Source organism: Muricoccus vinaceus (assembly GCF_042433125.1).
GTDB lineage: Bacteria > Pseudomonadota > Alphaproteobacteria > Acetobacterales > Acetobacteraceae > Roseomonas > Roseomonas vinacea.
The window spans coordinates 53668-107456 of sequence record NZ_JBHLVZ010000002.1; the positions used below are offsets into that span (position 1 = coordinate 53668).

Here is a 53789-nt window from a genome sequence, read left to right on the forward strand (position 1 = left end):
CTTGTTCACCATCAGCACGTTCGCCGTGTCGCAGAGCATGGCGATATGGGTGAAGTCGCCCACGGGATCGTAGGGCAGGCTGGGATAGATGCCGGGCGCGATGCCGTTGGGCGAGGCATGGCTGATCACCAGCGTGTGCCCGTCCGGCGCGGCCTTGGCGGCGGCGTCCGCCCCGATCGTGCCGCCGGCGCCGGGGCGGTTCTCCACGACGATGGTGCTGCCGAGCGCCTGGCCGATGCCGGGCGCGACCAGCCGCGCCACCACATCCGCCAGCCCGCCCGGCGGGAAGGTGGCGATCAGGCGGATCGGCTGGCGCGGGCGCCAGGCGGCTTGCGCCCGCGCGGAGGACATGATGCCTGGCAGGGCGAGCCCTGTTGCTGCGAGGAGGGCGCGGCGATGGAGCATGGGCGGTCCTTCGTCAGGGGGCGCTGCGCCCCGGTCGAAGCCCGCCAAGCAAGGGACGTACCGTTACGCCCCAGCCGCCAGCGCCGCCGACCAGGGCGACATCGCGTCGCTGATCCCCGTCGCGGCCCTGCCCTCCCGCAGGATCAGGTTCGGGCAGGCGAAGTTCACCGGCAGCACCGCGTGCTCCACCACCTCCAGCGCCCCGTCCTGCCCGAGCCCGGCCAGGATGTCGGCCTCCAGCCGCCGGTCCGCCGTGACGCCGTCGGGGCCGGAGACGTCGATGCGCGGCCAGTGCGCCGCTTCCCCGGGGGCCATGCCGAAATCGAGCGAGAAGGCCAGCATCTGCAGCACGCTGGCCAGGATGCGCCGCCCGCCCGAGGCGCCGGCCGCGATCAGCGGGTTCGTGTCGTCGCCCGCGCGGCTGACCGTGACCGGGCTCATGTTGCACAGCGGGCGCGCGCCGGGGCGGATGGCGTTGGCGCTGCCGGGCTCGGGATCGAACCACATCATGCCGTTGTTCATCAGCACGCCGGTCTTGGGCAGGACCACGCGGCTGCCCATGGAGGAGAGCAGCGTGGTGGTGACGGACACCATCATCCCGTCCCGGTCGCAGACGGTCAGGTGGGTGGTGCAGGTTTCCGCCGTTTCCTTTGCGGCGCCCAGCCCGGCCAGGCGCTCGGCATAGGCGCCGCGCATGGCGCGCGCGAAGCCGCGGTACCAATCCGTGCCTGGCGCGCCGCCCAGCGGCAGGCGGTTCATCCCGACGATCACGGCGGCCATGGTCGGCGCGGCCGTCAGGCCGCCGGCCGTGTGAATGGTGTGGGTGTCGCGCCAGGCGATCGGCGTCGCCGGGCGGAGGGTTGCGCGGCAGCCGGCCAGGTCGGCGGCGTCCACAACCCCGCCCATGGCCGCGATATCCGCCGCGAGGTCCGCGGCAACCCCGCCCTCGTAGAAGTCCCGCAAGCCCTGATCGCGCAGCCGTTCAAGCGTTTCTGCCAGCCGGCCCAGCGGGAAGAAGCCCGGCGCCCCCTGGTAGGGCGGATTGGGCGGCAGGCCGTCCGGCAGGTAGATGCGCGCGCTTTCCTCGTAGAGGCGCAGCACGCGGGCGGAGGATGAAACCTTGAGCAGCGTGAACCAGTCCTGCGGGAGGCCGCGCCGGGCCAGGGCGATGGCCGGGCCCAGCAGCCTGTCCAGCCCCATCCCGGTCCCGAACCGCTCCCGCAGGAGGTCGTAGCCGGCGACCGCCGAGGGGATCACGAAGGAAAGCGGGCCGTGGATGTTCACGTCCCCCACCACCTCAGGCCAGGCGAAGAGATCCTGCTTCCACTTTCCGGTGAGCGGATAGGCGGCCGGATCGACCCGCCCGGAAGCCACCGGCCCGAAATCCACCACCTCGGGCGGTGCGCCGGGCTTGTGCACGATGGCGAAGCCGATGCCGCCCAGCCCGCTGTTCCAGGGTTCCACCGCCGGCAGGGCGAAGGCGGCGGCCACGGCCGCATCCGCCGCGTTGCCGCCGGCCTCCAGAACGGCGAGCCCCGCCTCGGCCGCCGCGCGGGACTGGGAAACGACCACGCCCCCGCCGCCGGTCGCGGCGGGCTTGCGCAGCGACCAGTGCTGGCTGGTGTGAGGAGGAGGGGCGTAATCGGCGAGGTCTGGCATCGGGCACCTGCGGCAGGGTTGCCCGCAGCCTCGCGCCACGCCGGGGCATCGGCAAGGTCCCGGGGCAAGATCCTGGCGCAAGGTCCGGTTTGCCCGCGGGCCGCCGGCGGCTTATTGGGCGCAGGAACCAACAGGGGGAATGCAGCATGTCCGGGACCAGCCAAGGCATGGAGGTCGCGCCCGTCCTCCGCCGCTTCATCGAGGACGAGGCGCTGCCCGGCACCGGGGTGGAGGCCGCCGCCTTCTGGGCCGCCATGGAGAAGACCCTCCGCACCCTCGGGCCGCGCAACGCCGGCCTGCTCGGGGACCGCGACCGGCTGCAGGAGCGGCTGGACGAGTGGCACCGCGCCAACCCCGCCCGCCCGGTGGACCCCGAGGCCTACGAGGCCTTCCTGCGCGGCATTGGCTACCTGCTGGACCCGCCGCCGGCCTTCTCGGTGGAAACCGCTGGCGTGGACGACGAGATCGCCCGCCTGGCCGGACCGCAGCTCGTGGTGCCCGTGAACAACGCGCGCTACGCCCTGAACGCCGCCAACGCGCGCTGGGGCAGCCTCTACGACGCCCTCTATGGCACCGACGCGATCCCGCAGGAGGGGCCCAAGGCCCGCGGCTTCGACGCGAAGCGCGGCGCCGCCGTGATCGCCCGCGCCCGCGCCGTGCTGGACGAGGCGGCTCCCCTCGCCGCAGGCAGCCATGCCGATGCCAGCGCCTATCGCGTCGAGGGCGGCAAGCTCGCGGTGCTGATGAACGGCGGCGCGAGCACGGAGCTGCGCGATCCCGGGCAGTTCCGCGGCTACAACGGCACGCCGGACGAGCCCTCCGCCATCCTGCTGGCCCGCAACGGCCTGCACCTGGAGATCGTGATCGACCGCGCCCACCCGATCGGTGCCACCGACAAGGCCGGCGTCGCGGACCTCGTGCTCGAGGCCGCGCTGTCCACCATCATGGACGCCGAGGATTCGGTGGCCGCCGTGGATGCCGAGGACAAGGTGGGCGTCTACCGCAACTGGCTGGGCCTGATGCGTGGCGACCTGTCCGCCTCCTTCGAGAAGGGCGGGGAGACGCTGGAGCGCCGCCTGAACCCGGATCGCAGCTTCAAGGGCCCGGATGGCGGCGAGGTGACGCTGCGCGGCCGTTCCCTGATGCTGGTGCGCAATGTCGGCCACCACATGATGACCGACGCCGTGACCCTGGGCGGCTCGGAAACCGCGGAAACCATCCTGGACGCCTATGTCACCTCGCTGATCGCGCTGCACGACCTCAAGGGCGAGCGCCTGAACAGCCCGGCCGGCAGCGTCTACATCGTGAAGCCCAAGATGCACGGCCCGGCCGAGGTCGCCTGGGCCGTGGAGCTGTTCTCCGAGGTGGAGGACGCCCTGGGCCTGCCCCGCAACACGCTGAAGATGGGCATCATGGACGAGGAGCGGCGCACCACGCTCAACCTCGTCAACTGCATCGCCCAGGCGAAGGAGCGGGTGTTCTTCATCAACACCGGCTTCCTCGACCGCACGGGCGACGAGATCCACACCTCGATGGAGGCCGGCGCCGTCGTCCGCAAGAACGACATGCGCAAGGCGCCGTGGATCGCGGCCTACGAGGACAACAACGTCGATGTCGGCCTCGCCTGCGGGCTGCGCGGTCACGCGCAGATCGGCAAGGGCATGTGGGCCGCGCCGGATGCGATGGCCTCCATGCTCGATCAGAAGGTCGGCCACCCGCGCGCGGGCGCCAGCACGGCATGGGTCCCCTCCCCCACCGCCGCCACGCTGCACGCCATGCACTACCACCAGGTGGACGTGGCGGCCCGGCAGGGGGAACTGGCCTCGGGCGGCAAGCGGGCGAAGCTTTCCGACCTGCTGACCATCCCGCTGGCCGAGAACACCAACTGGGCGCCCGAGGACATTCAGGCGGAGCTCGACAACAACGCCCAGGGCATCCTCGGCTATGTCGTCCGCTGGATCGACCAGGGCGTCGGCTGCTCCAAGGTGCCGGACATCCACGATGTCGGGCTGATGGAGGACCGCGCGACGCTGCGCATCTCGGCCCAGCACATCGCCAACTGGCTGCGCCACGGCATCGTGGACCGCGCCCAGGTGGAGGAAACGATGCGGCGCATGGCGAAGGTGGTGGACGGGCAGAACGCGAACGACCCGGCCTACACCCCGATGGCCCCCAGCTACGGCGGCGTGGCCTTCCGGGCCGCCTGCGACCTTGTCTTCGAAGGCGCGGCGCAGCCCAACGGCTACACCGAGTTCGTCCTTCACGCCCGCCGGCGCGAGGCGAAGGCGGGCTGAAGAACTGGGCAGGCCGCGGTCAGGCCTTGAGGGAGGTCCGCTCCCTCAAGGCCGCGATCTCGGCCCGCAGCGCCGCGATCTGCTCGGCCACCGGATCCGCCTGCCCCGGCGCGATGCCGTAGCCCGCCGTCGGGTCCGTGCAGGGCTGGCCGGGGCGGCGTGCGGGAATGCCAACCTCCGTGACGCCGTCCGGCACGGGATCGACGCAGACCGCGTTCGCGCCGACGCGCGCGCCGCGGCCGATCAGGATCGGGCCGAGCACCTGCGCCCCGGCGCCGATCACCACGCCATCGGCGAGTGTGGGATGCCGCTTGCCCGGCCGCGTGGTGAGGCCGCCCAGCGTCACGCCGTGATAGATGAGCACGTCGTCGCCGATTTCCGCCGTTTCTCCGATCACGACGCCCATGCCGTGGTCGATAAACAGCCGCCGCCCGATCTTCGCCCCCGGGTGGATCTCGATCCCCGTCAGGAAGCGCCCGAGATGCGACGCGCAGCGCGCCGGTGCGCGAAAGCCCGCGCGCCACAGGCGATGCGCCAGCCGGTGCCACAGCACCGCGTGCAGCCCGGCATAGCAGAGGAAGGACTCCGCCACCGTTGGCCGCGCCGGGTCGCGTGCCCGGATGCTGCGCGCGATCTCGATCGCCTCTCCGATCATGCCGGCCCCATCCCGCAAGAGCCCGTCACGCAAGCCATGGCGGCACGGGCAGGCCGCGTTCGCGGAGGAACTCGGGGTTGAACAGCTTGGACTGGTAGCGCGCCCCGCTGTCGCACAGGATGGTGACGATGGTGTGTCCCGGTCCCATCTGCCTGGCCAGCGCGATCGCCGCCGCCACGTTCAGCCCCGCCGAGCCACCGACGCTCAGCCCTTCCTCCGAAAGAAGGGAGAAGCACTGCTCCAGCGCCTCAGGATCGGAGATGCGGATCGCGTCGTCGATCGGCGCGCCGGTCAGGTTGCCGGGCACCTTGCTGCCCTGCCCGATCCCTTCCGTGACGGAGTTCCCCTCGGCCGAAACGGTGCCGGTCTTCACCCATGAGAAGAGGCCGGAGCCGTGCGGGTCCGCGAGCACGATCCTCACCCCGGGCTTGCGCGCCTTGAGTGCCCGGCCGGTGCCGGCCAGCGTGCCGCCGGTGCCGCAGGCGCAGGTGAAGGCGTCGACCCGCCCCCCGGTCTGCTCCCAGATCTCCGGCCCCGTGGTCGCCTCGTGCGCGGCCGCATTCGCGTGGTTGTCGAACTGGTTCGCCCAGACGGCGCCCATCTCCTCCGCGATGCGGCGGGAGGTGTTCACGTAGTGGCCGGGATCGCTCAGCGGCTTCGGCGGCACCAGCCGCACGTCGGCGCCGATCATGCGCAGGAAGTCGATCTTCTCCCGGCTCTGCGTTTCCGGCACCACGATCACGGACTTCCAGCCGCGCGCATTGGCGGCGAGCGCCACGCCGATGCCGGTGTTCCCCGCCGTTCCCTCCACGATCGTGCCGGGCCGGAACGGCGTGAGCAGGCCGTGCGAGACGGCCTCGCTCAGGATGCCCAGCGCCGCGCGGTCCTTCACGCTGCCGCCGGGGTTCATGAACTCCGCCTTGCCGAGGATCTCGCACCCCGTCTCCTCGGAGGCGCGGCGCAGGCGGATGAGGGGCGTGTTGCCGACGGCCCCCCAGAAGTCGGGTGCGATGCCAGCCATGCCGGGCTCAGTTCCACTCCAGGTGATCGACCCAGCGCAGATAAGGCTTCTCCGCCTTGAACCCCTGCGGGAAGTGCTTCCTCGCCTCCTCGTCGGAAAGGCTGGCGGCGACGATGGTGCGCTCGCCGGGCTTCCAGTTCACGGGGGTGGCGACCTTGTGCCGGTCGGTCAGTTGCAGGCTGTCGATCACCCGCAGCACCTCGTCGAAGTTGCGGCCGGCGCTGGGCGGGTAGATCAGCATCAGGCGGATCTTCTTGCTGGGGTCGATCACGAAGACCGTGCGCACCGTCACAGCGGCGTCCGCCTCCGGGTGGATCATGCCGTAGAGGTTCGCGACCGTCTTGTCGGAATCGGAGATCATCGGGAAGTTCACGGCGGTGCCCTGGGTTTCCTCGATGTCGGCGTTCCAGCCCTCGTGCTGGTCCAGCGTGTCCACGGACAGGCCGATCACCTTCACCCCGCGGCGGTCGAATTCCGGCTTCAGCTTGGCGGTGTAGCCGAGCTCCGTCGTGCAGACGGGCGTGTAGTCCTTGGGATGGCTGAAGATGATGCCCCAGGAATTGCCGAGCCATTCGTGGAAGCGGATCCGCCCCTGCGTGGTTTCCGCCTCGAAGTCCGGGGCGACCTGCCCGAGTTGCAGCATGCTACGGCAATCCTCCATGCGGGTCCCGTTCCGCGTTGCTGACACGGCCTGCGGAGAGCTTCCACGGACCGCCGGCGCGCAACGCGCGGCGCCCCGCGCGGCAGGGCATCTCGGCAGCCCGGGCACCGTTTCCAAGGGGCATCAGCCCGCGCCGTACCGGGCGATGCCGAGGTCGGTCACATCGATCTCCGGCGTGCGGTCCGAGACGATGTCCGCCAACACCCGGCCGGAGCCGCAGGCCATGGTCCAGCCCAGCGTGCCGTGGCCCGTGTTGGTGTAAAGATTGGGCAGCGGCGTGCGGCCGATCACCGGCGTGCCGTCCGGCGTCATGGGGCGCAGCCCCGTCCAGAACTGCGCGGCCGCGATGTCGCCACCATCGGGGAACAGGTCGCGCACCGAGTGCTCCAGCGTCTCGCGCCGGGGCACGCGCAGGCTGGTGCTGAAGCCCGCGATCTCCGCCGTGCCGCCCACCCGGATGCGGCTGCCCAGCCGGGTGATGGCGATCTTGTAGGTTTCGTCCATCACGGTGGAGACGGGCGCCGCGCCTTCCTCCGTCACCGGCAGGGTCAGGGAATAGCCCTTGATGGGGTAGACCGGCAGGCGAAGCCCCAGGGGGCGCAGGACGGCGGGGGTGTGGCTGCCCAGCGCCGCCACATAGGCATCGGCGGTGAAGTCGCCATGATCGGTCTCGACCGCCCGCACGCGCCCGCCCTCGGCGCGCAGGCCGGCGACGCTGACGCCGAGGTGGAATTCCACCCCCGCACCGCACGCCAGCTCGGCCAGGCGCTGGGTGAACAGGAAGGCATCGCCCGTCTCGTCCTGGGGCAGGCGCAGGCCACCCACGAAGCGGTCGCGGACGCGGGCGAGAGCCGGCTCGGCGGCGATGCAGCCCTCGAGGTCGAGCAGTTCCCAGGGAACGCCGTACTCGTCGAGCACCCCGGTGTCGTCGCCCACATGGTCGAGCTGCTTCTGCGTGCGGAAAAGCTGCACCGTGCCGCGCGCGCGGTGGTCGAACTCGATTCCCGTCTCGGCGCGCAGCTCGGCGAGCGCCAGGCGGCTGTACTCGGCCACCCGGACCATCCGCCCCTTGTTGCGGCGATAGGCGCGCTCGGTGCAGTTCGCGGCCATGCGGGCGAGCCAGGACAGCATGGCGGGGTCCGGCCGCGGCCAGAACACGAAGGGGCGGTGGTGCATCAGCAGCCACTTCACCGCCTTCATCGGCACGCCCGGCCCGGCCCAGGGCGAGGAATAGCCGTAGGAAAGCTGCCCGGCATTGGCGAAGCTGGTTTCCCGCCCGGCGGCGTCCTGCCGGTCCACCACCACCACTTCATGCCCGGCGCGGGCCAGGTACCAGGCCGTGGTCACCCCGATCACGCCGCTGCCGAGAACCAGGACCTTCATGCGAACACTCCGGGGCGAAACGCCCAAGGCGGAGCTTGCGGCATCCGCGCGGGAAGGCAACCGCGGGAGGCGGTGAGGACGTGGTGAAGCGGGGAGAACCGGCAGGTGGCTGTGGTGTCTGGTAGCGGGAACCGGACTTGAACCGGTGACCCCGGCATTATGAGTGCTGATGTAGGCAGGCGCATATGCCAACAGATGCGAGTACTTGCGCACACCATCAACCCAGCTTGCCCAGATAGTGCCCAACTGCACGCGGCGAGGCGTTGTGATGTTGCCAATTCGTTCGCTGGGTTAGACTCCCCTCGCCACGCGATTCTCGGACCCGCCCATGACCTACGACCACCTCTACAAACCCGAGCCCTGCTCCGCCTGGCCCGTGCACGAGCTGCGCGCCGTGGGCGGCGCCTACCGGGAAGCAGGCGGCAGAGGCTTGGACGGGGCGGCCTGCCTGGACGCGGCGGTCGCTGCCTACCTCGCCGCCGGTGGTGGCCAGCACGGGGCCGAGCGCGCCGTCCGCGACATGATTGCGTCCCTCTCTCGCGAGCAGGGCGATTGGCTGTGGGGTCCGGCGCAGGCCTGGCGCGACCGGCACGCGCCCGCGGCACCAGAACCCGCCTGGGCTGAGACGGAGGACGCGCAGTGACTGGCGATGGATGGCGCGCCGCGGAGGACGCGGAGGTGGCCCAGGCCGTCCACTATGCTTTGCGCTTCAACCTCTCGGGCAAGGCGCACGGTAAGCGCGCTCGAGAGGACGACCTGCAGATGGCAGCGCACGTGGTGGCTCACCTAGTGCGCGCGAACTTCCGGATACAGGCTGGCCCGCCACGGCGCGCGCACAGCACCAGCGACCTGGGGAGGAACCCGGGTGGGATGCCGGAAGGCTGGGAAAATGAGCCCCCGCCCTGAAGAGAGCGAGGGCCCCAGTTACAACAGGGTATGGAAACGGCGCTCCCCTTGAACGCCTACAACCAACCTATGATCAAGCGATCACATCCGCAATCTGGACGGGCAGAAGAAATGAGATTGCACGGGTGTGAAAGTCGGCCGCCTTTACACAGGTAACTATCCAGTCACTCAGGCTGGCCGCAAAGCATTGTTGTCTCAAGGATTGGGTCGAGTGGCCCGTTTCTAGCGATGGAACGGTTGCGAGGCTCCACCAAGGGGCCCGTCGAGAGGGACAAACATGATTTTCGTCGCTAAGGCCGCCGCCGTTGCCAGCCTGCTGCTGGGGGCCGCGCTGCCGGCCCATGCCGCCGTTACCTTCGACTTCCTCCAGACGAGCTACTCCGTCCCGGGGCAGCCAGATTCGTCCGATACGGGGCGGGTAAACGGCCAGCTCGTCGTGAGCGATGAGGCCTATGCCTCTGGCTACACCATCGCCCGCGAGCAGGCTGCCGGCATCCGCACCATCGAGCAGACCGCAGCCTTGGAAAGCATCTCCTTCCAGTTCGGTCCCGAGAACATCAGCAACGCCCGCTTTGCCTTCCTGCCGAACCCGCTGTCCACGTTCGCCACCTCTTATCGGGTCCTGGTCGATTTGGTGGCCGCGCCGTTCTCCCTGCCAACCGGCCGGATCTTCTTCCGCGACGTGAACGTGCTAGTGGACTTCACCCTGGCAGGCGCAACCGGTTCGGGCTTCGGCGGCCTCATTGGCACCGGCAACTGCACGGGCGACGGCTGCGCTTTCACCACCCAAACTGTCCAGACCGGCGGCGTCACCCCCACCCCCGTGCCCGAGCCTGCGTCCCTGGCGCTCTTCGGCTTGGGTCTGGCTGGCCTGAGCCTCGTCCGGCGCAAGCGGACGGCCTGAACGAAAACGGTCGGGGTTGAGGCGAAGTCTGCCACCCCGGCCGGTCCATGACGGGCGATCCCCGACCGCCTTTTCAACTGCGTGGCAATCGGCCTCGTCCCCCGCCTTGGGCACGATAGCAAGGAATGCGACGCTGGGTGGGTAGGTTAAGGCTCAGCATCAAAGCTTTCCTGCAACAAGTCGGGCGCCTTTACGACGGTAACCAGTCGGTTCCCGCAATCGCCTGCAACCCATTGTTGTCTCAGGGCATGGTATGCTTGGCACGTTTTTAGCCATGGAAAGGTTGCGAGGCTCCACCAAGGCGCCCGCATGAGGGACAAACATGAACTTCGTTGCCAAGGCCGTGCTCGCCGCCGGTCTGATGCTTAGCGCCGCACTGCCGGCCGATGCTGCCGTCATCTTCACCTTCAACCAAGTCGGTCCGTTCCAGCACCCGCCGTCGCCGATCGGGATCCCCAATATCCGCATCAATGGCCAGATCATCGTCTCCGACGAGGCAGGCCGTGACGGGTTCTCCTACCAGATCCAGAACAGGAGCACCGCGCCGTACTTCCAGTCTTCACTGGATGGGCTGCTCTCGCTCCGGATTGAGGGCGGCAACCGCTTCAACATCACTGGCGGTTTCGGCTTCGTTACGCTGGCCGACTTCACAACGCCAACCACGCCCACCTCAGGCGTCCTCAACTCGGTGGACATCTTCGGCAGCACCGCGACCGGCCTGAATGGCACTATCAACTTCAGCGACACTGAGTCTCAGTACCGGCTCGATTTCACCGGCACGGAGTTCACTGGCAACTTCGTGGCCGACTACGCCAACGGCTGCACCGACCCGCTCTGCACCTATTCTGGCAACATCTCCACGGTAGCGGTTCCCGTGCCCGAGCCCGCCTCCCTGGCGCTGTTCGGCATGGGTCTGGCTGGCCTGGGACTGATCCGGCGCAAGCGCGCGGCCTGATCGATAACTTGGCCGGGGACAGCACTACGCGCGCCCCGGCTTTCCTGCGATGGAGGCAGAGTTGAGGCGAGTTCGTGCAGAAGCGCGGATGTGGATTACAGAGCAGTTCCTCAAAGCCGCGTTGCTTGTCGCGCCGAAGAACCTGCCAGCCACGTATATTCTGGCACGGCACTTGGCTGCCTATCGTAAAGAACTTCGAGTTGCTTTCCCACGCTGGGAGCATCGGTCGACCCTCGCCACGCTGTTCACTCACGTCAGATCTTTTAACGGCGGCAAGTAGGCGACGGACGAAAACGACCAGGGGAGGACTGTCCCTCACCACGGCCGCTCCATATGCGAGCAGCCCCCCGGCTGCCCACGATTCTCATACCTGAGGCGGATGTGCGGGGCACTAGGCGAGGCGTCTTGCGCACAAATCCTCAGCTTGGTGGACGATCCGAGACCTCGCTACGAGGTGTGACATAGGGCGGTGGCAGCTTCCCCGTGTCGAGCCAGCTGTCCACCAGCCTCACGATCATGTCGAGGTTGCCAAGGCCTGCCCAGTAGCCGTTCGGGCCGTGCGGGAAGCCCTCCAGCCTGAAGGAGAAGGTGGTGCCCTTCGCGTTCGAGCCGATCTTCGCGCCGCGGTAGGTGTAGCTGGGTCCGCCACCCGAGCCAGCCGTGGCAACGAGCTGTGGGGCGGGCCGTGGTTCTGCTGTGGTTCTGTCACTGCGCTTTCAGGTCCTCGGGCAAGGCATAGACTTCCTGCTCATTGCCCAAGCCCACAAGCCACCCCCCAAATTTGTTAGGGGTTACGCTTGACGTAAAGGGGGTTACGCTATACGTTACCCCCATGATCAAGAGCTTTAAAGACAAGCGGACGGCGGCGGTGTTCCAAGGGCAGATGCCCAAGGGCTTCCCCACCGATATCGCCTCCGTCGCTCGTCGGAAGCTCGCGATGCTCGACCGGGCTATCACCCTCACCGACCTGAAGGTGCCGCCCAACAATCACCTGGAGGCTCTTACCGCTGATCGCGCCGGTCAGCACAGCATCCGTGTCAACCGCCAATTCAGGCTTTGCTTCATCTGGCGGGATGGAGACGCCCACGAGGTGGAAATCGTCGACTACCACTAGATACCGTCCAGACGCGTATTCTGCCGAAAGGCAGTGATCCCAAGAGGGAACTCAATCATGACCATTCATCGCGACGACCTCGACGCCGGCCGGGTAGACCTGTCGGACGTCACCACGGGCGAGACCATCCCGCCCGTGTCTCCTGGCGAGGTGCTCCGTGAGGAGTTTCTCGTTCCCATGAACCTGTCGGCCAAGCGGCTAGCCGTCGATATCGGCGTGCCCACCAACCGGATCACGGCCATTCTTCATGGCTCGCGTGCTCTTACGGCCGAGACCGCCCTCCTCCTCTCTCGCCGGTTCGGCAACAGCGCCGAGTTCTGGCTTGGGCTTCAGATGGGTTGGGATCTGGCTCGCGCCCGTGAGGCGATGGCGGCCTAATACCAACCGCCTTGGTAAATGACCGGTACCGCCCGAATTTGAATCGTAACGGAACTCAATCACAACTATATCGTTTTGAGCGTCCTCTGGCCGTGAGTTGTTCGAGAGAGGTTAGCATGGTCCGGTTCGTGACTGCTGGGGTTCTGGCCATCCTTGCCGGCTGCGCCCCAGCCAAGGTCAGCCAGTCCGGCCCACAGCGCGTCCCAGTCACCGCCGAAGGATCACTGAACCGTTCGGACGGCGAACGCCTTACCCAGCAGGCCGCCCAAACATCAGACTGTGAAGCAAAGAATCCAGATGGCCTGTATCTGGTCCGGGTTGGTGAGAACCCGGAAGCTGGAGCACTTTACGCCATGGCTTGGCGCTCACGGCCACCCACGCCACAGGCGGTGTCGGTGGCGTGCTTGCTGAACCCAAGAGAGCCCGGGTCCCAAAACATCTCAGCTAATCAGTCTGGAGAGTAGCGGCGGCGCGGCCGTCCTCTTTTGAAGGCAAAAGCCAACACGCCCTTTCCCTAAGCCTCAATCTGACATGGAACCGATCAAAGCCGGTTCAGCGGGCCCAAGGCTCGTTCTCACAAGGCTCCACCCCGAGCGGTCATCCACCAAGGCGCTTGGTATAAGTCCGTCCACACACAGAAGGAAGCTACCGTGGCAAAATGCCCCCATTGCAAGAACACCCTCTCGTCCGTGCGCCTCTCCAATCCAGAGGTGAAGGGCACGGCCCGCAGCTACAAAGGAGTTGCCTACTCCTGCCCGTCCTGTGATGCGGTTCTAAGCGTGGGGATCGACCCTCTGGCGATCAAGACCGATGCGGTGAAGGAACTGTTCAAGGCTGTGGATGAGCGCATCCACAAGCTGCACGTCGCGCTCCAGTACGAGATGCGGCAGCGGTAGTCACACTGCCAGAAGGACCAGCCTCCCGACCGGTACAAGAGCGCCGGGAAGGCTGGCCAGCTTCACATCCCCACCCCTCCGCCAGCCGCGTCAGGGTCGCCTCAACCTGGCCCACCGTGACCTTCTGATCCTCCTTCCGGAGTTCCGCGATCTGCCGGAGGGAGAAGTTGGAAACGATAAGCAGGTCGCAGAGCGCTCGTCCGTTCAGCGCCACCGCAGCCTTGGCGCCAGTAGGGGCCGGTAAGGCGGCTGGTCATGCCGCCAGGGCCAGCTTGCGAGCCTGAGCCCGCACGCGCTCCACCCGCGCCGTCCACCCGTCCTGGAAGTCGGCCCAGCTCTCAAGACTGCGCAGGTACTCCATGCGGACATCGCAGATCCGCTCGGCCAGGTCGGTCGGGTCAAACCGCTGCATGGCGGTCAGGGTCAGGTGCCCCACCACCCCGTCCGCCTGAACCCCGAGCCGCTCCTGGATCTCGCGGATGGCGCCGCCTGAGTTCACCGCGAAGTCAAACACGGTGAGGTCTACCGGGATCGGCATGGCCTCGCAGCGGTTCGCGTTCCAGTACCAGGCGAAGTAGATCTGGCGTGCCTCGGCGCGGGTCAGGGCGCGCACGTCAGCCACCGTCACGGTGGCGCTCGGGTCGGCGCGCTGCCGCCAGCGCGTGAGGGTGGCGATGGTGATCCCCATGTTGGTCGCTTTGCCCTTGTCGCGCGGGTTGTTGGCGAAGCCGCCTTCCTCCAGCAGCGTAAAGTCCAGGCAGGCATCGAAGCGCGCGATGGCAGGCACCAGCGCTGGCGCTGGGGCGCCCGGCGGCGTGGGAAACGGGATGGCCGCAGGCGAGGCCGAATAGCCCGCCAGCGCACCCGCAGCGTCGGCCAGCTCAGCCGCCAGGGAGGCAAGGCGGGCGGGCGGGGTCAGGCCCGCATAGAGGAAGGGGCTGCTCACCGGGTAGGCCTCCAGACGCGGGAGTTCGAGGGCGCCATGAGCTCGTCGGCGGTGGCGTCCGGGCGGGGCACCAAGGCGGGCGGCGGGGTGTCCCGCACGGCGTCGCTACGCCGCTGAGCCTCGTCCTTGGCAGCACTGCCGCGGGAGGAGCCCACCCAGTAGAAGACCGCGGCCGTGGAGAGCGTCTCCATGTGCTTCTGCATCCCCAGCACCAGCGTCATGCTCTCGGATGACACGTGATGGTTGAGGATCAGGTAGTTCAGCCAAGCGTAGCCACCGAGGATGAGCAGGGTGATGACCGCCGCGCCCCAGGCCAGCGGGTTCTTCTGGGTGGCGAAGGTGAGGGTCATCTGGCGCGCTCGCTCAACGTCCATGAGCGCGTTGGCCTGCATCTGAATCTCGGCCTGGCGTTCGGCGATCGCGACCTCTTTGGCGATCTGCGCGAGCCCGAGCCGCATCTGGATCATCACCACCGGGTCGGCAGCGGCGATGTTCTGCGCCTCCGTCTTGTCGGCCGCCCCGGTGGCGGCCTTCACCACGCCGATCACGCGCTCGGCGATCTGCCCCGTCTTATCTCCCGCGACCGCACCGAGGAGTTCGGGAACGAGGTCGATGGCGTATTTCACCAGCGGCGCGGCTGCTAAGGCGATGAGTGGGATGGGCACAGGCGGGCCTCCTATTGCGGGCGCGGGCGGAGAGCTGTCTGCGCCCGCTCGATTAGCCGAGCCGAAGGTTGGAGGAGGTCGGAGGCGTGGAGCTGGAGGGCGTCAGGCGCGCCATCGCCTCCGCCATGGCAGAACGGGCCATCGTCCTGAGGGCGTCCTCAGACGGTGCCAGCTTGGCGATCACCTCGGGCAGGTTGGTCTTGACGTAGGCGACCACGTCATCGGCGATCAGCGCCGGCAGGGAGGAGCCCCCTCCCCCACTCATCAGCCGCTCCAGCGCCTTCCGGGTCATGGCGGCCACGACGAGTTCGATATCCCGCTGCCGGGTGCTGCTCGAAAGGAATCGCTGCAGTGGGCCGGGGAGCAGGGTGAGCAGGTAGGCGCCGAGCGAGCCGACGGCGGCCGCCACGGCCGGCACGACAAGCTGCGCCAGCACGGCCTCCCAGACGGGAGCCCACGTCATTGCGTTCATGAAATTCTCCGATGGGCGAGGTGCCGGGAGAACCGCCCGGCGGCGGGGTTACTCGACGTCCTTGAAGACCGGCACCTCTGGCAGGGCCGCCGCCGCATTCGCTCGGATCAGACGCTCCGCCGCCTCGTGGCGGATCGCCACGGCGGCCAGTGTCAGGGTGCTGATGAACGTATGGGCATGGACGAGCCGGCGCCGGGTCTGGGCTAGAGCTGTCTCCAGCTCCTCCTCGTCCTCTCGGTTGATGGCGTCGCGCCGTGACCGGATGGCACCGAAGGCGGTGAGCACGCCTGCGATGCCGGCGAAGAGCATAGAGCCGATCGCGATGATCTGCTCCGCCGTCAGGCTAGGCATATCGGCGCCACAACCTCCATGAGAGGATGCCTGCGATGGTGGTCAGCGCGAGCAACAGCGTGATGATGGGCGAGAACGGGTCCAGGCTCATTGAGCCAACTGAGATCGTGACATGCACGAGGATGCCGTAGCCCATCGTCTGCACCACCGCCCGCTGCCACAGGCTGCCCATCCGCAGCGCCATAATCTGCCAGGGGAAGAGGACGAAGCCGACCCACGGCCACAGCCAGCCACCGAGCGCATTCAGCACCGCCAAGCCCGGTCGGTCTGTCAGCGCGTCGGGAGAGAGGGTGTTCGCCATTGACCAGCTTAGCCAGGTGACGGCGAACGTTGCCTCTAGCCACTGCGGATAGCGGAAGGGGTCGCGAAACCATCGACCAGAGACAGGACGGTCCCTGGCCGTCACTTCTGCGATGGCCGCCAGGGCCGCGTCGCTGCTGCCGGTACTGCCGATCGCGCGAAGGTTCGGGCTGCTGGGCATACTAAACCTCCCTGCGCAGCGGCAGCAGCCCGCGCGCAATGTGTGACGCCCACGCCGCCTGGCAGTGCCCGGAGCGCAGCCCGAAGCCGTCCACCGCGTCGACCCACCAAGCAGCGCCCCGCTTGCCGTGCAGCAGCAGCTGCCAGCGCCACGCGGAGAAGGTGACCTCGCGAGGCCCGCCGGTCATGGCGTTGAGCATGCAGGACGCGGCGCTGCCGGTCCGCTCTGCGTAGCTGCCGCGGTTGCAGGCCAGGATGAACGGGAGTGCCAGACCGCCCAGCACCAGGCAGGGCAACAGGCACAAGCCAATGAGGAAGCGGCCTAGGGCGGTCATGCCATGACCTGCGACGCGAACACGGTGACCGACGCCTCATCCACCGCGATTGCAGGCCCTGTGCACTGGCCGCGCACCCACCAGACGCCAACCTCAGCACCGATGAAGTCGGCCGCGAACTTGCCGACCCCTGGCAGCTGGACGGGGACCAGCGGCAGCAGCACGTTGGAAACGGGAGAGCGAGCGGTGATGGTCACGCCCGTGGCGGCGATAGGTGCACCCGCCTCATCCACGAAAGACAGCAGGGCGCGGCACTCCTGCCCCTTCCACACACGAAGTGCGCTCATCGTCAGAAGTCCTCCGGTCCCACGTGGCCGATAATTGCGAGGCGCGCGGACAGCCGCGGCGCGATGGTGAGGTGGCCAGCCAAGTGCTGCGACACGTCCAGCCTGGCCCGCAGCGCCCTGCAGAGGCTCAGGTCAGCCAGAACATCGAAGTCTGCCACTTGCCCGAAGGTGAAGGCGCCCTTGGCGGCGATCTGCGGTGCCTGGACGAAAACGCCACCCTCGCCGGGAAATTGTCCGGGCTCGTAGCTGCCGACCGCCGAAAGGGCCGGAGGCGCGATAACCCCTGCCGCGACACCGGCGGTGGACGGCGCGACGTGGGCGCCGGAGCCGGTGACCACCGGACCCGAAACAGCGGTGGCGCCGGAGGCGGTCAGGTTCGGCGGTACGGCCGCGCCGGAACCTGCGACGGAAGCGCGACCGATCGTTGCCGCACCCGCGCCTGCAAAGGCCGGAGCAGTGTGTGTCCCTGATGCAGAGAGCGTCGGCCCAGCGATGGAGACGCCGGCGACGCCCGAGACAGGGAGGGTGACAATCCCCGACCCCGCTGCGGTGGGGCGGAGGACGGCCAGGCCGCCGGTCCCGGCGAATAGCGGCGTCTGGCTGGCGCCGGTGCCGACCAGGGAAGGGCTGGCGATCGACGCCGCCCCGATCCCGTAGATCCCGGGCGCAAGGGCGGTGCCGGACCCCGACGCCCTGGGGGCTGCCAGAGCAAGGCTGCCGGCGCCAGCGTAGAGCGGCGAGAAGGTGCCGGTGGCCGATACCGAAGCGGTGGCGATCGAGACCGCGGCCGCGCCGGTGTAGACGGGCACCGCCGCAGCGCCGCTGGCGGAAATGACCGGGCGGGACACCGCCACGGAGCCAGTCCCCGTGAACGCTGGGGCCACGGTGCTGCCCGTGCCGCCGAGCGCAGGACCACGCACCGAGACAGCCGCCGCGCCGGAGAACTGAGGGGCGGTGACAGCGCCCGCACCGGCCACGGCAGGCGCGGCGACAAAGGCCGCGGCCGTGCCGGAGACAGGGGCCACCACCGACCCGACGGCAGCGATAACAGACGCCGCGATGGCGAGCGCGCCAGATCCCGAGAAGGTTGGGACCGTCCGGCTGCCGGCTGCCGCCAGCGTCGGTCCAGAGAGAGCGAGGCCGCTAGTGCCAGAGAAGGCCGGAACAGTCCGGCTGCCCGCTCCAGCAAGGGCCGGGGCACCGACGGTCACTGCGCCGCCACCCGCATAAGCCGGAGCGATGACGCCGCCCGAGCCGGCAAGCATTGGCGGCCCGACGCTGGCCGAACCGGCGCCCGTTACGCTGGCGATGCTCGCGGTGTTGAGCAGGGACGCGATGGAGCGGAAGCGCATGGTGGGTCAGCGCCCCGAGCGCACAAGAAGTCCGAAAGGATCGGCACAGCGCGCCCCGATCTCGGCCGGGGAAAGCTGACGATCATACCAGGCGACGTAGTACACCTCGCCCTGGAAATTCACGGCGTTGGCGCCACCGATCACCGCATAATGCGGGTTGTAGAATTCACCGGGATTGGCCGATCCCGTCTTGGCGGTCTCGATGCCATTGACGTAGAGCGTGACAGCCGTGAAGCGCGAAACGCCGACAAGATGAACGATGTCGCCATCGGCGAACATATTGTCAGGACCCTGCGCCTGCCGGCTGCTGCCATCCCAGACCGAGTAATAGGGCGCGTTGGTCGTGGTGCCGCCGAGCGTGTGATCCTTGGTGCTCGAGGTGCCGTCCGTGCCGTTGCTCATGACCGCAAGGACGTTGTTGACGCTGACGTTGCGCCAGCGCACCAGCGCCTCCCAGGAGCTTTCGGCCTGAGCGGAGCGGTTGAGTTGGGCGCCGATGCGATGGTTGCCCGTGCCGTAGGTGTTGCCGGCGAAGTCCCAGCACAGCCCGCAAAGGCCCGGCCGCACCATGGGCGGAACGGCGGTCGTGAAGACACGGCTGGCACGTCCCAGCACGCCGCCGCCGGCGCCCGGCCAGAACAGCACGCTCGCCCCCCCGGGGATGATCTCCACCGGCCCCTCCGGCGCACGCTCGCGGGCGTGCGTAAAGCCGTAGCGATGAGCGCCGTAGATCGGCATGGGCTCAGTTGGCCCGCTCGCCGTAGCGGTAGAGCTTCGCCGTGTTGCCCGATGCCGGCCAAGCGACGCCGATCTGGCTGTTGATCATGATCTTGAAGGGGCACGGCGGCAGCACGATGCCGCGCAGGTGCATCACCTTCACCGAGGTGCTGGCCGGAACCATGATGGGCCCAACGGAATAGGTGTTCTGGGTCGGGCCCGCGGTGGTGCCGCCGTTGGTGGTGCCGAAGTTGACCCCGTCCAGCGCCGGGATGAGCCAGACGTTCACATAGGGCGAGGTGTTGGCGGCCGTCGTCACCCCGCTGGCCAGCACGATCTCCAGATCACCCATGGTCGGACCCAGGGTGTTGTCGATCGCATCGCCCAGCACGTGGTTGGCCGCGGCCGTGCCGGACGGGAAACTGTTGAGGGATGCCGACGGGATCGCGTCGCTGACGGTCAGCGGCCCCCAGGTGACGTTTGTGGGCATTACTGCGGCGGTCCTAGGAAGGCGGGCGGTTGAAACACCGGCTCCGCTGCAGAGGGTGGCGGGTTGAGCTCGCGCTCGATGGTCACACGGACCGTCAGCACGTCCTGATCGGTGACCACGGGCAGGCCGAGCTCCTCGGCACGGGAGCGGGAGCTTTGGGTCATGGCCAGCAGCGCGGCATGGCTGTCGGCACTGATGGCCTGCGCCATGACCAGGGCGCCGAGCATCTGGGTCACCGCGCCAAGATAGAGCGGGCGCGAGGTTTCCAGCGTCGTGGTGTGGAGCATGCTGTCGCGGGCGGTGATGGCCGCCGCCCGGATCATCATCTCGGTCGGATCGCTGGTCTGGCGCTCGGCCAGGATGCAGAGCGCGCCCCACTCGCCGGTGCCGAGCAGCAGCCCGCGGGCATCGGACGTTGGCACGTCTACCGCCACGGGGATGGTGCGCGCGTTCAGGGCATCGGCCACCGCCTGGTCCGAGAGGCCGTCATAGGCAGGAGACGCGAGCTCGGCGCGCAGCAGGTCATAGTCCATGCAAGACGCTCCCTCGGGCGCTGCGGCGCTTAGCTGCCGGACTGCGTGTAGGTCAGCGCCGTCACGGATACCGTGCCGCCCTGGATGATGCTGGGACCGCCCGGGAACACCAGCTCGGCGACCCCCTCATAGGCCCAGGTCACACCCCCATCCGTGATGGAAGCGCCGGTGCCGGAGGGCCCTCCTGAAGCCGCGGAGGTTCCTGCTGCGGTTGCGCGGTACTGGTTGCCGCCATTCGCCACACGGTCACCGATGGAGTAGGCGGTCGACGCTCCCCAGGCAAAGGCAGCGCGGAGGTCCCAGACCGCCGTCGTGCCGCCCGTCTCGAAGGCGCGCGCAAAGGTCGGCCGCCCGGAGTTATCGGCGACGCTGTCTGCCGTGATGCCGTTCGCCGTCGCCACGCCATTGACCGCAGCGGCGAACGCCGTGGCGGCGAACGTGAGCTCCGCAAGGAGCGTGTTGCCCGACAGGGCGGTGTTGGCGTCGGCCGGCGGTGCTCCGGAGTAGATGCGCAGCACACCGCCATTCAAGCGGGCCGCGACGGCGTCGGCCGCCCGGTTACGGTTGGCGGTGGTGATGGAAGACATGGGCCGGTCCTTTCAGGCATGGGCAGGTGCCGCCGCGCCTGGAAGGCGCACGGGTGGGCAGAGGGAAGCGAAGGGCGCCGCGCGCCCGGTGACGCGCGGCTGCCGGATCAGGCCACCCAGGGCATGGGGCGGACGTATTCCTGCGGCGTGTTCCGGTAGTCCTCAGTGCTCGCGTAGGGCGGCCCCTTGGCGATGTACTGAGCCAGTGTGGCTCGGTCGGCGGGGCGGTTGAAGATGTTCATCTCGGCCGCGAAGGCGCGCATGCCCTGACGGGCATAGGCACCATCCCAGTCGAAGCCGCCGGCGCCGAGCTGGTTGGCCTGCGCCTTCTCGTTCATGCCGGCCCAGGTGGTGGTGTCCGGCGGATAGGTCTCGATGTTGGTGATCCGGCGGACGAAGAAGTTGTACCAGTCGGCCTTTTCCATCGGCACCACCGTGCCCTGCTGGTAGCGCCCCACGTTCCAGTTGTGCGCGAAATTCTCGATGTAGAACCGCGCGCCCGGAATGTTGGCGACGGCGCAGAGCATGACTGCCGTGTGGTAGTGCGCCAGCATCCAAGGCTTGAGGGCGACGTCGCCGGCGACATAGGGCGCCGGCAGCCAGCCGAAAGGCTCCCCTTGCGCTGCCTTCCAGACCGAAATCTTGGAATTCAGGTAGAGGAAGTTGAAGGCCAGCAGCTCCTTGATGCGGGACTTAAAGAAGCTGTTGTCCGGCAGCATCAGGAAGGGGAGGACCTGGTCGCGGATGTTCCAGCCCGCCTCGCGGCCGCCCAGGTTCTGCGTCAGGCACCAGTCCTTCGTCACCCCGTTGACCGTCTTGGTGCGGGGGGAGGACCAGAAGGCGCCGGCCCAGAAAGCGGAGTGGTGCTCGAGCAGCCGCTGATAGTACGGCCGCCCCGTGAGGTAGAAGGCCAAAGCCGGGAGCATGGGCTGGTGGGCGCCGTCGGGTTCCCACCAGGTCGCCTCGTCCGGGAAGGTGAACCCATCGGGCACCTTGCCCCGCCCGTCGATCCAGAGATTGGGCGTGTCAAAGAGGTTCACCGGCCGCTTCGTGACGTCGTTAAAGTGGTTGATGATCATGTGCCCGGAGGTGTCGGCCTGGGCAAAGACCACCTTGCGGGCGGTGGGGTGCCCCGACACCAGGAAGCGCGCCTGGTGGCCCGGGATGATGTCAATGTAATCCTGGCCCGCGCCCTGACCCAGGTAGAAGTTGATCCCGTTCGCGGACAGCGGCTTACCGGCGTCGCTCTTGGCAAGCAGGTTGGCGCTGCTCGCCGCATAAGACGCATCGGTGATCGCCCTAACGTTGGTGCCCTTGTCGAGCCCAACGGCATGGATCATCCCCAGGCGCTTGTTGTACGGCATGTCGATCTGCTCGACATGGATGGGGATAAAGACCTCCGTGTTCTGCGCCGGAGAGAGCGCGCTGCGGACCAACTTGTGGATCCGCTGCCCGATGGCCAGGCGCCCGTCGAAGGTGAAGACGTTGGTGCCGCCCTGGTTCAGGGTGAACAGCACGTTCCAGCTCTTGTAGTCATTCGGGTTCACGCCGGGGCCGTGGCGGTCGCAGCAGAGCGCCAGGTCGACCTCCTGGGTGCCATCCACGAACAGCGTGACGTCCGCCTCGACCCGGAGCATGTCCTGCAGGTTCATGCGGTAGGTTCGCTGCGTCGCGATCGGACCGCGGGAGCGGTACTCCGGCGTGATGCTGGCCGCCGCCTCCTGGGTGTGGAGCTGAGACGGGCTGACATCCACAGGGGTGCCGTACCCGACCGTGGTGTAGACGCCATCCTGCCGGGGGTTCTGGCGGGTGTTCAGCCGACTCCACTTGTGGGCACCGCGGACCGTCACGATCGCCGTGAAGGCGTTGAGCTTGGCCGCGGTGATGTCGACGTTGGACCCGGAGGGCATGGCCACGGCCGAGCCCTTCTTGACCAGGGCCTGCTTGACCTCGCCGGCGGCGAGAACCGGCTTCATCACGAAGACCTGGGCGTGCTTGACCGTGTTGTCCGGGTAGACCTGCAGGGGCTCGACCTGCATGCGGACAGCCGTTCCGCCGATCTCCTGCTCAATCGCGTCGGTCGCCAGCAGCTTGCCGGGCTCGAAGGCGAGGGCGTGGGAGCCGTACTGAGCGGCCAGCGCCCGGTCATCGGTGGTGTAATTGAACCCCACGACCTCGTTTGCGCTCGCGGCCACGCGGGTGGTCGGCGTGAAGATGACGCCCGCCACCGAAGTGGTCGGGACCTCGGCGCGCATCGCCGCCAGGTCGAAGTTGGAATGCGCGTAGGGCACGCCCGGGTCCACGCCCGTCCAGACCACGCTGGGCGTGCTGGGGTTGGACGGGTTGGTCGAGCCGCCGGTGGCGCCACCCGTGCTCGGGCTCGTGCCGCCACTCACCAGGTTGGACGCGATGCCGCTGAGGGCCGCGATGTCGTCCACCACGCCGAACTCATCCCCCGGCACGATGCTGATGAAGCACTCGCCGAGCAGCCCGTTGAAGACGTTTTCGGTGTTCACGCCCGGCGTGCTCTTGCGGACCGCCTGGCCCCAGTAGACCGTCCCCGCTCGGTTCAGGAACTCGGCCGGCCAGTCGAAGACGGCGCCCGTGATGGCGGTGTTGTTGCGGGTCCAGCGAAGCTGGGCCTTGCTGTTCTCCACCTTCAGCGAGATGACGCCGGCCAAGTCCTTGGGGACCGCCACACCGCCGGCCAGGGCGTTCTGGCCATCGGCCTTCTTGAAGTACAGGCAGCACAGGCCGGTGTTGCGGTTGAAGGCAATCGCCCAGCCGCCATAGGCGTTGTCGTAGTAGAAGTCCTGCCCATCGAACAGCACGTTGACCAGGGCGCCATGGTGCGTGGCCGGCTGCTGGTCGATCAGAACCATGCCGGCGCCCAAGAGCAGGTTACCGCTGTCGATGGTCAGGATGCCGCTGGGCGAGGCAATGTGCCGGCGGGTGGAGCCATCGAAGTACAGGGGCCGCCGGTTCTTGAACCGGGCGTCGGCGGCCGCGTAGAGCGGGCGGTACTGGTCCAGGGTCTGGCCGATGTTGGCGACGGCGCTGGCGTCCTGGTCCGCCCAGCCGGCCACCCGGTTGCCATCGCTGCTGGTGGTGATCGGAGATCCAGAGAAGTCACGGCGGAGCTTGCTCAGGCCCATGAGCAGCTTGATGCCGGACCGGGCGGCCAGCGGGTACTCCGCGGCGGCGACGTTGACCGCGACGCTGAGAGTGACCTCAGTCGCCCCGGTGTACTGGCTGGAGGCCGGGTCGGGGCTGTCCTTGACGTTCAGCACCACGGGGGTGTTGGCGAACTTGGCGGACGTCCCAGGCACCACCCCGCGCTGGTCCGAGCCGAGCGCGAGCGTCCCGGTCACCGTGCGGATCACGCCGGCCGGCACCACGGACAGAGTGCCGATGTCCAGGTCCGCGACCGCGTCGGCCGGAATGGTGCTGAGCTTGGAGGTGTAGGTGATGGCCGGGATCGGCGTGACCCCCTGGTCCGGCGGCACCACGATCTCGGCAATCGGGATGTCCAGGGGGTAGGTCACCGCCTTGGCGCCGTCGTAGACGCCTCCGGCAATCGGGCTGTCGGTCACGTCCAGCGACGCCGTGGCCTCGAACTGCAGGGAGTTGATGCCGCGAAGGACATAGGTCTTATCGGTCGACATGGTGACGTTGCCGACGAAGGTGCGCGTCACACCGGCGGGAACAGGGGAAAATAGGCCGAGCTGGGTGGTGGCCGCAGACTTGCTGTCCACGATCTCGACGATCGGGGTGTAGGTGATCTCCGGAATGACCGGGACGCTGGGCTGGCTGGCGGTAAACTGCGCAGCGTTGCTGTACAGGGGCACCAAGCTGGGGCCGGCAGCGTTGACGCCGGTGATCGCCGCCCGGAACCACTTGCCGCTGTCCGCTGCGGGCGGCGTGTAGCTGGTGGACGTCGCACCATCGACATTCGTCCACGGGCCGCCCGCGGCCCCCGAACGCTGCCACTGCTGGGTGAAGGACGTGGGGTTGCCGCTCCACGTGCCGAAAGACTGGATCTGCATGCGCGAGGGCTCCTAGGCCGCAATCGTCGGGAAGGTGTCGCCGGTCGGCACCGGCACGGGAGGCGTCATCCGCCCCGCGAAGTACTCGCGGATCTCGGCGAACATCTGATCGACCTTCTCATCACGCGCCGCCTGGAGCGCGTCACGGCTGGCCTGTGCCAGCAGAAGGTCCTTGGTCGAAGGCAGGGCGTTGGTCGCCATGGGGATCCTTTCGGGCGCCTAGGCCACGATGACAGGCACGGAGAGGCCGAGCGGGAGGTCGAGGGAGGGCGCGATGATGACCGGCGCCGTGAGCCCGACAGGTCGCGTTGTCACCGGCGGCGTGCCGCCGGCCAGTAAGTCGGCGACCTGCCCCTGCAGCGCCTCGATCGTGGCCCGCTGCGCGGCGATCTCCGCCCTCAGGTTGGCGTTGACGATCTCAACAGCGCTGTTGGTACCAGCGAGGTTCTCGTTGATGGCCCGGATCGCGGAGGCGGTGCCCTGCAAGGCGGCCTGTGCCGCCGCAGCACCTGCGGCCTCGCCCGCGGCCTGCCCCGCCGCAGCGGCGCCACTGGCACCGCCGTCGAAGACCAGCCAGCCGACTGGTGCGCCCACGAACATCTCGGGCGCCTTCAATTCCGTGTTGTGACGGAAGTCGCCGGCCTTGGCAGGGTTCGGGCGCTGCGCCGTGGTGCCGGACGCCGTCTCCTGGAAGATCGGCCGGACTGGCGTGTAGCCCGCCGGTGCCATCGTCACGTCGCCGTCGATCAGGCGGCGGAACCAGTATTCGGTGTTCGCGACTGCCCTGCCCTCGGCGGGGATGATGTCTTGCTGGTCCGGGTCCTTAATGCTGAGACCCGGCTTTGGAATGATGATCAAGGCGGACCCTCCCGGTCAGGTGAAGGTCAGGCCGCCTCGCCGGCAGAACCGTCGGCCAGTATGGCCTCGGCCTCTGCCGCCGAGACCAGGCCGGCCGCTGCGAGCTTGGCGACGCCCTCCTGGACGCGCGGGTCGTCCAGGTCCGTCACGCTGCCGGCCGCCTGGTTGAGCAGGTAGGTCAGGAGAGACCCGTCCCCGCCGGCCGCCATCTGCATTGCCGCTACGGAGATCTCCTGCTGCCTCTCCTGGGAGAGGCGGTCGCGGAAGGCGAGGCTCCGGATGATGCGGGCGCGCACGACCTGCGGCTCCGGGTCGCCGGGCGCCGCGAAGGTGGTGCCGTCATAGAGCCAGCCGGGCTCCACCTTCTTCGCCTGGGCGGTGGTGAGCTGGACGAAGTTGGCGAAGATCGCTGGCGGGTAGCATTGATCGAGGGGGACCTTGTCCTCCCGCGGGGGGATGACCTCGGCGACCACGCCGTCGCGCACGAATGCAAAAGTGGCCATTGCGCTCACCCCCAAACCAGCACGAGGCCGGGTCCACCGTTGCCGCCGTTGCCGCCGCCGGTGCCGTTGTTCGCTGCGCCGCCACCGCCACCGCCAAGGGCGGCGCCCGTGCCGCTCGCTCCCGTGGCGATGCTCACGCCGGGCGAGATGGCCGAGCCGCCGCCGGAACCGCCAAGATAAGTGCCGCCGATGACCTGGCCGGTGCCTCCGCCCTGACCCGGCAGATCCAGAAAACCGGCGCTCCCGATTCCTGCGCTGCCCACCACAGCCATTGCCCCGCCCGCGCTGGTGTAGCCGCCCGCGCCGCCGGTAGCGCCGCCCCAGCTGCCGAAGGTGCTGCTGCCGCCCGCGGTCCCGTTGGCATTGCTGTTCGAACCGATGCCCCCAGCCCCCACCGTGCCCGACACAGGACCGGTCACGCCGGTAGCGATGCCGATGGAGAGGCCGCCGCCGCATCCACCCGAGGCAGCAGAGCCAGTCGCAGTGGCTGCGCCGCCGCCACCGCCACCACCGAGCACGAGGTACCCGTAGGTCGTCTGTCCGGGGCGCGGCGTGAACGTGTAAGGGCCCGGGTTCCGCATGACCCGGAGCGCAGTGCTGAACATGGCGCGGCAGGCGGCCAGGACCTGCGCGGTCGTGGCGTCCGGGGTGATGCCGGTCGCAGTCAGGAAGGCCATCAGCTCTTCCTGGATGCCGTTGAGCCACCAGTCGGGCACCACAGTTGCGGGAAGCCCGGCACCAGGGTTGCCGCCGGTGAAGAAGCCGGACGTGCCCGCAAGCGCCGGCACCGCCGGTAGCTGGGCTACCGCCGTCTGATGAAAGATGCGCCGCATGTCAGCTCCCGTAGGCGAAGGTCAGGGTGGTGTGTGCTGGGCGGATGCGAGCCAGGGCGCATTCCAGGACGGCGTTGCCCCAAGCAGCGAGAGGCTCGCCTGCGGTCGAGGCACCAGCGGCGAAGTAGGTGACGGTCGCCTCAGGGGCGTGGACGCGCCACGCATGCGCCCAGTCGTCGCCGTAGACGGGATCGCCTGCACGCATGAGGCCGGCCCGCGCGGGCGCGAAGTTCTCGATGGTGATGGTGAAGCCGAGCGAGGCGGCCACGGCGATGAAGTAGGCAGCGGACTGGCCGCCGGTCGCTGTCAACCGGGCCTTCACCTGGGCCTGGCGCTGCTGCAGCGTCGCGGCCAAGCCAGAGCAGGGGTCGGGCAGACCCAACGTCCGCTCCCACTCGGGCAGCAGCTCATAGGCCTGCGGCGGAAAGGCGTCCGCGAGCAGGGCCACGGCCCGCGCGTCCAGGCGCTGCGCGGTTGGCGCGAGCCCCTTGGCGGTGACGGCCATGCTGGCGGCCATGTCGCGCGGCCAGATGCGTCCGCGCGGCAGGTAGGCGAGGATCGCGGCGGCATAGGCGCCGACGCTGGGAACGGTCAGCGCCATCAGACGAAGGTCACAGTGCCCAGGGTCGGCAAGGAGCCCACCCCGATCGCCACCGGTGCCGTCGGCACCAGCAGCGTGAACCGCGAGACCCCGAAGACCCCGTCGATGGCGGCGCTGCTGTCGGACGGAAAGATCGTCCCGCCGGGTTCGCCGCGGGCACGCAGCATGGCCGCCAGTGCGGCGGAGATGGCCGCTCGGTTCGCGGCGGTGTCCTGGGACAGGTCGCCGATGCTGAAGTTGATGGGCTGCGCTGCCGGTGCCACGGCATAGACCAGGGCCGTCACCGGCTGCAGCGGGTAGAGGGCATCGGCCAGGGCGAGCTGGTCGCCCGTGGCGTGAACCGCGCGAGGCTCAGCACCAGCCACGCCGTCGGCGCCCACAGGAAAACCGCCTCCTCCCGCGTTCGCCTGATCCATCATGAAGCGTACCACGACCGAGCCGGCGCCCATGCCGTTCCGCTGGATCCAGGCCCGCGTGACGCCCGGCACCGCAAGAGCCCAGTCCAGGTAGTCCTGCGCCGACCCGCCCTGCGCGGGTTCGGCATAGGCAAGCAGCATGCGGGTCAGGAAGCCGTCGCTGTCCACGTCCTCGGCATCGCTGCCGCCGGTCAGTGGCCCCACCGCCGCACCAGCCGAGGTGACCCCGGGCACGGCAGGACTCAGCAGGAGCGCCAGCCCGCCCGGCCCATTCCCGGCGGGCCCGGCCGCGGTGGCCCGCAGCGGCACGGTGACAGACCCATCCAAGGCGACCGTGGCGTCGGCGGTGGTGACGTAGCCCGCGCTGCCGTCCGCACGTCGCACCGTGCTGCCGACGGGGAGCAGCGTGCCCGGGGCACCCGAGAAGACCGCCACGCCGGCGGTGAAGGTCGCTTCCTTGGGGAAGACGTCCTTCAGCGCCGCCCAGGCCGCCCGGAACTCGCCGGTGGAGGTGGCCGGTACCGCTTGCCGGGAAATCCAGTCGAGGTAGCCGTAGAGGTTGCGAACCAATCCGGCGACCGCGATCCCCATGGCATGATCGGGCCGCCAGCGCAGCACCGCCGGCACGCCGGCAGCCTGGGCAAGGTCGGCCAGCACCTGACGAACCAGGTCCGTCAGGCCAGGACGTGTGAACGGCATTCGGTCAGGTTCCCTGCCAAGCCCAGTCGAAGCGGAGATCCGCGCGCCGGCCGTCGCGGTGGATGATCACGGGCAGCAGCACCAGCAGGTTCGGCCCGCCCCATTCGGCGGTGACGTCCACCCGGGCGGCGACCTCGTCCTCCACCAGCCAGGCCAGGGCCTCGCGGGCGTAGGTCTCGGCCAGGCGAAGCGTCTCCGGCAGGTGCTTGGCCCGATCCAGGAGCCAGAGGCGGCTGCCCAGCGGCTTCTCGCAGTAGGCGTCCGCCCACCACCCGCGGCGATCATCGGTGCCGTCGGTCAGCACGTCGTCCGGCGCGGCGCGGCGGTCGGTGAAGAGGCTCATCCACACTGCGGTCTGGAGGTCGTCGCCCTCGGCAAGCTGGCCTGAGGCGTCCCGGGCCCAGTCCCCCTGCCCCGTCCGGTTGTTCCAGGCGATGGCGATCGTGCTCAAGGAACGGGCTCCCCCGTCTGGCTGCTGCCGCCCTGCACGCCGCTGTGGCGATGGTGCACGAGGCTGACGCCGCTCGCCTTCACGTCCCCGGTCACCTCGAGCAGCGGCGTGTCCACCGTCACCTTCGTCGCGGCCTTGATGGCGATGGTGCCGCCCAGCTTGACGTGCACATGACTGCCGTCGTGCGTGTGGAGCGCGACCTCACCCTCGGCGAGCTCGATGGTGAACCGCCCGTCGCTGGTGGCGATGACCACCCCGGCTGCCCGGTTTCCGCCGAGGAAAAGGACCGCGGCATCTGCGCCCGGCCGCGGCCGGGAGGACACGCCGTAGAGGGACAGCACCGGCGTATCGTCCCGCACCTCGCCGGTTTCCGGCAGCCGAACCTGCGCCGTCAGCGTGCTGCGCCCGGTGGCGCGGTCGGTGCGGGTGGCGGTGATCCGGCCGAGGCCGAACATCATGCCCACGCGGCTGGCGAGCTGGCGGGGGTTCATACGCCCGGCCCGGTACCGCTGATCCGGCTGGCGCCGCCTGCCTCGAGCGCTTGGCGCTGCGCCCCCTCCTCCGCCGCCTGGCGGATCTGCCAGCCAAAGGAGAACAGCGGGTCGTACTGCGGATCAAAGCCACGCGGATTCATGAGGTGGAGCCGGGCCGTGGTTCCACCCTCGCCGCGGGTGAACGTCACGTCGCCGATGATCCAGGTCTCGTCCTTCACCTGACAGGCCGGGATATGCACGTCGGCCAGCCGGTTCGGTTCCCAGAGCCGCCCCTCGCTGTCCCGCCAGCTGTCTACCGAGACAGTCACGTCTTCGGACCGCCCCAGGCGCCGGGCCTGTTCCCACTCAGCTCGCTCGCGGGCGGCGTCCTCGATCGGGCCGGTACCGGAGTGCTCCAGGATGATGATGCGGCGGCGGAGGCGCTTGACGCCCTCGTCCTTGGCCTGGCCGATCGGCGCGGGCAGGCCGCCGCCTCCCGCCGCGTCCTGGGCCTGCATCAGGGGCAGCACGCTCAGGGGATAGACCTGGTACTCGCTGAACCGCTGGTCCATCCCATAGTCCGGCCAAGCCGAGATGACGTTCTCGCCCTCACGGACGCCGCTGGAATGGCGCTCGGTGGAGACGGGGCGCAGGACGATGTTGCCCTCCGCGTCGTCGTAGCAGAGGAACTTGGCGAACCGGCACAGGCGCTCGATCACGTCCCAGGTCGTCTCGCCCAGCTGCAGGTTGAGCTGCGGTACCACCGGCCCCTCCCCGGCCGGGAGCGAGACGCTGATGCCGTACTTGCCCGCCAGCGTCACGGCGATCTGCCCCACCGTCTGGCCACTGATCTGGAAGGTGTCGAAGATGGCGGCGCAGTCCACCAGGTCCTGCGTCTTGGAGCGGCCCATGATGGTGACGGTGTGCCGGCGTGCGTCGAGCGCGGGGATGTAGCGGTCGATGTAGCCGGTCAGCACCGTGTCCTTGCCCATCATCACCTTGCAGGCTTGGCCGGGCTCGATCACCACCTCATCGGCCTCACCCGGGTACCGCTCGGTCAGGCTGATGGTGAAGCTCGACGGCATCTGCTCGCAGCTGCGGACCACCTGCACGGTGTCCCAGCCGCCGAAGACCTTGCCGTCCACCTCGATGGTCATCTCGTCGTCTGGGTAGTCGCCGGGCGGCGGGGGCAGCGGAAGGGGCAGGTCAGCGGGCGCAGAGGGACTGACGACGACCTCGGGAATTTCCACGATGGGTGCGTCGTCGGGCATCGTGCCTCCGTTAGATCAGCGCATGGGCGCCGGCATGGCTCAGCGCGCCAGGCCGGTGAACCGGGTCGGCATGAACACTGGGTTCGGTGGATCACCGGCCATCCTGGTCATTTCCGGCTCGCGCCCGGCGTCGCCGTAGAGGCGCTGGGCAAGAACCAGAGACGGCAGCGACGCCTTCACCTCCACCTGGCGCAGAGGGGAGAGGTTCGCCCCCCGGCGGCGCAGATCCCGGTCGAGGGCGCCGCGCACCGCGCGCAGGGCGGAGACGATGGAGTCCTCCCCCGCATCCGCGGCGATGAGCTCCTCGGCGGCGAGCAGGCCGCAAACGTCGGTTCGCAGGGCTTCCGCTTCATCGTAGGACCGCGGCTCGCAGGCCGAAGCGGCACGTGCCAGCGCCGAGAGCGCCGCGCGCCGTCCGAGCGCGGCCAGGGCAGCGTCGCCACCGGCCGGCATAGGCGATGCCGCCAGCGCTCGCAGCAGGCGCACTCGGTCGGAAGGGTCTGGGGCGCTGTCCGCCACGCCCGCCACCAGCGCCAGCATGGAGGCCACCAGCTCGGCCGGCGTGCTCACAGGCGCCCTGCGAGGTTCATGACCGTGTCCCCCAGACGCGTCACCTGAGACCGCGCGCTGTTGAAGCGCGAGAGTGCCCCGGTGACGCCGCCGGTCAGCGAGGTGGCGCGCCCGAAGATCCCGTTCACGCGGCTGGTACTCGCGTTGAGGAAGCGGCCCACGTCGCCCAAGCCGAGCGCCCCGGCGACGGACGAGACGCTCCGGATGGCTCCGGTGGCGCTGCTGACCAGGCTGCGCGCGCTCGCGACATAGCCCTGAGCCGTCCGAACGACACCTTGCACGCCGGCGTAGCCCTGCTGAACGGTGGACGTGATACACTCGATGCCCACCGTGCTGGCCGCCTCGTCCAGGAGGTCGCAGGCCCCGGTCACCTCGGCCACGCCGCTGACCACGCTGCCCGGGAAGCGCCGCTCGCCGGTCTCAACGAACTCCATGCTCAGCCGGACGATCCGGCCCTCGTCCCAGGCATCGGCTGCGGCGAGGTTCAGCAGGGTGACGGTGAAGGTGCCGCGCGAAGGGTGGACCAGCGTGCCGGGCCCCTTGGTCTCGGCCGCCGCCTGCAGTTCCTCCAGCTGGCTGGCCACGTCGTCGCCGACCAGGAAGCCCTTGACCAGCATGGCGCGCGACCGACGTCCGAGGTCCTCGGCCCATGGCTCGTCGCGGAACGGGTACTCGTGCAGATGCACCCGCCGCCCGAACAGGGCCTCGCTGCCCATCACCTGGAACGGCACGCCGCGCCAGGAGGCCGGCCGCAGGGTGTCGCGCCAGCTGCTCATGTCTAACCCCAGTCCCGCATGGCGCGCTCCACTCGCGGCGGTTCGGCGTCAATGGCACCCTGCGTACGGGTGATGACCTGCATGTCCCGCGGCGCATTGGCGAACCGCACGTCAACTGCCATCCGCCCGCTCATGCGCTGCGGCTGTGACCCGTCCAGGGGGCTCGGCACCGGCGCCGCGGTGGGAGCCGGAGCGTTCAAGGGCGACGCGACTGGCCGCGCGGCTTGCGCGGGTACGGCCGAAGCGGGCGAAGGGACCTGCACCACGATGGGGGCGCTTGCCTGTGGCAGCATGGCCGGTTGAGCCGTGCTCTGCGGGGCAGCACGGCTGAGCCGCGGCAGCATGTTCTCGGCGGTCTGGCCTCGGGATGCGGCCTCACCCTCCCGCCCAGCCGGACGCTCATAGAGGCGCGAGAAGGCCGAGCCAGCTTCACGAGCGGTCAGAGCGCCGCGAAGCACCTCACCGGCCTGCCGCGCCTGCCGATCGCGGCCGGCGGTCAGTTCGTGGTGGATGAAATCCAGCTGCTGCTGGCGGCTGCTTTGGCGGATGTCCACGCCCGCGAACTCGCGGAAGGCCGTCAGCCGGTCGCGGTTCCACTGCGCCATACCCATGGACATGCCGCCGTCACCCGCCGGCCCATCATGGCGGACCCCACTCTCATGGTGCAGGTTCGCTGTGATACCGGCTGCCGCCTGCGGGCTCCATCCGCGGGAGCGGAAGTACGAGAATGCGTCCTCGTGCCGGCCGGTCACGGCATCCGGGCCATCGCCGAAGGTGCGGCTGCCGCCCCGTGCAGGAGCGTCGTCCTGAACCCGGCGGCGCTGCGCCCCTGAGCCGAAGCCCATTGGCCCTGGCCCTTCCAGTCCGAAGCCGACCGGCCCCAGGTCATCCATCGGGCGGTCATAGTAGCCGCCGGCCCGCCCGCGCTGGGCGAAGTTCCGTTCCTGCTCCCGCTGCCGCTCACCGGTCTGGTCGCGCTGCTCGGCGAGCTGGTTGATGGCCATCTGCGCGCCGATGACCGATCCGCCGATGCCCAGCATCCGGAGTGCCCAGACCGGGAGCTTGGTGGCGCTGAACAGCACGGTGGCGGCGTTGATGCCGGTCAGCGTCTTCAGCAGCCGCCCGGCAAGCATCACCTCCAGCGCGGTGGTCGCCGTCTCCCATCCCACCGTCGAGGTGACGGCCCGGTCCACGGCCGACACGAAGGACCAAGTGCCTCGGCCGGCCTGCTCGAGGCGGCTCACCACCGCAGCCGAGATTGCGCCCTCGTTCGCCTGGGCCCAATTCTGCGCGCGGTTGACGCCTCGCTCCATGGCCGGCGCCAGCGTCCCGCCGATGGTCAGCGCCAGCCTATCGCCGGTGGAACGCATGCTGTCCCACTGCCGCTCCAGGCGCTTCGCTTGCTCGGCCTGGTCGCGGGTCATCGTGCCCATGCGGCGGCCTTCGGTCAGCAGATCCGCCACACCGGCGCGCCCGCGGCGCAGGAGCGGCAGAAGGGCCTCAACCCCGTAGGTCCGGGCGAGCTGCATCTGCTCGCGTGGCGCATTGTTCAGTCGGGCAATGCTCTCGGCCACGTCGCCCAAGGCGTCGCCCGCGGTCCGGGCCCGGCCTGAAGCATCCCGCAGCGCAAAGCCGAGCCGTGGGAGCTGAGACGCCGCCATAGCGTCGGCATTCCGCCCGCCGGCCGCGTCGTAGAGCACCTGGTTGAAGGACTTCAGCCCCTCGGTCGCATCGTCCGCGCCGATACCCGCCAGCCGCGCGCCATTCTGGAAGGCGTGCAGCTGCGGAACGCTCATCTCCAGCGCGCGGGCGCCGGACAGAAGCTGTCGCCCGGTGTTGATGAAGGCCGTGGCGGAGCTCGTGGCACCCGCGATGAGGCCTCCGCTGGCGAGGGGAACCGCCGCGAATGCGAGGCTCTTTGCGAAGGACGTAGCGTGCCCAGCTGCAGTGGAAAGCCCGGCGTTGACCCGGGCCAGGCCCGTCGCCTCGCTCAGGCGCCCGAAGGCGGCAGTCAGCTGGCGGGTGGGCTCGACAACCGTCCCGACCCGATCGCGCACCGCGTTGATCGTGGCAGTGGCCTTGTCCACCGCCGTAACGGTGACGGAGAGCACGCCGACATTCTCAGCCATCGCGCTCCGCCTTCTTCTTGATCCTGACCGCCTGTGCCGCCCACCACCGGAGCCGGGTGGCGGTCATGTTCCACCCCGCCTCAGGCCCCCAGCCCGGAAAGAACGCCGTGAGATCGGCGATCAGGTGCTCGAGGTTGCTGGGGCGGGCCTTGTGAAACGGACAAAGAACGCGTCCGCCTGCATCGTCTTGGAGATGGGGATCAGGGCGGCCACGGGCTTGGGCAGCCCACCCACCACGTGCACCAAGTGCTGAATGCTGCGAATGCCGCCGAGGTCTTGCGCGTCCGCGAACTGCTGGGTGGTCGGCTCGCGCAAGGTGACCTCCGAATACTCCTTGCCGCTGAAGGAGATTGGCGGCTCGAAGCGGATGGTTAGGGTGGCCGGGAGGGCTTCGGCCTCGTCGGTGTCGTCCACGCGCTACTCCTCCATCACCACATTATCGCCCTCGAAGGTGAGGTCGAAGGTGGCGTCCGCCGAGTTCACCTCCACCGCGGCCGTGTTCCACATGCCGGTGCCGGTGACGACCTTGCCGTTGTTCAGGCGGAGCTCGACCGTCACGTTGGTCCAGTCCTGCATGGCGGCGATGCCCACGCCGAGCATATCGCGGCACTGGAAACCGATCATGCCGGGCTGCGGCTTCTCGGAGTACCCGTGCACCGAGTCCATGCCGGTCAGGCTCTCGCGGGTGACCGTCGCCGGGCGGTACTTCGGGTTGCCCACCAGGGGTAAGGAGAGGCCGTCCACCGTGGCATAGGCGCCACCAGCGATCCGGCGCGTCGTGTCGGACATGAGGTCTCTCCCTTACAGCGCGCCGGCGACGCCGACGGCGTCCCGGAGCTGGGCCTGGATCGCGACCTGACGGAGCTGGTCGACGGGGACGATCGGCGCGATGCCGTCCACACGGCAGCGGTTGCCGGTTGCGCGCTCCACCACCAGGGCCGTGGCGAAGGCGGCGCTGTTCTGCACCAGGCCGTCCTTCTCCATGCTCTTGTAGAAGGCGATCAGGGCGCGGCGGATCATGCTCGGCGTGACGACGCGGGCACCGGGGCGGAAGTTGGTCCCGTCGTCGGCCAGTTTCATGCGCGGGTAGGTCGTCTCGACGTAGCTCCGCATGCGGCGGAGGATGTCGGCGGCCTGGTAGTTCCGCTCCACGTCCAGCAAGCTGTCATCGGGCTGACCGAAGGCGTTGCGCTGGAAGGTCGTGATCAGCCGCTCGATGCGGACCTGCCCGTCGGCATCCGTGGTGAAGGTCGCGATGCCCGAGAACAGCAGTGCGTTGCGGTCGCCCAGCCCCCAGCGCTTGTCGATCGGCGGCGGCTGGACGTTAAGCGCCACCGTCTGCAGCGGCCGGCCGGGGTCGGCCCGGAGGCTGGTCGCCGCGGCGGCCGTGATGTCCGCCGCCCAGATCCAGCCCGGCTCCGGCGCGCTGTCGGCGCCCATGATGCAGACGTGCGGATCGTTGCGGGCGGTACCCATGGTGGTGACGGTGCCCAGCGTCCCACGCACACTGGCGAAGGCGCCGCCATAAAGCATCCGCGACCAGGACCAACGCGTCACCAGGTGCGCCCGCAGCGCGTCCAGGCTGGACGTGTCGGTGAAGGGCATGGCGATGTAGTCGAAGTCGGCGTCCCCCAGCAGCGCCAGCGCGTTCGTCAGCGCGGTCACCGGGTTGCCGGCTCCACCGGTGGGCTGCACCACGGTCACTGCCATCCCGGCCGGGGGCGCGTCGTCGGTCGTGGTGACCGTGATCTCGTTGCCGCCGAGCCCCTTGTTCCGCGCCGTGATGGTCACCGTGTTGGTGGAAACCGTCGCCGTCACGGGCAGGTCGGACAGGGCGTTGATGGCGGCGCCGATCGCCGCGGCGGCCTGGGCGGTCGTCTGGGCGGACGACACCGCCACCGAGACGCGCTGGCCGGCGATCTTGCGGACGAAGGTGCCCGGGGCCGTAGCGGCCGCGGTGACCTGGATGCTCCCGGTGGCGGCCACGCCAGCGGCATCGTCCGCCAGAGGCAGCAGGTAGAGCGGGCCGAACTCGTCGCGGGCGCGGTACTGCGCTGCCATCAGGGCGAGCATGGACCCCTGCCCGGCCGCGCTCTTGGCCCAACCGGCACCCTGGCAGAGCACCGGGACGCCGGGTGTGAGCGTGCCTGCCGCGACCATCTGGCCGATCACCAGCGCCTTGGGCAGCCGCCCGCCTCGGTTGGCGCCGGTGGCGTCCAACTCGGCGAAGAAGAACGGGACGCGGAGAGCGCCGCCGCCCGGGATTTCGTTGAAGCTGACCACGGCCGGCTACTCCTTCGGGGTGCGCGCCGCGGCGGGCTGCGCGGGCGGTTCAACCTTGCGCACGTCCCCGTCGGCCAGGCGGCGGGTCCAGTATTCGGACGGGACCACCTCGCGGCCTTCCGCGGGGAGGAAGTCGCGCAGGTCCGGATCCGGGATCTGCATCCCCCGGGCAGGCTTCACGTGCATGGTGGGGCTCCTAGGCGGACGGAATAGAGGGGTCGGTGATGACGACCGAGACGGCGGCGCATTCGGAGGTGTCGGGCTCGGCCATGGTGAAGACCTCCTCCCAGACCAGCTGGAACTCGATCGTGGCCTCCACCTCGATCGCGCGTTCCTTCTGCTCGGCGGAGAGCTGCGTGGTCACGCCGGCGCACCGCTGGAGGATGCCTTCGGTGGGGGAGAAGAGTGCCGGCGAGCGGAGAATGGCGCGCTCGACTTGGCCGCAGATGTCCTCGCAGGCGACCTCGGCCTGTGTGGCGATCGGCCCCTCGGTCAGTACGCGAATGATCAGGGCGGAGGTGACGCGGAACTGGTGCTGGAAGCCGCCTTGCGTGGTCGGCTCCTTCCGCTCGGCGTAGCCGTAGACGAGCAGGGCAGGCTTGCTGCTCACCGGCCAGACCCGGGCCCGGTGCACACGCCCGTTCAGCACCGGCACCTGATCGGCAAGGATCGCCGCCACGCGGTCGCGGACGTCGGCGCGCCAGCCCGGGCCGACAGGGCCGCTGCTCATCCGGCGGCGATCGCCAGCGGGCAGTCGTAGTACCCTCGCGGATCGCTCATCACGTCCGTGATGATGCTGCGCTCGCCGTTGACCACCACGAGCGCGCCCTGCTCGGGCTCGACACCTGGCGGGAAGATGGAGGACCGGAACCGAAGAACGTCCCGGGACTGGGTGATGCCGCCGGTGTTCTCGGCATCACCATCGAGCGGGATGGCGGCGCGGAGCATCACGCCGCGAAGGGCGGGCAAGCTCACCATCCCGTCGGGCGAGAGGTAGCTGACGGGGGTCCCGAAGGTGGACTGGATCGGCCGGAACAGCAGCGCGTCGAAGTCCACCATCGGCTTGTGCCCCCGCCAGCGTCAGGACTTGGTGAGGCGCAGCAGGCTCTGCGGCCGCAGGCAGGCGATCAGCGGGTTCGACTGCAGCTCCGCCACCATGCGCTTCTCGGTCTGCCGGCTGGCGTTGAAGAGCAGGTAGAGGGGCAGCCCCACCGCGCTGACCGTCTCGAAGGTGTCGGCCGGCGCATAGAGCGTCTGGAAAAGGCCCGGCACCCCCGCCATGAACAGGCGCGCCTCGTCCGTCGGCACGCTCACGATGGAGTCGTCCGTACCGCGGTAGTTCACCCAGACCACGCCGGCGTAGGTGAAGGCCGAGTAGGGCGAGTTGTCGGCGATGCGGAGCGCAGCGTCCTGGTTGCCCATGGCGCCATTCTTTCGCGCCGCACGGATCTCCTTCGAGGTCACGAGACCGTCGAAGAAGTTGTCGCCGCACAGCGACATCAGCGTACCGGTGCCGACCGCCATGCCGTTCAACGCCTTGGTGATCTGGCGACGGACGGTGGTGCCGAAGCCGTCGAAGATCGCGGTGTCGGCGGTCATGGTGGAGATGGGCAGGTTCACCGCCGTCGGCCGGGTGGTGCCCGTCCAGGCGTAGAAGTCGTACAGGATGGTGGTGTTGTCGGCGTCGTAGACCACGCCGTCGATGGCGCCGAGCAGCATGTGCTCCAGAGTAAGCGCCCACTCCACCTTCAGCCCCGCGGGGCCGTCGGTGCGCTGGAGCATCAGCCCCTGGGCGCTCTCCGGGGTCAGGGTGCCGCGGGCGCGGAGGGCGAGCAGCTCGTCGGCGTTGACCTCCACCTCGCGAGAGAAGTGGTAGGCGCGCAGGGGGCGCATGGAGGAGACCGTCCGGCCGTGCTGGCTCGGCGGAGCGCCACGGGGGATCGCGGACATGAGGCGGATGCCGCCCGTCTCGCTTTCGAAGGCCGCATCCAGGGTCACCATGCCCTGTGCCGGGGCAATCCCCAGATCGCGCAGGAAGGTCGGGATGTAGGGGAAGTTGCGGTTCACCTCGGTGGTGAGGGTGACGCTGCTGAAAGCGTCCCCACCGAAGATATCCATCATGGTGCCGGACATGGCGTATTCTCCAAGCCGGCGACCAACGGGCCGGCGGGTTTCGGGATCAGGTGCGGACGAGGATGCCGAGGGCGGTCAGGGCCGCCATGGCGGCGTTCAGCTGCGGCGTGGAGATGCCCGCCGGCCAGGTCAGGTAGAGACCGTTGGCCTCCATGTCCCGCACATGCGCGGCCGCCCGAAGGTCGCCGTTCGCGAGCGCGTCACCGAACCCGTAGTAGATCGCCGCGGCGTTCTGGCTGCCGTCGCTGGCGCCCGGGGTCAGGATGGTGAACTTTTTGGAGGCGGTGATCTGACCGAGCACCGTGCCGGGATTGTAGTCGGCGGCCACGCCGCCCGCGATCACCACGACCTCGCGCGAGCGGGAGGCATTGGCCTCGGAGACGATGTAGGCGCCGGGGCGGATGGCGTCGTTGAGGACGGTGGTGGGCATGGCTCAGACCCCCTTGCGCGCGGCGGCGCTCTGGTTGAGGCGGGCGTAGATGTCGGTCGCGTTCGGGCCGGCTGGCCCCTTGCGCTCGTTCCCGACGGGGTGCGCCGCGCTGGTGGTGCGCTCGGCCTGGTCAGCGGCCTTGGCCGTCAGCAGCGCCTCGGCCACCTCGCCACGCGAGCGGCCGGCGGCGATGTGGGCGGCGGCGTCCTGCGGCCGGCCGTGCGCCTGGCACATCTCCATGATGCCGGCGGCCTGGGCGAGAGCGGCCTGGGTCGCCTCCGTCCGCGCGGCCGCAAGGGCCTGTTCCTGCGCCGCGGCGGCTTCCCGCGCGGCCTGCATGTCGTCTTCGTTCATGCGGCTACCTTTCAGAGAGGTGATGCGCGCGCCGGTGCGGCCGCGGGTGGGTGAGGTCTTCGCGGACCGCGTCTCAGCCTCGGCGATCGCATCCGCGAGCGTTCCGATCCGATCCGCGATACCAGCAGTGATGGCTTCGCTGGCATTGAGGCAGCGGGCTTCGGTGGCGCGAACGGCCTCCGGATCCATCCGCCGGCTCTCGGCGACGCCGTTGACGAACAGGCCGTAGAGGTGCGCGACCTGCCCCTCGATGTCGGTGCGCGCGGCATCCGTCAGCGGCTCGTGCGGGTTGCCGTCCACCTTGTGGGCGCCCTGGAAAATGTAGCTCCAGGCCAGCCCGTCCTTGGCGTCCGCGCCGGACTCATCGACGTGCACTGCCACCACGCCGATGGACCCAACTTCCCCGGACTGGGGCACGAAGATCATGTCGCAGGCAGAAGCGATGGCGTAGGCGGCCGAGTAGGCATAGGCGTTGGCCGCGGCGATGATGGGCTTGCCGCCCCGCATGGCCGAAAGCGCCTTCGCCGCGTCGAAGCAGCCGAGTGCCTCACCGCCCGGGCTCTCGATGTCCAGCACCACTCCGCGCACGTCACCGTCGGCGAGGGCCCGGGACACATCCGAGACGATGCCGTCATAGCCGCGCATGGGCGAGCTGGACGCGTCGATCATCCCGGCCCGGTTCGCCAGCAGGCCCACCACCGGCACCAGGGCGATGCCTCCCGGGGTCACGGTGTAGGGCCGGCGCTCCGGCCTGGGCCGGTCATAGTATTCGTCGTCTTCAAAGGCGCCGGGGTGCACGCCGAGGCGCGGGCCGATGCCGGCCACGATCGCCCGCAGCTTGCGCTCGTGCACCATCAGCGGCGTGCCGAAGAGGCGTGCCGCGACGTGCGGAAGGTGCGGCATCAGGTGCTCCCTGGGTCGGCCGGCTTTGCGGGCGCCTGGTCGTCCTCTTCGGTCTGGGTGGTGGCGCCAGGCGCTGCTGGTGCGGGCCGGGTCAAACCCAGCCGCTCCTCACGCTCCTGGTCAGCCGCTCGACGGCGGTCCGTCTCCTCGGCATCGAAGCCGTTGGCCTCCATGACCTCGGAGCGAGCCTTAAACCCGTTCTCGACCATCAAGGCGTCCGCCTGGACGTCCTTCAGCGGGTCCACCCAGCCCCAGGGCGGCGGCATCCACCGGATCTTGTTGAAGGCCTTGGGCGTGCGAGCGAAGGCCTCGGCCGTCATGCCCGGCACCGCTCCAGCCAGCGCGGCCTGCGCCGTCCAGGCGGCCGCGACGCGTCTGCAGAACCCGAAGATCACGACGCTCCACTGGAACGCCTCGGTGCGGCGGCGCGCGTCCAGGCTGGAAGCCCGCGTGTTGCCGTAGTTCCCGCGGGTCATGTCGCCCGTGAGGCCGTGGTAGGGTACGCCCAGGCCTACGCCGATCCGGAGAAGGGCGCGGAACTGGAAGGCCTCGTAGTTCCCGCCGACGTCCGCCGGCTCGGCGAACTCCACACCCTCGCCAGGCATCAGGACCTGCATGGTCCCAGCTTCCAGCCCTGCGATCGCGGCCTCGATCGGCGGCCCGCCGCCAGCCAGTAGGCCGGCACCCGGCAGCGGTACGCCGACGATGTTCTCCTCCGGGTCCACCTCCGCCGGGCGCGTGATGAAGCCGGCGAAGAGGGCGGCGACCTTCTTCCGCTCCAGCTCGGCGTCGTCGTACTGGTCGAGCGTGAACAGCTGGACGACCACGTTGGCAAAGCGGGACAGGCCACGGATCTGGCCGGCCTCGACCGGGTCCAGTAGGTGGATCACCTCAGCAGCCGGGACGCGGCTGCGCTGTCCCGCGAAGCCAGTCTGCTCAGTGCTGTCCGCCGGATGCACCCGCCAGAACCAGTAGGCCACCCGGCGTCCGATCAGGTCGAACTCGATGCCCTGGCGAACGGTGTTCCCGTTCTCGAGGCGAAGGTTGTACGCGGTGTCCAGCATCTCGGAGGGCAGCATCTGCAGCTGCAGAGGCACGGTGAGCCCGTCCCCCGGGCGGCGGTACCGCAGCCGGTAGAACACCTCGCCCGTGATGAACATCTCCCGCACGCCGCGACGCATCAGGCCATAGAAGTCGGTCAGCCCCTCGGCATCGGCTTCATCCGTCCACTCGTCCCAGGTCGCGCGCAGCGCGGCCTTGAGTCGCTGATCCTCTACGCCCCAGGACGGGGTGATTCCGGAGCCGACCACCGCGCTGCCCCACCAATCGACGGCGTTGATGGCGTAGGCGTTGTTCCGGACGAGCCAGCGCGCTCGCTCCGTGACGGTCCGCCCGGCGTTGGCCACCAGCGTGTTGACGTGGGCAGGGCCTGGCCGGAAGTTCCGCAGCCGCCGCGCGCCGGCGCCGGCCTCCAGCCCTGCGGTAGAGTTACCGCCGAGCCCGACCCACGGCAGAGCGGCTGACACACCGCGCCGCACGTTGTCCCCGAGGCTGGTCAGCAGGCCCATCAGAGGCCCTTGTCGGCGATGAACCGCACCTGGCGCGCCGGAACGCGGGCGACCCGGAGGCCGAGCAGGACCTCCAGGCGGGCTACCTCTGCCTGCTGAGCTGCAACCGCGGCCGCAAGCTCCGCACCCGTGGCGTAGACGATGAGCTGATCACCGACCGAGATCTTTGAAATGCCGTTGGTCTGCATCTCGCGAACCTGCGCGAGGCGCGCCACGGCGGCCGCATACTCGGCCGCGATCAGGGCCGCAGCGCTATCTGACATGCGCCCCTCCTCAATCCATCATTGACGACCTGCTACTGGCCCGGCGCATCGGCCGGTACATGCGCGGCTGCACTGCCGCCGGCGGTAGCGGCGCGGGGCTGATGGCCTCCGGCAGCCCGACCAGTGGGTTCTCGTCCCAGGGCGCCGCCCAGGCGGGCGGGTTGTTCCAGTCGATCCGCCCTACCCCGTGCAGCCGCGCCAGCACGTGCGAGCCGACCATCATGTCGCCCGCCTCGTTGCGCGCGCCGGAAGCGGCTTTCTGCCAGGCGCCCGTCGGCAGGCGGCGCTCGGCGACGAGCTGCTCGAACCAGCTATGCGGTGGGCCGGCCCGGTCCTTCAGCCCGTCCGGGAAGTGGACGAACCAGGCACCCGGCTCAGCCCGCTCGAGCTGCGCGGCGAGATCGTCCTTGAACAGGTTCGGGTTGAAGCGCGCGACCGGCACCTGACCGCGGGCGACGCCGCTGGCCTTGCGGTCCTTCCGCACGTCCTCGGGGTAGATCACCTGCAGCCGGGCCGCATTCAGCCCGGGCGCGCCCTGCGTCGGCAGCACGTCCCAGGCATCCCGCCCGTCCGCCTTGCCCAGCAGTCGCACCTTGCCGGCGGCCCGCCACCGCATCCATGCCTCGTAGGCGCGGGAGGTGACGCCCGCTGAGCCGCCAAGGTCCATCCCGACGGCTCGCGGCCGCATGAAGCGCCCGGAGCCATCCGCCAGCGGCAGGGGGCGCCGCAGCGCCTCCAGCAGCGCGTCCCAGCTCGCCGGGTCCGTGGCGGTCTCCGCCGTCAGGCGCTCCGTCGCCAGCACCCAGCTCTCGCCAGCGACACCCCAGCCGCGCCGGATCAGCTCGAAGCGGTTGGCCTGCACGTCGGCCCAAGCGGTGATGAACCGGACGCCGTGTGGCACCTGGTTCAGCGTCAGCCCGCCTTCAGCCCTGTCAGCCACCGTGCCAGCATCTACGCTCCCCACCCGGCGGGTCGGCACGAACGGGAAGCCCCACTGCTTCACCACGACCTGGCGCAGCGTCTTCTCGTCGCCCAGCCGCTCCATCTCGCGCTCAGCCGAGACACGGGCGCGGGCGAGGCCGCCGATGCCGCCCAGGACGAAGGGGCTCATCGCCCCCACGATCCAGGCGCCGTAGGTCGAGTGCCGGCGCAGCGAGCCGGTCACCCGGCCGTCCTCGTCGATCTCCTCGCCGAGACCGATCCAGCGGCCTGCCGCATTCATGGCGCGGCGCTCGCGATCCTCGATCAAGCCGCCGCAGGTGGGGCAGGCCAGCCGCGTGGCCTCCTGCACCTCGTCCAGCGGCGCATCGGCTGGGTAGTCCAGCGCCATGAACCGCGATGCACCCGGGTTCGGGCTGCTGTGCGCGCCGCAGCGCGGGCATGGCCACCACCAGGTGCCGCGGGTGCTGTCGGCGTAGACGGCCATGATCCCGCGCTTCCAGCCGGCCGGGGACATGCCCACGGCCAGGTCGGGGTGCGACATCATCAGCAGACAGCTGTCCTCGCCGAACACCTGCCGCCGAATGTCCAGTACCGGCTTCGCCTCGCCCAGCTCGGAGAGGTCGTAGTTGTCGACCTCGTCCGCCACGATCCTTGGGGCGTTCTTGTTGATCAGGGTGTTCTTGCCGAAGGACAGGAACTCGGCCTGCATCACCCCAAAGTTCTTGAAGGCCAGGCTGTCGTCAGAGGGGTCAGACCCGATGCGCCCGGCCATCTGGGGATGGACCCGGATCATGGGCTCGATCCGCTTCTTGACGTAGGCCTCCACGCCCGGCTTCGTCTGCATGTACCAGAGGAAGCTGGCCGGGTCGGTCTCGACCGTCAGCTGAAGCCAGTTCTCCGCCACCGTCGTCTTCGCGCACTGGCCCGGGCCAGGGATGGCGACCGTGGTGTACTCGCCGGAGGTCAGGGCATCCGAAGGCCCCTGCAGGTAGGGCACCCGGGATGGGTCGAAGGGCTTTGCCTCCTCTCCGATCCCGTCCGTAAGCAGCCGGTTCCGCGCCGCATAGTCGGACAGTGCCAGGCGCTCCGGCGGTATCAGTGCGGAGAAGGCGTCCAGCACCAGGGCCTCCGCGTCCGCGAAGGGCCCTGGGTCACTCGTCAGCATCGGGCAACCCCGTCTGCGCCATGCCTGCGACAAAGGTCCGCAGCTCGTCCTCGATCAGCCCCCTGAGGAGGCGCTGCTGCTCGCGGGTCAGCCCCAGCTTCTCGGCCGCCTTCGCGACAAGCGATCCGGTCAGGCCTCGGCGAAGGCCGGTCAGCCCGCGGGCCAGCGCCACCCGCATCTCGGCGGCGACCAGGAGACCCCCCGCCTCCGTGGCCATGTCCCGCTCCATGCGCAGGACCCGCAAGGCCATGAACTGCTGGTTCGGCGAGAGATCGCCGTCCTGCTTCGGCAGGTCATCAGCCAGGCGGGCCAGCGCCGCGTCGGCGTCGAACTCCCAGCTGTCGCCGTTCCCGCCACCCCGGCGCAGGATGGGAAACCTCGGATCGCGCGCGATGCGATCGTCCAGGTGTTGACGCGATATGCCCGCTTCCCAGCAAAGCTCGCGTTTATTCAGAGTTCGAGCCTTCGACGGGACTGCGGGGGCAGCAGGGGTGGCCGGCGATAGAGGACGCCGGCGCTTCGGCCGCTCATCCGCCAACGCGGCGCTCATCCAGACACCTCAATGTTGTTGTCAACGAGTTTTCAGATCAGACGCTCGCGAGAGACGGGGCGCGAAATACCCGCGGAGGCAGGGATCGCTAGGAAGGACCCATGAGCCGCGATGAGGCGTCTCCAGGTGCACTCGCGAGCGTCGACCGGTGACCAGGCGAGCGTAACGTCCAAAACACAGCTCGCGAGATGATGCTCGTAAGGTCTGGGTTCGTTTTAGGACGGACAGCCTACTTATTAACCCTCGGTAGATGATGGGCAGGCAATCTACGCGTCTGCCCTCGTCCCCACGTTGCGAAGTATTGCTTGTGTTGTCGCGGCCACCTTACCTCGGTTCACGAACGCAGGCGGCCGCCTAGCCGCATGCTGAGGCCAAGAAGCAGAATACGTGTGAAACGAGGCAACTCTGAACTGAGGGCCAATGACCTATTCGATGTCATTAGAGCGGCACGTCTTTGCTAAGTCAGACCGACTGCCAGTCCCCAAGTGCGGCTTCCTCATTGCGGTTCTGTCTGCGATGATTTGGGCTGTTGCCTACCAGTCTTTCTGGGGGTGACGCGTCCAGGCGCCGGAGCCCACCAGCTAGGCGCTCAGGCGGTTAGGGAAACGCAGGTGTTCCTGCGTGGCCTGGCTCGCTCATCAAAGATGATCAGCGCTGCCGGACTTCAGTGTGCCTCAGCAGCGAATTCGAAGCTCTCAGCCTCCTCGATGAACGCCGGTTCGACGCGGCGGCGACCAAGACGAGCATCATTTGCCTGGAGCGTCAGCAGGTTTGTCTTGCCTTCATGATAGGCTTCCTCAGCACAGCGGAAGGCGCGGTCTGACACAGCTACGTTGATTGTGCCGTTCGTGAGGCGCCATCTCCAAACACGGGCGCCGTAGCCTTTCCGTTCGACGACGACACTGACTTCGTCGTCGACCTGAATGCTTCTTCCCATTGCGCGCCTCACCACCTTTTTGCCCGATCGCTAACGGAACTCACTAATCCGTGATGATCGTTAAGGCCACTCAGGTTGTGTGATCTTTTGTGGGAGCGGGTCGTGTGAGGAGATGAAGCTCCGGGTGAAGTCTCCGCGGTGGATCCGAAGCCGCCGCGTCAGGCAGCCTGTGGCAAGGAAGTCACGTCAGGCAATGCCACGTTGGTGGTGTGATGAGCGATATGCGTGGCGGGTGCGCTGGTTAGAACCAAGCACGAGGCGGCTTCCTGCATGTCCTCGGAAAGCAAAGGTGCGACGGCATCAAGCCCTGTTCCCATCTCCCTACCGAGCTTGATAACTCCAAGCGTGAACGGAACGAGGCAGACCAGAGCTGCCCCGAAAACCCACTCGAACATCGATCGGTTCCAAGTCGCAGATGGGACCAATTCCCTCGTGCGATGAGACCAAGCTAAGCCGCCAGATCACGAAGTCGCTAGCAACTCCAGGTTGTGTGGTATTAATGCACCCCAGGTGTGTCTTTGTTGCACTTTCGTATAAGTAGTCCTGCCGATCGCCCCACCAATCTGCCACATATTTTGTGAGGCCGGCCCTGATAAGCCTAGCAACGAAGGGCACGCCTGAACGCCCCTCCAAACCCCGGAGCTAGTCTCGCCTTAATCACCTCACCGCCCTTAGCGAGCCCGAAGCTTCGCCAAGCGGGGAGCCGCGCCCCCGCATTAGACCAGGGAGCTCAAAGGGAGACGTGACTGGGGGTTCATAGCGGGGGGCTCGCCTATCTCCTGCCGTGTCGGCTCGAGAGGCAGGCTGATCGTGCAGCGCAGACCATCTCGGTGCAGCTCGTAGCTGGTTTCTGCCCCAAGCTGATAGGGCAAGGCCTGCTCAATGAGCTCGCGTCCATAGCCTCGGTGGGGTGGTTGCGCGTCCTCGCCCAGGCGCACAGGCACACCTGTCTCTTCCCACTCGATCCAGAGCTGCCTTTCGCCTTCCGTCCCGCCTTGTATGTCCCACTGCACACGCAGCCGACCTTCGGGCCGGGACAGGGCACCGTACTTCAGGGCGTTGGTCGCAAGCTCGTGCAGGCCCAAAGCAAGGGTCTGCACCACTGACGCCCGCAGCTGCACGCCTTCAGGCCCTTTCAGCCCCACCTGCGGCCCGGCCCTGCCATCGTCCAAGGCTCCATGGGCGGACAACTCCATCCTAAGCAAGACGCCAAAGGTAATCCCCTCTACCCCGTGCAGGCGCGAGAGAAGGCTGTTTGCCCGCGCTATCGCTTCCAGTCTGGCCTGAAAGCGTGATCCAAACTCCTCCAGTGAGACGCTGCTCGCCAGCGTCCCCGTCGACATGGAGCTCACAACGCCCAAGAGGTTTCGGGTGCGGTGCTGCAGTTCAGCCACCAAGAGGTGGAGGCGCTTTTCGCTTAGGCGCAGCCGCTTTTCCGCCCGCTTCCTCTCTGTGATGTCGAGCACCGCGCCCACGAAGTTCACTGGCCGGCCTTCCTGGAAGGTGGTCTGACCATGCACGGACACCCAGCGTTCGATTCGATCCTCGATTCCGATAACGCGGTACTCCAGGTGATAAATGCCGTCGCCGTTTGGATCGGTGCGCGCCGCAAGGGCAGTCTGTACGCGCGCTCGGTCGTCAGGGTGGATGCCGGAAAGAAAGACCGTGGTATCAACATGGGCGCTTGGCGGCAGGCCCCAGATCGCTTTGAGCTTGGCATCCCACTCACGTGTGCCTGTTGCCAGATCCACAGCATGGGGGCAAAGCCCCACTAGATCGACCGCGGCTTGCAGCCGTGCCTCACTTGCGCGTAGCGCTTCGCGCTGTGCGTGCTGATCGGTGACATCCTTGCAGATGGCCAGCACCCCCCCCACGCCGTTCGATGCAGAGGGCTCGTCAATCGGGCTGAGCCCGTAATCCCAGCGCGCATCCGTCCAGCGACCTTGCCGGAACACGGGTACGATTGCGTTCTCATGCCAGGTCGCCTCGCCGCCGGCCATGACTTGCTCAATTTGCTCGCCGACAGCGAGCCAGAGGCTGGTCGGGTCACGCGGACCACTGCCGCCCAGAATTTGCGGGTGGCGTTCCGGACCCACGATAGCAACACACGCATCGTTATAGAGCCGGATGAAGTGCGGTCCCCACCAGATAAACATTGGCTGGCGACTGCCGAGGATCAGGCGTACGGCAACGCAAAGGCTCTGCGGCCACTCATGGATCGGGCCGAGCGGCGTCGATGCCCAGTCATGGGCGCGAATGACGTCGGCCATCTCGCCCTGCTGGGCTAGCCATCGCGGGGCTGTCTGTTGCAGGTACGCCATGCAGAAAAACTCACCTAGAGAGAACGCCTGCCCTTTTTAGAGATTTGCTTTGACAATCCTCAACAAAATACGCTCAGGCGTTCCGGTCTTTTGCATACAGAGCGGTCGAGAGCACTCTTAGCCGGGCGAGGTTCCTGGGCGCTCTTTCGTCCACCGCTCTGGCGCATCTTGCGGCATCAAAGGGTTGAGGAAGTGGAACCGAGACACCTCGCCTTCGAAGGTGATGCTGCTTATCTCGCCGTCTTCAGCGCCCGCTCCATCGCACCTCGGAAGGCGGGCGCGAGCCCAACCTTGATCACCCGCACCGCTCTGGTCTGGAACCCGAACCGCGCCTGGTACTTGGCCCGGTCCTCGAAGGCGATGAGCAGCTTCGGCGCGACCTTGGCGCCCTGCCTGCCCTTCGGCTTGGGCGGACGCTGCCAGATCCCGCCCACGCCGTTGACCTGACCGACGAAGGTGTCCTTGCGTCCCTTCAGACGCGACAAGGCGTTGCGCGGCAGGTTCCCGTAGACGTTGCGGGGCGTGCCCGCCGGCATGACCAGCGCACGCTTGGCAGGCAGGCGCGTGCCGCCGGTCTCCTGCAGAGCCAGGTAGGCAGCCTGCGTCGGCCGGACGAACACCGAGGCAGAGGGCGCCGCCTTGGTCACGGGCTGGACGGCGACGCCACGCAGGGTGAACGGGGTCGGGCGATCGAAGACCGAGGGCAGTGCGCGCTGCTCCTCCGCCTGGGCCTTCTTGACCACGCTGGTCAGGGCGAGCGCTGTGACGAAGGGCAGCTGCTTGACCGCGTCCCCCAGCATGCGGCGGGCGGAGGCGACTTCGGCGATGGCTGAGACCTGCAGCACTCGGGCCTCCGAGGGCTCAGAAAAGCAAAACGCCCAGGGCCAAAAAGGCCGCCGGACGTTGGGCACAACTATGGCGTTCTGATTCGCTATTTAATTCCGGCTTGGAACGTCGTCAAGTGCATTGCCGACGTCTTTCTGCCCTACCTCAGCAGTGATGCTGAACAGCGACAAATTGCTCCCTACTTATCTGCGAACTCGCAAGGCCACCATGGCGCTGCCAATCACGTCGATCAGGCGGTTCTTGTTCCTTCGGGCCCAGTTATGGTTGGCCGCCGACCGTGCGAATCTTACCAAGCAGCACTTGGACCTCTTCAAGAGTCATAGCCTTGGTGCTCCAATTGCCTTCATCGAGCACCTCATCGTCCGCAAGCTTGCTGTGCCCTTGACCGCTGTATGCACCATCCACCTTTGGCCGAGCAGCAGAATCGGGACTGTACTCCACTCTGTAGTTGGGAGCCTTCCCTTCGCCCCGCACCCCAATCCGTACCGCAGCGTTCCCTTTGGCTTTCCGACAAGCCGATGTTTTCCCGAGGACGATCCGCACATAGTCCTCGGCGTTCATAAGTGCGCCGCGCTCGTAAACGCTCGCGATCGTCGAGTCAGGCGGTACGGTTTTCTTGACCATATTACCTTCCAGTGCTGGGCGTTCAAAGTTGAATGGATGGCACGCACATGCCGTGCTGGTACAGCCGACCCCACATCAACCGGAATTTCAAGCTTAGACACTGGCGTCTGGGAAGAGCCGGAAATGGTCGGCCAACTCCTGCGAGCCATCCCTGAGCCGCTCCACCGTGTCATGAGCCGCCGGGTACTTCCCCCTTGCCACATCCTCCACTACGGGGCGGACGCGCGGTGAGAGATGGTCGCTGGCTTGGCAGAACCGCTTCCACTCCGCGGCATGGTGATCGTGCATCTCGCCGTGGCTGGGCGCGGTGAAGGAGCGGGCGATGCCCACGCCCACCTTCGAGGCGGCGTAGTGCCCTGCCAGCTGGACCATCGCATCGAGGCGACGCCCCCAGAGAGCACCGGCGCGGACGTAGTGCTCGAGCACCCCATCCCGGACGATCGCAACCGACGCCCGTTCCAGGTACGAGCTGCCCGCCTCCTCTCTGACGTCGACCAGCACGTCCTCCACCTTTGCGCCCCTCGCCTGCATCGCTGGCCCCTGTGATCCCCGGTCAGAATCGCTCGCCCATCGCTCGGGTGCCCCTACGCGCCGGGCACGCTCGAGCACCTGCCGACCCTGGTCAGCTCTTTCGGCAGCCCGCATCGTCGCGATCATCGTCCCCGCCAGGAGCTGCATGCGCTGCCAGCGGCCAGCGTCGAAGTGGCAGGGCTCGGCTACGATCTTGCGGCGGTGCTCCACCGGCGTCGGGGGGAACACCGGGGTGAAGGGACACGCCGAACGGCCGCGCCTGGCACGCCCGCCGGCCATCATGCGAGCCCCCGGTTTGCGCCAATTCGTGCGCCAATTCCCGCGCCAATTCCGCCCTCGGGGTGGGGGTGCTGCGCCAATTCATACGCCCTCCCCCCGAAGGGGGAGGGCGAATTGGCGCAAAGCACCCCTCGGAGCATTTTCGGTGCGCCAATTCCGCGCCAATTCGTGTGCGTATTCGCGCGCATCAACCGGGCCTCTTCGAGTGGTCGACAGTCACGCCCTGAGCCTTCTTGCGCGTGACCGGATCGCTGTATTCACCCTCGACCAGCAGGCCGCTCTTGAGCCAAGCGTTGATGACCTTGCCGGCTTGCCCCTCTTCGACGTCGAACATCTCCATGACGACGTTGCCAGCCCAGCGCGTGTTGCTACGGCCTCGACGGGAGCCGCTGAACCTCTGACCCTGGCCGTTGCCGGCGGCGATGCGGTCCAGGATCGCATTGAGATCGGCGACGGAGAGCTCCTTCCATACGTCGGGTGGCTCCCAGGCCTCAATCACCTGGACATTGTCGCCCTTCGGGTAGGCGGGCGTTTCGTTGCCCAACGCCACACTGGCCAGGTGGAACCAGCGCGCCTTACCAGCCGGTGGCGCCAGGTTCGACTTGGCGTCGTCCAGCCGGACGTAGAGCCGCCTGGCGTCCTCCCGGATGTCGAAGGACTCAGCCTCCTCAGGGGACATAGATGTGAGCGTCATGGCAGCCCGGGCCGCGCCGATAAGGGCGGAGGCGCCACGGGCCCCGTCAGCGTCACCGGCGATGGCTCCCTTACGGGTGTGGTGGACCAGCAGGATGGCGCAGCCCGTCGCGTCGGCCACTTCGGCCCAGGCACGGGCCGCGGCGTTGATGTGCGGGTTGCTGTTCTCTTCCAGCTCGTGGCTGTTGACGAAGGGGTCAACCACCAGGAAGCCGATGTTGTTCTCCCGGATGAGACGGACCAGCGCGTCCTTGTCGGGGTAGGCGATGCTCATGCCATCCGCGTCGAGGGCGGCGATGACCAGGCGGCGCTCCCGGCCGCTGATGATGAAGAGCCGCCCTGCCAGGTGCTCATCGTCCAGGTTGTAGTGATCCATCGCCGCGGCGACCCGCCTGTCGAACTCGTCCTCGGGATCCTCGAGGCCGCAGCACAGTGTGTTGGCCTGGGCATGCACCCAGTCGCCCATCAGGCCCTTCCCGCCGGCGACGGAGAGCGCCACCACGACGCTGTACGAGGTCTTCCCCACCCCACCGGGGGCGACCAGCACTGTGATGTACCGGCGCACGAGCTGGTAGCCGTAGAGCCACTCGCGCGGCGGGATGGCCGCGCCACGGCGGAGGGAGGCGGGCTTGATCGTCAGGGGGCTCGCGTCGTGCACGACATGCAATCCGCTTGCTTGGGCCGCGCGCGCGCGCAGGGCGGCGTAGGCGTCCAGTGGGTCAGCGGACATGGCGGCGCTTCTTTCCGGGCTGACGGCGCAGCCACCAGGCCACCTCTTCGGAAACGATGGCGCGTACCTCCTTCGCCAGCAGCGGGCCGATGTGCTGCCCAGCGAGGTCCCGCCCGGCGTGTGCGTGGTTCACCTCATGGGCCCGGGCCAGGATCGCGGTCGGTTCAGCCCACTCGGAGATCAGGCTTCCGATCGCCTTCCGGATCGCGTGCTCGGCCTTGCCGCGGGCCAGCTCCCAGCGGAGCGCGGCCTCAGTGACCTGCTGGGCGGTTCCGATGCGCAGCGGCGAGCCAAGCCGGTCGGCCTCGGTCGACCCGGCCTGCCGGCATGCTGTCCAAACGGCTTCCCAGGCGTCCTCGCGCTCCACGACGCCCTGGGCGACAAGGAGACCATAGGTGCTGCAGAGGGTGCCGAGTCCAGGCGGCTTGCTCATACGGCCCAGAGCTCGACGAGGAGGTGGCCTAGCTCCCGCGCCAGGTCCCGGCGGATGGTGATGACCTCGCAGGCCTTGTCATCCCGCACCACCCCGGCGGCCTGCAACAGATCGTTGATCGGCTTCTCGTTGTTTCCGAGGTCGCGGCGCTGCTTGGGCGCGGTGATGCGGATCCGGTAGCCACCTTCGATCCGGTCGGCGTGCGACTGCTCGGCGACGACCCGCGCGGCGGCGTCCAGCCACTCCCGGTAGGGCTTAGCCTTCAGGGTGCGGGGGGCACCGCCGATCACCACGTTCCGCCACATACGGTTCGTGGAGGGGGGCTCCGGCAGCAGCAGAGTTATGTCGGCGGAGCCCTCCATGGTCAGGCGCTCGCCGACGCCATGGCGGCGTCGCCCAGGGGCGTGCTGGCGAACTCGCCAAGAGCACGCGCCATCAGGTCGCGTGCCATCTCGGTGGCCTCGCGCGCCGCGCGCTGGGTTTCGTCCTCGAAGTGCCGCTTGAGCAGCTGGGACAGCGCCTTCTTGTCGAACCCGGCGCTCTTGGCTTCCTCGAGGACTTCCTTGACGGCCTTGGCCGCGTCCCTCCGCTCCTCCTCCAGGGTCACTGCCCGGTTGAAGAAGGATCGCAGGTCGGCGTTGGCGCCGACGCGATTCAGAGCATCGGTGACGTCGATCTCTTCTCCCCCATTCACGGACAGGGTGGTGCGCACGTCATCGGACCGGCGTCGGGACATGGCGGCTGGTTCTCCTGCAGGGATCTGGTGAACAAGGCGAAGGGTGCCGCGCGGGTCGCGCACCGCTACCCGGCGCGGACGGGCGCCGGCGGCGTGGAGCTGTCGCAGCAGCTCATCGATGGCGCGATCGAGGCCGCGCGCGGTGCGGGCGACGGGCACCGATCGGTCTGCGGCCACGAGGGTGCCACCGTTGCGGTCCCAGGTTGCCTCGACCGTGGCGGGGCCGAGGCTCACCGCCCTGCCCGCTCGGCGCGCATCAGCATCATGCGAACGGCGGGCTTCTTCATGCCGAGCCGGTGGGCCACGTCGTCGTTGTCGCAGCCCTGGGCGTACATGGCGCGGGCGGTAGCGATGCGCTTGGCGGTGGCGGCGTCGGGCTGCCGCCCCTTGTGCTTCGACCGCAGCCCAGCCCGCCGGCAGCGCATCCTCGCCGTGCCGTAGGCAAGGCCTTCGTCCTGCGCGATGTCGCGGTAGGTCGCACCGCCAGCCAACCGGTCGGCGTGACCAGCCGCGGTTCCCTCGCTCAAAAAGTCCCGGGCGCCGACACCGCCGGCGCCCGGGGAGTTTAGGGAGGAAACAAACCCGGGCTGATAACCCCCAGCCCGGAAGGGGATCTGTGCGTCGCTCATGCCGGCCGGCACCAGTCGCAGCGGTCGGAGTGGTCGTGCGGGAAGAACTCGTCCGCGCAGAACTCGCACCGGCGCGGCGCGATGAACATGGCGCGGCTGCGGTGCACGAGGGTCAGGGGGCGCCCGAGGCCACCGGCTGGGGAACCGGAGGGGCTGGCCCCGGGCGCGGCTGGACGAGGGTGCCCGCCCAGCATCAGGTTGGCGTCGCAGCGGCTCATGCGGCGGTCTCGCGCTGGCGGACCACCCACTCGCCCACACGGCCGATCTCAATCCCGAACCAGGCGGCGATGGCGCGGCCGGTCTTTCCGGCGGCCAGCATCATCCTGGCTTCCTCTACCTCGTTCAGAGAGTGGAAGGGCGCGAGCGC

At 68.6% G+C, this 53789-nt stretch carries 63 protein-coding genes (2 of these 63 only partly in view); 6 read left to right on the plus strand and 57 right to left on the minus strand.

Features of this window, described 5'->3' with window-relative positions; translation table 11 throughout:
* Together ACFFIC_RS01885 and ACFFIC_RS01890 are read right to left on the minus strand one after the other, a co-directional pair.
* Positions 1 to 405 carry the start of a Bug family tripartite tricarboxylate transporter substrate binding protein gene (locus ACFFIC_RS01885; protein ID WP_377048334.1) on the minus strand. 579 nt of this gene lie to the left of the window's left edge, so only the first 405 of its 984 coding nucleotides appear in the window; its start codon is at positions 403 to 405; its stop codon lies beyond the left edge, outside the window.
* A gap of 63 nt (positions 406 to 468) precedes the next feature.
* Positions 469 to 2064: a gamma-glutamyltransferase gene (locus ACFFIC_RS01890; RefSeq protein WP_377048335.1), complete on the minus strand. Its 1596-nt coding sequence runs from the start codon at positions 2062 to 2064 to the stop codon at positions 469 to 471.
* Positions 2065 to 2210: 146 nt separating this feature from the next.
* Here ACFFIC_RS01890 and ACFFIC_RS01895 point away from each other — a divergent pair, with 146 nt between their 5' ends.
* Complete coding sequence (locus tag ACFFIC_RS01895) at positions 2211 to 4358, plus strand: malate synthase G (protein WP_377048336.1); 2148 nt, start codon at positions 2211 to 2213, stop codon at positions 4356 to 4358.
* Between the two features lie 19 nt (positions 4359 to 4377).
* Here ACFFIC_RS01895 and cysE read toward each other — a convergent pair whose 3' ends face one another.
* The 4 genes from cysE to ACFFIC_RS01915 all read right to left on the minus strand — a co-directional run bounded on the left by cysE (position 4378) and on the right by ACFFIC_RS01915 (position 8105).
* Entirely contained in the window at positions 4378 to 5013 is a 636-nt protein-coding gene (gene cysE / locus ACFFIC_RS01900; RefSeq protein WP_377048337.1) for a serine O-acetyltransferase, read from the minus strand.
* Between the two features lie 25 nt (positions 5014 to 5038).
* Positions 5039 to 6034 (minus strand): cysteine synthase A, encoded by a 996-nt coding sequence (locus tag ACFFIC_RS01905; protein ID WP_377048339.1) that lies wholly within the window; start codon positions 6032 to 6034, stop codon positions 5039 to 5041.
* Positions 6035 to 6041: 7 nt separating this feature from the next.
* A complete protein-coding gene (locus tag ACFFIC_RS01910; RefSeq protein ID WP_377048341.1) occupies positions 6042 to 6677 on the minus strand; it encodes a peroxiredoxin in 636 nt (211 codons plus the stop codon).
* Between the two features lie 141 nt (positions 6678 to 6818).
* Positions 6819 to 8105: a D-amino acid dehydrogenase gene (locus ACFFIC_RS01915; protein WP_377048342.1), complete on the minus strand. Its 1287-nt coding sequence runs from the start codon at positions 8103 to 8105 to the stop codon at positions 6819 to 6821.
* A gap of 301 nt (positions 8106 to 8406) precedes the next feature.
* Here ACFFIC_RS01915 and ACFFIC_RS01920 point away from each other — a divergent pair, with 301 nt between their 5' ends.
* The 5 genes from ACFFIC_RS01920 (at position 8407) to ACFFIC_RS01940 (ending at position 12335) form a co-directional block, all read left to right on the plus strand.
* Entirely contained in the window at positions 8407 to 8721 is a 315-nt protein-coding gene (locus ACFFIC_RS01920) for a hypothetical protein (protein WP_377048344.1), read from the plus strand.
* A gap of 540 nt (positions 8722 to 9261) precedes the next feature.
* Positions 9262 to 9888: a PEP-CTERM sorting domain-containing protein gene (locus tag ACFFIC_RS01925; protein ID WP_377048345.1), complete on the plus strand. Its 627-nt coding sequence runs from the start codon at positions 9262 to 9264 to the stop codon at positions 9886 to 9888.
* A gap of 322 nt (positions 9889 to 10210) precedes the next feature.
* A complete protein-coding gene (locus tag ACFFIC_RS01930; protein ID WP_377048346.1) occupies positions 10211 to 10843 on the plus strand; it encodes a PEP-CTERM sorting domain-containing protein in 633 nt (210 codons plus the stop codon).
* An 832-nt stretch (positions 10844 to 11675) separates the two neighbouring features.
* Complete coding sequence (locus tag ACFFIC_RS01935; RefSeq protein ID WP_377048347.1) at positions 11676 to 11957, plus strand: type II toxin-antitoxin system RelE/ParE family toxin; 282 nt, start codon at positions 11676 to 11678, stop codon at positions 11955 to 11957.
* A gap of 57 nt (positions 11958 to 12014) precedes the next feature.
* Positions 12015 to 12335: a HigA family addiction module antitoxin gene (locus ACFFIC_RS01940; RefSeq protein ID WP_377048348.1), complete on the plus strand. Its 321-nt coding sequence runs from the start codon at positions 12015 to 12017 to the stop codon at positions 12333 to 12335.
* A gap of 1149 nt (positions 12336 to 13484) precedes the next feature.
* On the opposite strand, the gene ACFFIC_RS01945 is transcribed toward ACFFIC_RS01940, so the two are convergent.
* The 51 genes from ACFFIC_RS01945 to ACFFIC_RS02195 all read right to left on the minus strand — a co-directional run.
* Positions 13485 to 14177 carry a glycoside hydrolase family 108 protein gene (locus ACFFIC_RS01945; RefSeq protein ID WP_377048350.1) on the minus strand — a complete coding sequence of 231 codons (693 nt, stop codon included), beginning with the start codon at positions 14175 to 14177 and terminating at the stop codon, positions 13485 to 13487.
* Positions 14174 to 14842: a hypothetical protein gene (locus tag ACFFIC_RS01950; RefSeq protein ID WP_377048352.1), complete on the minus strand. Its 669-nt coding sequence runs from the start codon at positions 14840 to 14842 to the stop codon at positions 14174 to 14176. Before ACFFIC_RS01950 ends, ACFFIC_RS01945 begins: the two co-directional genes overlap by 4 nt.
* A gap of 52 nt (positions 14843 to 14894) precedes the next feature.
* Positions 14895 to 15314 (minus strand): hypothetical protein, encoded by a 420-nt coding sequence (locus tag ACFFIC_RS01955; protein WP_377048354.1) that lies wholly within the window; start codon positions 15312 to 15314, stop codon positions 14895 to 14897.
* A 48-nt stretch (positions 15315 to 15362) separates the two neighbouring features.
* Positions 15363 to 15665 (minus strand): hypothetical protein, encoded by a 303-nt coding sequence (locus ACFFIC_RS01960; protein WP_377048356.1) that lies wholly within the window; start codon positions 15663 to 15665, stop codon positions 15363 to 15365.
* On the minus strand, positions 15658 to 16146 hold the full coding sequence (locus ACFFIC_RS01965; RefSeq protein ID WP_377048357.1) for a hypothetical protein: 489 nt from the start codon (positions 16144 to 16146) through the stop codon (positions 15658 to 15660). Before ACFFIC_RS01965 ends, ACFFIC_RS01960 begins: the two co-directional genes overlap by 8 nt.
* Position 16147: 1 nt before the next feature.
* Positions 16148 to 16480 carry a hypothetical protein gene (locus tag ACFFIC_RS01970; RefSeq protein ID WP_377048358.1) on the minus strand — a complete coding sequence of 111 codons (333 nt, stop codon included), beginning with the start codon at positions 16478 to 16480 and terminating at the stop codon, positions 16148 to 16150.
* Positions 16477 to 16767: a hypothetical protein gene (locus tag ACFFIC_RS01975; protein ID WP_377048359.1), complete on the minus strand. Its 291-nt coding sequence runs from the start codon at positions 16765 to 16767 to the stop codon at positions 16477 to 16479. The genes ACFFIC_RS01970 and ACFFIC_RS01975 overlap by 4 nt, the downstream gene beginning before the upstream one ends.
* Positions 16768 to 16769: 2 nt before the next feature.
* Positions 16770 to 18119, minus strand: coding sequence for a hypothetical protein (locus ACFFIC_RS01980; protein WP_377048360.1), 1350 nt, complete (start codon positions 18117 to 18119; stop codon positions 16770 to 16772).
* A gap of 6 nt (positions 18120 to 18125) precedes the next feature.
* Positions 18126 to 18857 (minus strand): LamG-like jellyroll fold domain-containing protein, encoded by a 732-nt coding sequence (locus ACFFIC_RS01985; RefSeq protein WP_377048361.1) that lies wholly within the window; start codon positions 18855 to 18857, stop codon positions 18126 to 18128.
* A gap of 4 nt (positions 18858 to 18861) precedes the next feature.
* Positions 18862 to 19326, minus strand: coding sequence for a hypothetical protein (locus tag ACFFIC_RS01990; protein ID WP_377048362.1), 465 nt, complete (start codon positions 19324 to 19326; stop codon positions 18862 to 18864).
* Positions 19326 to 19859, minus strand: coding sequence for a hypothetical protein (locus tag ACFFIC_RS01995; protein ID WP_377048363.1), 534 nt, complete (start codon positions 19857 to 19859; stop codon positions 19326 to 19328). The genes ACFFIC_RS01990 and ACFFIC_RS01995 overlap by 1 nt, the downstream gene beginning before the upstream one ends.
* 29 nt (positions 19860 to 19888) lie before the next feature.
* On the minus strand, positions 19889 to 20446 hold the full coding sequence (locus ACFFIC_RS02000; protein WP_377048364.1) for a hypothetical protein: 558 nt from the start codon (positions 20444 to 20446) through the stop codon (positions 19889 to 19891).
* Between the two features lie 107 nt (positions 20447 to 20553).
* Positions 20554 to 24492 (minus strand): hypothetical protein, encoded by a 3939-nt coding sequence (locus tag ACFFIC_RS02005; protein WP_377048365.1) that lies wholly within the window; start codon positions 24490 to 24492, stop codon positions 20554 to 20556.
* Between the two features lie 12 nt (positions 24493 to 24504).
* Positions 24505 to 24693 carry a hypothetical protein gene (locus ACFFIC_RS02010; RefSeq protein WP_377048366.1) on the minus strand — a complete coding sequence of 63 codons (189 nt, stop codon included), beginning with the start codon at positions 24691 to 24693 and terminating at the stop codon, positions 24505 to 24507.
* A gap of 18 nt (positions 24694 to 24711) precedes the next feature.
* Positions 24712 to 25350: a DUF2635 domain-containing protein gene (locus ACFFIC_RS02015; RefSeq protein WP_377048367.1), complete on the minus strand. Its 639-nt coding sequence runs from the start codon at positions 25348 to 25350 to the stop codon at positions 24712 to 24714.
* Between the two features lie 26 nt (positions 25351 to 25376).
* The gene (locus tag ACFFIC_RS02020; RefSeq protein ID WP_377048368.1) at positions 25377 to 25853 is read right to left on the minus strand and encodes a hypothetical protein; all 477 of its coding nucleotides are present in this window, start codon (positions 25851 to 25853) and stop codon (positions 25377 to 25379) included.
* A gap of 5 nt (positions 25854 to 25858) precedes the next feature.
* Positions 25859 to 26686, minus strand: a complete 828-nt coding sequence (locus ACFFIC_RS02025) for a glycine-rich domain-containing protein (RefSeq protein WP_377048370.1) — start codon at positions 26684 to 26686, stop codon at positions 25859 to 25861.
* A 1-nt stretch (position 26687) separates the two neighbouring features.
* The gene (locus ACFFIC_RS02030) at positions 26688 to 27287 is read right to left on the minus strand and encodes a YmfQ family protein (RefSeq protein WP_377048372.1); all 600 of its coding nucleotides are present in this window, start codon (positions 27285 to 27287) and stop codon (positions 26688 to 26690) included.
* A complete protein-coding gene (locus tag ACFFIC_RS02035) occupies positions 27287 to 28402 on the minus strand; it encodes a baseplate J/gp47 family protein (protein ID WP_377048374.1) in 1116 nt (371 codons plus the stop codon). The genes ACFFIC_RS02030 and ACFFIC_RS02035 overlap by 1 nt, the downstream gene beginning before the upstream one ends.
* 4 nt (positions 28403 to 28406) lie before the next feature.
* Positions 28407 to 28853, minus strand: coding sequence for a phage GP46 family protein (locus ACFFIC_RS02040; RefSeq protein ID WP_377048375.1), 447 nt, complete (start codon positions 28851 to 28853; stop codon positions 28407 to 28409).
* Positions 28850 to 29344, minus strand: a complete 495-nt coding sequence (locus tag ACFFIC_RS02045; protein WP_377048376.1) for a phage baseplate assembly protein domain-containing protein — start codon at positions 29342 to 29344, stop codon at positions 28850 to 28852. Before ACFFIC_RS02045 ends, ACFFIC_RS02040 begins: the two co-directional genes overlap by 4 nt.
* On the minus strand, positions 29341 to 30597 hold the full coding sequence (locus ACFFIC_RS02050) for a phage baseplate assembly protein (RefSeq protein ID WP_377048377.1): 1257 nt from the start codon (positions 30595 to 30597) through the stop codon (positions 29341 to 29343). Before ACFFIC_RS02050 ends, ACFFIC_RS02045 begins: the two co-directional genes overlap by 4 nt.
* A gap of 39 nt (positions 30598 to 30636) precedes the next feature.
* Positions 30637 to 31167, minus strand: a complete 531-nt coding sequence (locus ACFFIC_RS02055) for a hypothetical protein (protein ID WP_377048378.1) — start codon at positions 31165 to 31167, stop codon at positions 30637 to 30639.
* A complete protein-coding gene (locus ACFFIC_RS02060; RefSeq protein ID WP_377048379.1) occupies positions 31164 to 31943 on the minus strand; it encodes a DNA circularization N-terminal domain-containing protein in 780 nt (259 codons plus the stop codon). Before ACFFIC_RS02060 ends, ACFFIC_RS02055 begins: the two co-directional genes overlap by 4 nt.
* A 2-nt stretch (positions 31944 to 31945) precedes the next feature.
* Positions 31946 to 34072, minus strand: coding sequence for a phage tail tip lysozyme (locus ACFFIC_RS02065; protein WP_377048380.1), 2127 nt, complete (start codon positions 34070 to 34072; stop codon positions 31946 to 31948).
* A 120-nt stretch (positions 34073 to 34192) separates the two neighbouring features.
* Positions 34193 to 34486 (minus strand): phage tail assembly protein, encoded by a 294-nt coding sequence (locus ACFFIC_RS02070; RefSeq protein WP_377048381.1) that lies wholly within the window; start codon positions 34484 to 34486, stop codon positions 34193 to 34195.
* A gap of 3 nt (positions 34487 to 34489) precedes the next feature.
* Positions 34490 to 34861 carry a phage tail tube protein gene (locus ACFFIC_RS02075; RefSeq protein WP_377048382.1) on the minus strand — a complete coding sequence of 124 codons (372 nt, stop codon included), beginning with the start codon at positions 34859 to 34861 and terminating at the stop codon, positions 34490 to 34492.
* A 12-nt stretch (positions 34862 to 34873) separates the two neighbouring features.
* A complete protein-coding gene (locus tag ACFFIC_RS02080) occupies positions 34874 to 36355 on the minus strand; it encodes a phage tail sheath subtilisin-like domain-containing protein (RefSeq protein WP_377048383.1) in 1482 nt (493 codons plus the stop codon).
* A gap of 6 nt (positions 36356 to 36361) precedes the next feature.
* Entirely contained in the window at positions 36362 to 36541 is a 180-nt protein-coding gene (locus ACFFIC_RS02085; RefSeq protein ID WP_377048384.1) for a DUF2635 domain-containing protein, read from the minus strand.
* A gap of 10 nt (positions 36542 to 36551) precedes the next feature.
* On the minus strand, positions 36552 to 37085 hold the full coding sequence (locus tag ACFFIC_RS02090; protein ID WP_377048385.1) for a hypothetical protein: 534 nt from the start codon (positions 37083 to 37085) through the stop codon (positions 36552 to 36554).
* Positions 37082 to 37414: a head-tail joining protein gene (locus ACFFIC_RS02095; protein WP_377048386.1), complete on the minus strand. Its 333-nt coding sequence runs from the start codon at positions 37412 to 37414 to the stop codon at positions 37082 to 37084. Before ACFFIC_RS02095 ends, ACFFIC_RS02090 begins: the two co-directional genes overlap by 4 nt.
* A gap of 21 nt (positions 37415 to 37435) precedes the next feature.
* Positions 37436 to 38488: a major capsid protein gene (locus ACFFIC_RS02100; RefSeq protein WP_377048387.1), complete on the minus strand. Its 1053-nt coding sequence runs from the start codon at positions 38486 to 38488 to the stop codon at positions 37436 to 37438.
* 46 nt (positions 38489 to 38534) lie between these two features.
* Positions 38535 to 38918: a head decoration protein gene (locus tag ACFFIC_RS02105; RefSeq protein WP_377048388.1), complete on the minus strand. Its 384-nt coding sequence runs from the start codon at positions 38916 to 38918 to the stop codon at positions 38535 to 38537.
* 3 nt (positions 38919 to 38921) lie between these two features.
* Positions 38922 to 40175 carry a S49 family peptidase gene (locus ACFFIC_RS02110; RefSeq protein ID WP_377048390.1) on the minus strand — a complete coding sequence of 418 codons (1254 nt, stop codon included), beginning with the start codon at positions 40173 to 40175 and terminating at the stop codon, positions 38922 to 38924.
* Positions 40175 to 41743 (minus strand): phage portal protein, encoded by a 1569-nt coding sequence (locus ACFFIC_RS02115; protein ID WP_377048391.1) that lies wholly within the window; start codon positions 41741 to 41743, stop codon positions 40175 to 40177. The genes ACFFIC_RS02110 and ACFFIC_RS02115 overlap by 1 nt, the downstream gene beginning before the upstream one ends.
* Positions 41743 to 42006, minus strand: coding sequence for a hypothetical protein (locus ACFFIC_RS02120; protein ID WP_377048392.1), 264 nt, complete (start codon positions 42004 to 42006; stop codon positions 41743 to 41745). Before ACFFIC_RS02120 ends, ACFFIC_RS02115 begins: the two co-directional genes overlap by 1 nt.
* A gap of 10 nt (positions 42007 to 42016) precedes the next feature.
* The gene (locus ACFFIC_RS02125; protein WP_377048393.1) at positions 42017 to 44113 is read right to left on the minus strand and encodes a terminase gpA endonuclease subunit; all 2097 of its coding nucleotides are present in this window, start codon (positions 44111 to 44113) and stop codon (positions 42017 to 42019) included.
* Positions 44100 to 44663, minus strand: a complete 564-nt coding sequence (locus ACFFIC_RS02130) for a hypothetical protein (RefSeq protein ID WP_377048394.1) — start codon at positions 44661 to 44663, stop codon at positions 44100 to 44102. The genes ACFFIC_RS02125 and ACFFIC_RS02130 overlap by 14 nt, the downstream gene beginning before the upstream one ends.
* Positions 44664 to 45327: 664 nt before the next feature.
* The gene (locus tag ACFFIC_RS02135) at positions 45328 to 45600 is read right to left on the minus strand and encodes a hypothetical protein (protein WP_377048395.1); all 273 of its coding nucleotides are present in this window, start codon (positions 45598 to 45600) and stop codon (positions 45328 to 45330) included.
* Between the two features lie 158 nt (positions 45601 to 45758).
* Positions 45759 to 45995, minus strand: a complete 237-nt coding sequence (locus ACFFIC_RS02140) for a hypothetical protein (RefSeq protein WP_377048396.1) — start codon at positions 45993 to 45995, stop codon at positions 45759 to 45761.
* A 321-nt stretch (positions 45996 to 46316) separates the two neighbouring features.
* A complete protein-coding gene (locus tag ACFFIC_RS02145; protein ID WP_377048397.1) occupies positions 46317 to 47870 on the minus strand; it encodes a sensor histidine kinase in 1554 nt (517 codons plus the stop codon).
* A gap of 281 nt (positions 47871 to 48151) precedes the next feature.
* Positions 48152 to 48766, minus strand: coding sequence for a hypothetical protein (locus ACFFIC_RS02150; protein WP_377048398.1), 615 nt, complete (start codon positions 48764 to 48766; stop codon positions 48152 to 48154).
* A gap of 259 nt (positions 48767 to 49025) precedes the next feature.
* On the minus strand, positions 49026 to 49391 hold the full coding sequence (locus ACFFIC_RS02155; RefSeq protein ID WP_377048399.1) for a hypothetical protein: 366 nt from the start codon (positions 49389 to 49391) through the stop codon (positions 49026 to 49028).
* Positions 49392 to 49484: 93 nt separating this feature from the next.
* Positions 49485 to 49922 carry a hypothetical protein gene (locus tag ACFFIC_RS02160; protein WP_377048400.1) on the minus strand — a complete coding sequence of 146 codons (438 nt, stop codon included), beginning with the start codon at positions 49920 to 49922 and terminating at the stop codon, positions 49485 to 49487.
* Between the two features lie 466 nt (positions 49923 to 50388).
* Positions 50389 to 51624 (minus strand): helicase RepA family protein, encoded by a 1236-nt coding sequence (locus tag ACFFIC_RS02165; protein ID WP_377048401.1) that lies wholly within the window; start codon positions 51622 to 51624, stop codon positions 50389 to 50391.
* Positions 51614 to 52057 carry a hypothetical protein gene (locus ACFFIC_RS02170; protein WP_377048402.1) on the minus strand — a complete coding sequence of 148 codons (444 nt, stop codon included), beginning with the start codon at positions 52055 to 52057 and terminating at the stop codon, positions 51614 to 51616. Before ACFFIC_RS02170 ends, ACFFIC_RS02165 begins: the two co-directional genes overlap by 11 nt.
* The gene (locus ACFFIC_RS02175; protein WP_377048404.1) at positions 52054 to 52419 is read right to left on the minus strand and encodes a RusA family crossover junction endodeoxyribonuclease; all 366 of its coding nucleotides are present in this window, start codon (positions 52417 to 52419) and stop codon (positions 52054 to 52056) included. The genes ACFFIC_RS02170 and ACFFIC_RS02175 overlap by 4 nt, the downstream gene beginning before the upstream one ends.
* Positions 52420 to 52421: 2 nt before the next feature.
* A complete protein-coding gene (locus ACFFIC_RS02180) occupies positions 52422 to 53027 on the minus strand; it encodes a GapR family DNA-binding domain-containing protein (RefSeq protein WP_377048406.1) in 606 nt (201 codons plus the stop codon).
* Complete coding sequence (locus ACFFIC_RS02185) at positions 53024 to 53320, minus strand: hypothetical protein (protein WP_377048407.1); 297 nt, start codon at positions 53318 to 53320, stop codon at positions 53024 to 53026. Before ACFFIC_RS02185 ends, ACFFIC_RS02180 begins: the two co-directional genes overlap by 4 nt.
* A gap of 98 nt (positions 53321 to 53418) precedes the next feature.
* A complete protein-coding gene (locus tag ACFFIC_RS02190) occupies positions 53419 to 53640 on the minus strand; it encodes a hypothetical protein (protein WP_377048408.1) in 222 nt (73 codons plus the stop codon).
* On the minus strand, positions 53637 to 53789 hold the 3' portion of the coding sequence (locus ACFFIC_RS02195) for a hypothetical protein (protein WP_377048410.1). Its footprint extends 21 nt past the window's final position; only the last 153 of its 174 coding nucleotides appear in the window; its start codon lies beyond the right edge, outside the window; it ends in the stop codon at positions 53637 to 53639. The genes ACFFIC_RS02190 and ACFFIC_RS02195 overlap by 4 nt, the downstream gene beginning before the upstream one ends.

Coding starts and splice junctions, on each gene's coding strand:
- ACFFIC_RS02165 (WP_377048401.1), bottom strand. CDS start 51,624: ATGTCCGCTGACCCACTGGACGCCTACGCCGCCCTGCGCGCGCGCGCG.
- ACFFIC_RS02170 (WP_377048402.1), bottom strand. CDS start 52,057: ATGAGCAAGCCGCCTGGACTCGGCACCCTCTGCAGCACCTATGGTCTC.
- ACFFIC_RS02005 (WP_377048365.1), bottom strand. CDS start 24,492: ATGCAGATCCAGTCTTTCGGCACGTGGAGCGGCAACCCCACGTCCTTC.
- ACFFIC_RS02110 (WP_377048390.1), bottom strand. CDS start 40,175: ATGCCGCACCTTCCGCACGTCGCGGCACGCCTCTTCGGCACGCCGCTG.
- ACFFIC_RS02025 (WP_377048370.1), bottom strand. CDS start 26,686: ATGCGGCGCATCTTTCATCAGACGGCGGTAGCCCAGCTACCGGCGGTG.
- ACFFIC_RS01910 (WP_377048341.1), bottom strand. CDS start 6,677: ATGCTGCAACTCGGGCAGGTCGCCCCGGACTTCGAGGCGGAAACCACG.
- ACFFIC_RS01975 (WP_377048359.1), bottom strand. CDS start 16,767: ATGAGCGCACTTCGTGTGTGGAAGGGGCAGGAGTGCCGCGCCCTGCTG.
- ACFFIC_RS02175 (WP_377048404.1), bottom strand. CDS start 52,419: ATGGAGGGCTCCGCCGACATAACTCTGCTGCTGCCGGAGCCCCCCTCC.
- ACFFIC_RS02115 (WP_377048391.1), bottom strand. CDS start 41,743: ATGGGCCTGCTGACCAGCCTCGGGGACAACGTGCGGCGCGGTGTGTCA.
- ACFFIC_RS01920 (WP_377048344.1), top strand. CDS start 8,407: ATGACCTACGACCACCTCTACAAACCCGAGCCCTGCTCCGCCTGGCCC.
- ACFFIC_RS02190 (WP_377048408.1), bottom strand. CDS start 53,640: ATGAGCCGCTGCGACGCCAACCTGATGCTGGGCGGGCACCCTCGTCCA.
- ACFFIC_RS01930 (WP_377048346.1), top strand. CDS start 10,211: ATGAACTTCGTTGCCAAGGCCGTGCTCGCCGCCGGTCTGATGCTTAGC.
- ACFFIC_RS02000 (WP_377048364.1), bottom strand. CDS start 20,446: ATGTCTTCCATCACCACCGCCAACCGTAACCGGGCGGCCGACGCCGTC.
- ACFFIC_RS01955 (WP_377048354.1), bottom strand. CDS start 15,314: ATGAACGCAATGACGTGGGCTCCCGTCTGGGAGGCCGTGCTGGCGCAG.
- ACFFIC_RS02120 (WP_377048392.1), bottom strand. CDS start 42,006: ATGTCAGATAGCGCTGCGGCCCTGATCGCGGCCGAGTATGCGGCCGCC.
- ACFFIC_RS01980 (WP_377048360.1), bottom strand. CDS start 18,119: ATGCGCTTCCGCTCCATCGCGTCCCTGCTCAACACCGCGAGCATCGCC.
- ACFFIC_RS02035 (WP_377048374.1), bottom strand. CDS start 28,402: ATGCCGTTCACACGTCCTGGCCTGACGGACCTGGTTCGTCAGGTGCTG.
- ACFFIC_RS02085 (WP_377048384.1), bottom strand. CDS start 36,541: ATGCACGTGAAGCCTGCCCGGGGGATGCAGATCCCGGATCCGGACCTG.
- ACFFIC_RS01960 (WP_377048356.1), bottom strand. CDS start 15,665: ATGCCTAGCCTGACGGCGGAGCAGATCATCGCGATCGGCTCTATGCTC.
- ACFFIC_RS01990 (WP_377048362.1), bottom strand. CDS start 19,326: ATGCCCACAAACGTCACCTGGGGGCCGCTGACCGTCAGCGACGCGATC.
- ACFFIC_RS02155 (WP_377048399.1), bottom strand. CDS start 49,391: ATGGTCAAGAAAACCGTACCGCCTGACTCGACGATCGCGAGCGTTTAC.
- ACFFIC_RS02050 (WP_377048377.1), bottom strand. CDS start 30,597: ATGCCCGACGACGCACCCATCGTGGAAATTCCCGAGGTCGTCGTCAGT.
- ACFFIC_RS01970 (WP_377048358.1), bottom strand. CDS start 16,480: ATGACCGCCCTAGGCCGCTTCCTCATTGGCTTGTGCCTGTTGCCCTGC.
- ACFFIC_RS01890 (WP_377048335.1), bottom strand. CDS start 2,064: ATGCCAGACCTCGCCGATTACGCCCCTCCTCCTCACACCAGCCAGCAC.
- cysE (WP_377048337.1), bottom strand. CDS start 5,013: ATGATCGGAGAGGCGATCGAGATCGCGCGCAGCATCCGGGCACGCGAC.
- ACFFIC_RS02060 (WP_377048379.1), bottom strand. CDS start 31,943: ATGAGCAGCTGGCGCGACACCCTGCGGCCGGCCTCCTGGCGCGGCGTG.
- ACFFIC_RS01935 (WP_377048347.1), top strand. CDS start 11,676: ATGATCAAGAGCTTTAAAGACAAGCGGACGGCGGCGGTGTTCCAAGGG.
- ACFFIC_RS02160 (WP_377048400.1), bottom strand. CDS start 49,922: ATGCAGGCGAGGGGCGCAAAGGTGGAGGACGTGCTGGTCGACGTCAGA.
- ACFFIC_RS02135 (WP_377048395.1), bottom strand. CDS start 45,600: ATGGGAAGAAGCATTCAGGTCGACGACGAAGTCAGTGTCGTCGTCGAA.
- ACFFIC_RS02010 (WP_377048366.1), bottom strand. CDS start 24,693: ATGGCGACCAACGCCCTGCCTTCGACCAAGGACCTTCTGCTGGCACAG.
- ACFFIC_RS01985 (WP_377048361.1), bottom strand. CDS start 18,857: ATGCCGATCTACGGCGCTCATCGCTACGGCTTTACGCACGCCCGCGAG.
- ACFFIC_RS02030 (WP_377048372.1), bottom strand. CDS start 27,287: ATGGCGCTGACCGTTCCCAGCGTCGGCGCCTATGCCGCCGCGATCCTC.
- ACFFIC_RS02095 (WP_377048386.1), bottom strand. CDS start 37,414: ATGGTGGACTTCGACGCGCTGCTGTTCCGGCCGATCCAGTCCACCTTC.
- ACFFIC_RS02105 (WP_377048388.1), bottom strand. CDS start 38,918: ATGCCCACCACCGTCCTCAACGACGCCATCCGCCCCGGCGCCTACATC.
- ACFFIC_RS01905 (WP_377048339.1), bottom strand. CDS start 6,034: ATGGCTGGCATCGCACCCGACTTCTGGGGGGCCGTCGGCAACACGCCC.
- ACFFIC_RS02140 (WP_377048396.1), bottom strand. CDS start 45,995: ATGTTCGAGTGGGTTTTCGGGGCAGCTCTGGTCTGCCTCGTTCCGTTC.
- ACFFIC_RS02075 (WP_377048382.1), bottom strand. CDS start 34,861: ATGTCCGACACGACGCGCCGGATCGCTGGTGGCGCCTATGCCACGGTG.
- ACFFIC_RS02145 (WP_377048397.1), bottom strand. CDS start 47,870: ATGGCCGACGTCATTCGCGCCCATGACTGGGCATCGACGCCGCTCGGC.
- ACFFIC_RS02130 (WP_377048394.1), bottom strand. CDS start 44,663: ATGAGCGCCGCGTTGGCGGATGAGCGGCCGAAGCGCCGGCGTCCTCTA.
- ACFFIC_RS01995 (WP_377048363.1), bottom strand. CDS start 19,859: ATGGACTATGACCTGCTGCGCGCCGAGCTCGCGTCTCCTGCCTATGAC.
- ACFFIC_RS01940 (WP_377048348.1), top strand. CDS start 12,015: ATGACCATTCATCGCGACGACCTCGACGCCGGCCGGGTAGACCTGTCG.
- ACFFIC_RS01895 (WP_377048336.1), top strand. CDS start 2,211: ATGTCCGGGACCAGCCAAGGCATGGAGGTCGCGCCCGTCCTCCGCCGC.
- ACFFIC_RS02090 (WP_377048385.1), bottom strand. CDS start 37,085: ATGAGCAGCGGCCCTGTCGGCCCGGGCTGGCGCGCCGACGTCCGCGAC.
- ACFFIC_RS02125 (WP_377048393.1), bottom strand. CDS start 44,113: ATGCTGACGAGTGACCCAGGGCCCTTCGCGGACGCGGAGGCCCTGGTG.
- ACFFIC_RS02020 (WP_377048368.1), bottom strand. CDS start 25,853: ATGGCCACTTTTGCATTCGTGCGCGACGGCGTGGTCGCCGAGGTCATC.
- ACFFIC_RS02065 (WP_377048380.1), bottom strand. CDS start 34,072: ATGGCTGAGAATGTCGGCGTGCTCTCCGTCACCGTTACGGCGGTGGAC.
- ACFFIC_RS01965 (WP_377048357.1), bottom strand. CDS start 16,146: ATGCCCAGCAGCCCGAACCTTCGCGCGATCGGCAGTACCGGCAGCAGC.
- ACFFIC_RS01925 (WP_377048345.1), top strand. CDS start 9,262: ATGATTTTCGTCGCTAAGGCCGCCGCCGTTGCCAGCCTGCTGCTGGGG.
- ACFFIC_RS02100 (WP_377048387.1), bottom strand. CDS start 38,488: ATGTCCGGCACCATGATGGATATCTTCGGTGGGGACGCTTTCAGCAGC.
- ACFFIC_RS02045 (WP_377048376.1), bottom strand. CDS start 29,344: ATGAACCCCCGCCAGCTCGCCAGCCGCGTGGGCATGATGTTCGGCCTC.